We start from the raw sequence: 52,202 nt of genomic DNA, 5'->3' as shown, positions 1-52,202 counted from the left end.
AGGTCCTCGGTCTCATCGCCGACGGCCTCACCCGCCGCCTCGCGGCCCGGCGCCTCCAGATCTCGATCAGAACCGTCGACAAACACCTCGAAGCCATCTACCGCAAACTCGGCGTCACCAGCCACATATCGTTTGATGATCCGCTACGGTCATGCGCGTTCTTCTACGGTGCCGCTGACCACAAGGATCCCCCCGTGACGAATCCCCCCAGCCCACAGCAGCCGGGTTCCCCGTACCAGCCGCCGCGCGGCTACCCGCCGCCGAACCACGGCACCCAACCGCCCGGCCAGGGACCGTACGACCAGGAGCCCTCCCCGTACGCCCAGCAGCAGGGGGGCCACCAGCAGTGGCAGCCCTCGCCCGGGCAGGGGACGGGCGGGCACGCCTACCCGGGCCAGGGCGCTCAGGGGCACCCGGGGCAGCCCCAGGACGCCTACGGGCGGCAGGCGCCGTACGGCCAGGCCCAGGACCCGTACGGGGCGCAGACGCAGGACCCCTACGCGGCGCAGACGCAGGATCCGTACGGGCGGCCGGGCGGCCAGCAGCAGCCCACCTACGCGGGCCAGCAGCAGGGCGCCTACGCGGGCCAGGCGCAGAACCCCTACGCGCCGCAGCAGGCGGCCCCGGCCCCTGGCCAGTACCAGCAGCAGCAGTACGGCGCGAACCCCGGCCAGGCGCAGGACCCCTACGGCCGGCAGCAGGATCCCTACGCCCAGCAGGACCCGTACGTCCAGCAGGCCGCCGGCGGCCAGTGGCAGGGCGGGGTGCCCGCGGAGCCCGCCAAGAAGAAGAAGGGCGGGAAGATCATCGGCGTGCTCGGCACGATCGGGGTCTTCGTCGTCATCGCGATCATCAAGATCGGCGGCGTGTTCGCGGTCCGCGAGGGCGTCGGCGCGGTCTCCGACCAGGTCGAGGGCGCGCCGCGCATCGCCGCGGTCGGCGACTGCATGTCCGGTCAGGACAAGGACAGCCTGAAGGTCGTCGACTGCAAGGGCGCCGCGGTCGAGTGGCGGATCTCCCAGAAGGTCAGCGGCAAGACCGAGGCGCAGTTCGACGCGGACCAGAGCCTCAGCATGTGCCGCGACAAGGACGTCACCTCGGCGTACTGGGAGGGGAGCAGGACCGGCGGCACCGGCTGGGTCCTGTGCCTGGTGCCCGTGAAGAAGAAGTGACGGCCCGGCCGGAGGGCGACGGCGCGCCGGCCCGGGACGCCGCACACGCGGCGCGGCCGGCGCGACCAGATTCCGGCGCGCCAGGCGAACGGGTTCGGCGCGACCAGGAACAGGTTCGGCGCGCCAGGCGAACGGGCGTGCCAGGCGAGCGGGCGTGCCAGGCGAGCGGTCGGGCGCGCTAGGCGAACAGGTTGGAGAAGAACATGGCGAGCTGGCCGGCGCCCGAGCCGAGCCCGGTGAACATGCCCTTGACCGCGGTCGCCGACTCGGTCGGCCGCGAGTACATGTAGAAGGCCGCGAAGCCGACGGCGAGGTACGTCAGTACCTTCTTGGTCTTCATCGAACTGTCCTCCCTGGTGCCGGTGCCCTGGTCCTACCCGGGAGGCGGAGCGGACGATCTCCGCGTTCGGTCACGTGCTCCCCCTGAGAGGGGCATGATCGACGCGCGGAACACCGCGTTCCCCATCATTCCCGGGCGATCCACCACCCCGGTCCCGCTGTGCACGACCGCCTCTCCGGAAAGAGAGCGGGGCCGCCCGGCCGGAGGCACCCGCCGGTCACATGCCGAGCTTGGTGGCGCGCAGCCGCTCGACCGACACCGGGTCGCCCTCGTAGGAGACCCGGGCGTGCTCCTGGCGGCCGAAGGTGAACAGCAGGAGCTCCATCGGGTCGCCGGTCACGACCACGTGCGGCTCGGCCTTCTTGCCGCCCGCCTTGCGCCCGTCGGTGTGGCGCAGCACGACGCCGACGGGGGAGCGGCGCAACGTCAGCCGCGCGCCGGACGACACCCGCTTCCAGATGATCTCGGTGAGGTCGGCGGGGAGTTCGCGCGGCTCCCAGCCGGGCTGGGCGCGCCGGACATCCTCGTGGTGCACCAGGAACTCCAGCGTGTTGACGGCCGCGTCAAGGCCGGGCACCAGGCCGTAGGGGGACCATCGGGGCGGCCCCTGCCGCACGTCGTCGACGAGGGCGGGGAAGGGCTTGGCGGACTTCAGCTTGTTCTGAACGGATGCGGTGTAGCCCGCCAGAGGCTTGATGGCGATGCCGCCGGCGGCGTCCGGCCGGTGCTCGCGGATCACCAGATGGGCGGCGAGGTCGGCGGTGGTCCACCCCTCGCACAGCGTCGGGGCGTCGGGGCCGAGACGGTCGAGGAGGTCACTCAGTGCTTCGCGCTCGGCGCGTGCGTGCGTCACCCTGATCACCCTACAAGGGGGGCTCCGCGGCTGATCGGCCAGCATAGGGGTGGGAATAAACGGCTTGCCGCGGATGATAGGGATTGAGGCAGGAAACCCCCAAGGAACCGAACCGCAGGCGTTCCGCCCCGTCGAAAGGATCCCCCGCGTGCCGAGCGAGCGCGATCATCGTCCGACCGTCATGCTCCAGGGACTCCGTGTCGTCGGGCACGCCGTCAGGACCGAGCCGAGGATCTTCACCGGCGCCGTCCTGTCGTCCGCGGTCTACGGGATCATGACCGTCGGCTCGTCGTGGGCGCTGGGCTGGGCCACCGAGCACGCCGTGCTGCCCGCCTTCCGCGACGGCCACGCCACCACCGGCGCGCTGGTGACCGCGGCCCTGCTGATCGTGGGCGTCGCGGTGCTCAAGGCCGCCGGGGTGATCGGTCGCCGGGTGCTCGCGGGCATCATGCAGTATCGCATGCAGGCCTGGTCGCGGCGCGCGGTGACCCGCCAGTACCTGCGGCTGCCGCTGGCCTGGCACCACCGCCACCCGACGGGCCAGCTGCTGTCCAACGCCAGCTCCGACGCCGAGGCGGCCTGGGCGCCGCTCGCCCCGCTGCCCATGGCGGTCGGCGTGGTCGTGATGCTGGTGACGGCGGCCGTGGCGATCCTGCTGGTCGACCCGATGCTCGCCCTCGTCGGCTTCCTGATCTTCCCGGCCATCGCGGCGCTGAACCTCGTCTACCAGCGCAGGCTCTCGCCCCTGGTGATGCGCGCCCAGCAGCTCCGCGCCGAGGTCAGCGAGATCGCCCATGAGAGCTTCGACGGGGCGCTGGTGGTCAAGACGCTCGGCCGCGAGGACGCCGAGGCGGCCCGTTTCCAGGCCAAGGCCGACACGCTGCGCGACGCCAACATCGCGGTGGGCCGTGTGCGCGGCCTGTTCGACCCGCTGCTGGAGGCGCTGCCCACGCTGGGCGTGCTCGCGGTGCTGCTGTTCGGGTCGGTGCGGCTGGCCGCGGGCGGCGTCACCTCCGGTGAGCTGATCCAGGTGTCGTACCTGTTCACGCTGCTGGCGTTCCCGATCCGCGCGCTCGGCTGGGTGCTGGCCGAGCTGCCGCGCAGCGTCGTGGGCTGGAACCGGGTGCAGGACGTGCTGACCGCGTCCGGCTCGATGGACTACGGCGCCGCCCGCCTGGGCACCGGCGGCGCCGCCACCGTGGAGGTGCGGGGGGTGGGCTACGGCTATCTGCCGGACACCCCGGTGCTGTCGGGGGTCGACTTCGAGGTGCGGGCCGGCCGCACGGTCGCGATCGTCGGCCCGACCGGCTCGGGCAAGTCCACGCTGACCCAGCTTCTCGTCCGGCTGATCGACCCCGACACCGGCCGTGTGCTCCTGGACGGCACCGACGTGCGCGACGTCGCCAAGGGCGAGGTGAGCACGGCCGCCTCGCTGGTGCCGCAGCAGACGTTCCTGTTCGACGACACCGTGCGCGGCAACGTGATCCTCGGCACCTCCGGCGACAGCGTGCCCGACGAGCGGATCTGGGCGGCGCTGCGCCTGGCGCAGGCGGACGGGTTCGTCAGCGCCCTGCCCAAGGGCCTGGACACCCGGGTCGGCGAGCGCGGCGCGACGCTGTCGGGCGGCCAGCGGCAGCGGCTGGCGCTGGCCAGGGCGCTGGTCAGGTCACCCCGGCTGCTCATTTTGGACGACGCCACCTCCAGCGTGGACTCCCAGGTCGAGGGCAGGATCCTGCGCGGCCTGCGTGACGGGTCGCCGGACTCCACGGTGGTCGTGGTCGCCTACCGGATGGCGACGATCGCCCTGGCCGACGAGGTGGTCTACCTGGAGCACGGGCGGGTGGCCGACCGTGGACCGCATGACGTGCTGCTGGGGCGGTGCGCGGGGTACCGCGACCTGGTGACCGCCTACGAGCGCGAAGAGGCCGAGCGCGCGGCGCTGGGCGCCGACGAGGAGATCACGGCATGACGACGCGGGTGGAGGAGCGCGGCTCTTCGCTGCGCACGGAGCAGCGCACGGCCCTGGGGACGTTCCGGCGGGGGCTGGAGCTGTCGCCGGAGTTTCGCACCGGGCTGCCGGTGACGCTGCTGCTGGCGGTGTTCGCCACGCTCGGCAAGGTGATCGTCCCGGTCGCCGTCCAGCAGGTCATCGACCGGGGACTGCGGGGCGCGGCGCCGGACATGCCGTTCATCCGGAACGCGGTCATCCTGTGCGCGGTCGCGGTGACGCTGACCGCGTTGTGCGGGTACCTGATGAACGTCCGGCTCTACCGTTCCACCGAGTCGGGGCTCGCCTCGCTGCGGGGCAAGGGGTTCCGGCACGTCCACGACCTGTCGGTGCTCACGCAGAACACCGAGCGGCGCGGGGCGCTGGTGTCCCGGGTGACCAGCGACGTGGACCAGATCAGCACGTTCATGCAGTGGGGTGGCCTCATGGTCATCATCTCGCTCGGTCAGCTCCTCATCGCGAGCGTGCTGATGGCCGTGTACTCGTGGCAGCTCGCGCTGGTCGTCTGGGGCTGCTTCCTGCCGGTGGTCGTGATGCTCCCGAGGTTCCAGCGGTGGGTGGCCCGCGCCTACACCGAGGTCCGCGAGCGGACCGGCGACATGCTGGCCGCGGTGAGCGAGTCGGTGGTCGGCAGCGCGGTGATCCGGGCGTACGGCTCCGAGGAGCGCACCGCGCGGAGGATCGACGAGGCGGTGAACGCCCAGCGCAACGCGCAGAGCCGGGCCCAGAAGATCATCGCGTTCACCTTCCCGATCACCGAGCTGGTCGGCGCCGTCGCCATCGCCGGGGTGGTGCTGCTCGGCGTGGAGCTCGGCATCGGCGGCACGATCTCCGCCGGGCGCCTGGTGGCGTTCCTGTTCCTGATCACGCTGTTCATCAGCCCGCTGCAGACCGCCACTGAGGTCCTGAACGACGCGCAGAACGCCGTCGCCGGGTGGCGGCGGGTCCTCGGCGTGCTGGACACCCCGGCCGACGTGGCCGACCCGGGCCCTGCGGGGGTGACCCTGCCGCGCGGGTCGATCACGGTCGCCTTCCAGGGCGTCGGCTACGCCTACCCCGACGGTCCCCCCGTGCTGCACGATGTGTCGGTGGACATCGCGCCCCGCACGCGCGTCGCGGTCGTGGGCGAGACCGGGTCGGGCAAGACGACCTTCGCCAAGCTGCTGACCCGCCTCATGGACCCCACCTCGGGGCGCGTCCTGGTCGACGGGGTGGACCTGCGCAAGGTGCGGTTCTCCTCGCTGCGGGAGCGCATCGTGATGGTGCCGCAGGACGGGTTCCTGTTCGACGGCTCGCTCGCCGACAACATCCGCTACGGCCGGCCGGCGGCCACCGACGACGACATCTCCCTGGCGATGACCGAGCTGGGGCTGACCGACTGGCTGGAGGGCCTGCCCGCGGGGCTGTCGACCTCGGTGGGGCAGCGCGGCGAGTCGCTGTCGGCGGGGGAGCGCCAGCTCGTCGCGCTGGCGCGGGCCTACCTCGCCGACCCCGACCTGCTGCTGCTCGACGAGGCGACCTCCGCGGTGGACCCCGCGACCGAGGTGCGGCTGGCCCGGGCGCTGGACGGGGTGACCCGGGGCCGCACGGCCGTGTCGATCGCCCACCGCCTGTCCACCGCCGAGGCGGCGGACGAGGTGCTGGTGTTCGAGCACGGCCACATCGTCCAGCGCGGCCCCCACGCCGAGCTGGTACGGCAGGACGGCGTGTACGCCGACCTGTACGCCTCCTGGACCTCCGGCGCCCGGGTGTCCTAGTCCCCGGAGCGCCGGTACGCCGCGTCGCGGCCGGGGTCACCCGCCGGGGCGCGACGCGGGGGTGAGGGCCTGGCAGATCCGCGTCACGGTGGTGGACAGGTCGTCGACGGGGGCGATGCGCTCGGCCCACGACCACCAGAACCACCACCGGTCCTTTCGCGGCGCCGCGAAGATGACCTCCGACAGCGTGGGGACCATCGTGCTGATCACGATGAGCTGGGGGAGGCCGCTGGGGGTCGGTCCCACGCGGACGTGCAGTCCGCGGGCGAGGAGCAGGTCGCCCAGTTCGCGCAGATGGGCGGTCGCCGTCGTGCTGTCGTCGACCTTGTCGGCGGTCGTCATGGTCGGCTCCGGTCTGGTGGTGGCCTTCGCGGGGGGCGCGGGCGGTCGCCGGTGACGACGGTCGTCGTCGGGGGACCGCCCGGCGGGTGGCCGTACGGCGTCGTGGGCGTACGGCGCGGACCGTTGTGCGGGGATCATTCGGGGTGGGCGTAGGGGCCGGGCCGCTGCCGGGCCCGCAGCGTCGCGTAGTGCTCGGCGAGCCGGGCCGCCGCGGTGGCGGGGGAGAAGGCGAACGTCCGCAGCGCGCCGCCCCGGCGGCTGAGGTGCGGGCTGGTCCACCAGATGATGTCGCCGTCGACCCGGGCGAGCAGGCCCTGCCACAGGGAGACGGCGGCCTGACCGTCCTCCAGGAAGTAGACGTAGGCGGGGATGTCGCGGCGGGCGAGGCAGAACCGCAGGTCACCGGCGATCTGCCGGACCGAGGCGGCGGGGCGGCGTCCGGCCAGCGCCGCGGCTTCTACGTGGAGGGCGGGCACGAGGTGGCTCCTCACCGGCGCGGCGAACGGGCTCGCCTGGCTCGTCGTAGGGTGCGCGCGGGTCCTTCGCCCGCGTCGCCACTGAGTGCGTTGCCGTGAGGCTAGGTGCCCGCCGATCGCGGCATCAACGAAGTTGCTTCATGTTCCTTGCAATCCGCCGGAAGTCGCGGTGATCAGGTCACGGGCCGCCTGACCATAGACGGCCGCCTCGGCGAGTTTGGTGAACGCCTTCTCGTAGAGCGCGACGTCGGTGGGGGTCTTGATGCGGAACTGGCCGGGGATCGTGTCAACCCTGACCTGATTGTCATCGTATATCCAGAAGTTTTCCGGCGGCATGATCGCCGCCCGCGCCCGCGCGGGGATCACGCCGAAACTGAGTTGCGGCATGTTGGTCGTGATCTGGGCCAGCCGGTCGAGCTGCGCGGCCATCCCCTCGGCGTCGCACACCGGCGTGCGGAGCGCCTGCTCGCCGATGATGAACATGAAGCGCTTGCCGCCGGACTCCAGCACCTCCTGGTGGGCGAGCCGGGCGGCCACCGCCGCGTCGAGGTCGTCGGGGATGCCGCGGAAGTCGATGATGGCCCGCAGGTGCGCGCGTGCGTACCCGGGCGTCTGGAGCAGGCCGGGGACGGCCGAGTGCTGGAAGACCCGGAACTGCTGGGTGTCGTGGTAGAGCGGCTGGAACGACTCCTGGACGTGCCGCAGGCCGGTGGTCTCCAGCCGGCGCCACTCGGTGTACATCGAGTCGATGTTGCGCACGGCCGCTATCAGGTCGACGACGTACTCCTCGGCGTCGCACACTTTGCACCACGTCCGTATGTCGTTCTCGTTCGGCATCTGCGCGGCGTGCTCGATCTTGGAGACCTTCGAGTAGTGCCATCCGGCCTCGGACGCGAGGGTCCGCCCGGTCAGGCTGGCCTCGCTCCGGATCTCGCGGAGGCGCGCGGCCAGGATGCCTTTCGCCTCGGTGATTCGCGTCGGGGGCATGGGGGGCCACCTCTTCGGCTGCGGACGTCAGATATGGGACGTCACTGGAATGCCCACCGTAGCCAGGAAATTTCTCCATATACCCCCATGTTGCGCGATGTTGCTTGATGAATATGCGTCAATGGGTGCTCGTGGTACCGGAGAGGCGCTGGGCCAGATAGATCGGCACCACCGACAACACGATGAGCGCCGCCGCCACCACGTTGACGACCGGCGCCTGGTTCGGCCGGAAGAGGTTCTCGAAGATCCAGATCGGCAGCGTACGCACCCCGGCCCCCGCCGTGAACGTCGTCACGATGATCTCGTCGAACGACAGGGCGAACGCCAGAAGCCCGCTCGCCAGCAGCGCCGACCGCATCATCGGGAACGTCACCAGGCGGAAGGTCGTGAACGGGTCCGCGCCCAGGTCCGCCGAGGCCTCCTCCGCGTTCCGCCCCGTGCGCCGCAGCCGGGCCAGCACGTTGTTGTGCACGGTGACCACGCAGAACGTCGCGTGGCCCACGATCACGGTGAACAGGCCGAGCCCCACGCCGAACGGTTCGAGGATCGTGCGGAAGGCGTTGTTGAGCGCGATCCCGGTCACGATGCCGGGCAGCGCGATCGGCAGCACGATGAGCAGCGAGACGGTGTCGCGGCCGAAGAACCGGTGGCGCTGTACGGCGAAGGCCGCCATCGTGCCGAGCACCAGCGCGATCGCCGTCGCGCCCGCCCCCGCCTTGACCGAGGTCCACAGCGCGTCGCGCACCCCCGAGGACCCCCAGGCGGCGCTCCACCACCGCGTGGTGAACCCGGTCGGCGGCCAGGCGAACGTCCGGTCGGCGTTGAAGGAGTTCAGCAGCACGATCGCCAGCGGGACGTAGATCACGACCAGGCCGAGGGCCAGGGCCAGGCGCAGCGCCAGCCGCGCGCCGCGGGACAGGTTCACGAGGGCCTCCGGGACGGGTTCACGAGGGTCTCCGGGACGGGTTCAACGGGTTCACGAGGGCCCGCGGGCCACGGGGCGGGGTCACAGGCTCTCCAGCGCCCCGGTACGGCGCACGGCGGCGAGGTACACCAGCATGATCACGACAGGAATGGTCGCCACGGCGGCGGCGAACGGCAGGTTGTTCGCGGCGCCGATGTTGTCGTACACCACGTTCCCGATGAGCTGGCTGCGGCCCCCGACGATCTTCACGGCGATGTAGTCGCCGAGCGACAGGGAGAAGGTGAAGACCGAGCCGGCCACGATCGCCGGGAACGTCAGCGGCCACACCACCGTGCGGAAGGCCCGCCACCCGCGCGCGCCGAGGTCCCCGGCCGCCTCCAGCAGCGAGTCCGGCAGCCGCTCCAGCCCCGCGTAGATCGGCAGGATCATGTACGGCAGCCACAGGTACGACAGGGTCGCGATGGTCGCCCACAGCCCGTACCCCCAGCCGAGCAGCCCGTCCGACGACAGCATCACCCGCCAGGCGTACGCCTTGACCAGGTAGGAGGCCCACAGCGGGGTGAGCACGGCGATGACCAGCCACCGCTGGGTGCGCGGCGAGGCGAGCTTGGCCATCGCGAACGCCATCGGGAAGGCGATCACCGCGTCGATCAGCGTCACCGCGACCGCCACCCCGAGCGAGCGCAGCGCGACCGTCCGGTAGACCTCGATCGTCAGGACGTCGTGGAAGTTGGCCCAGGTGAACGTCCTGACCAGGTCGCCGGTGAAGGAGTCGGTGCTCCAGAAGGCGGTGACGAACAGGGCGGCGAGCGAGCCCAGGTAGGCGACGCCCAGCCACGCCAGCGGCGCGGCCAGCAGCAGAGACAGGCGCACCCCGGCGTGCCGGTGCAGCGCGGCGGCGAGCCGGCGGCGCGGGCCCGGGGGCCGGTCCATGCGGCCGGGCGGGGACGCCGGCGCCACCGGCGTCCCCGGCAGGGGGACGCTCACCCCTTGATCTCCGTCCAGGCCCGGGTCCACTCCGAGTAGTCCTTGCACTTCACGCCGGTACGCCCGTCCAGGCACTGGGCGATCGGGGTGGTCCAGTAGTGCACCTTGGAGAAGTAGTCCTCGTCGGTCGCGTGGTAGGTGTCGCAGAAGCCCTTGTCGGCGGTCTCCGCGCACGCCTTGGAGTTCGAGGGCGCCTCACCGAACCACTCGGCCACCTGGGCGTTGGCCTTCGGGGAGATGATCCAGTCCAGCCACTTGTAGGCGCAGTTGGGGTGCTGGGCCTTGGCCGCGACCATCCAGGTGTCCGACCAGCCGGTGGAGCCCTCCTTGGGCAGGATCGCCTTGACCGGCGCCTTGTCGGCCTCCGCCAGGTTCGCGATGACCTGCCAGGTGGTGCCCGCCACGGTGTCGCCGCTCTTGAAGGCCTGCACCGCCTTGGTGTAGTCCGACCAGTACTCGCCGACGTTCTGCCGCTGCCGCTTCAGCAGGTCGACCGCCGCCTGGAACTGCTTGTCGTCCAGCGCGTAGGGGTCCTTGATGCCGAGGCCGGGCTTGGTCGCCATCAGGTACAGCGCGGCGTCGGCGATGTAGATGGGGGAGTCGTAGGCGGTGAGCTTCCCCTTGTAGGGCGAGGCCGGGTCGAACACCACGCTCCAGGAGTCGGGGGCGGGGGTCACCTTGTCGGTGCGCCACATGAGCAGGTTGGCGCCCCGGCCGTGCGGGATCCCGTAGGCGACCCCGCCGACCGAGTTCCACGGCTTGAGCTTCAGGCCCGCGAACACGTCCTTGTAGCTGGGGACCAGGTCGGTGGTGACCGGGGCGACCGTGCCGGAGGCGATCAGGCGCAGCGACGCGTCGCCCGAGGCCGACACCGCGTCGTACTCCCCGGTCTTCATCAGGGTGACCATCTCGTCGGAGGTGCCGGCGACCTTGGTGTTGACCTTGCATCCGCTGGCCCGCTCGAAGGGGTGCACCCAGTCGACCTTGGGGTCGTTGGAGCCGTCCTCGGCGTAGCCGGCCCAGGCGACCAGGTTGACCTGGCCCTCGCTCGCGCCGAGGCTCTTCAGCGCCTCGATCTTGGGTGGGGTGAACCCGGTCGCGCCGGGGGCCGAGGCGCCGCCGCCCCCGCCGGTCGAGCCGCCGCAGGCCGCCGTGGCCAGCGCGAGCGCGGCGGCGGCGATCACGAGTCGGGTGGGTCGCATGGTGTCTCTCCTTGGGGGGTGGAGCGAGGGGGTCGGGACAGGGTTCGCCTGTTGGCGTGACACGGCGGTTCTGGACACGGTCGCTCAGGGCACGATGGCGAACTCGTGGCGGCGGTTCCAGACGAGCCGGACCCGGGCGCCGCGCAGCTCCGTCACCTCCATGGAGGAGACGTCCCGGTTCTGCTGCAGGACCATCAGCCGCCCGCCCGCGTCCAGGTCGACGACGAAGCGGGTGGCCGCCCCCGCGTACACCACCTCGGCGACCGTGCCGATGGCGCCATGCTCGTCCGCGCCCACGGGCGCGTCCGCGTCCAGTGCCAGCCGGAGCTTCTCCGGGCGCACGCTGAAGGTGCCGTCCCGGCCGAGCACCGCCTTCGCGGCCTCGCCGGAGATCAGGTTGGAGGTGCCGACGAACCCGGCCACGAAAGGGGTCGAGGGCCGTTCGTACACCTCGGCGGGCGTGCCGACCTGCTCGATCCTGCCCCGGTCGAACACGGCGATCCGGTCGCTCATCGTCAGGGCCTCCTCCTGGTCGTGGGTGACGAACAGGAACGTGATGCCGACCTCGCGCTGGAGCTCCTTCAGCTCGACCTGCATCTCCTCGCGGAGCTTGAGGTCCAGGGCGCCGAGCGGCTCGTCGAGCAGCAGGACCCGGGGCCGGTTGACCAGGGCCCTGGCCAGCGCCACCCGCTGGCGCTGCCCGCCGGAGAGCTGGGCGGGCCCGCGCCGCTCGAACCCCTCCAGGCGCACCGACCGCAGGGCCGCGGTGGCCCGCTCGCGCCGCTCGGCCCTGCCGACCTTCTTGACCCGCAGGCCGTACTCCACGTTGTCCAGCACGCTCATGTGCGGAAACAGCGCGTAGTCCTGGAACACCGTGTTGACGTCGCGCTCGAAGGGGGCCAGGCGGGTGACGTCGCGCCCGCCGAGCTCGACGGAACCGGCGGTGGGCGACTCGAAGCCCGCGATCATCCTGAGCACCGTCGTCTTGCCCGATCCGGAGGGGCCGAGCATCGCGAAGAACTCGCCGTCGGCGATCTCCAGGTCGACGCCGGCGACGGCCTCGACGGGGCCGAAACTCTTGCGCAGCCCCCGCAACCGCACCGCGACACTCTGATCTGGCATGGAGAAAAACATATGGGGTCGAATGTGTCGCGGCGATGCACGATCCGTATCACTCGGGCGCCGATCCCGGAGCCGGCCACGCGGTGACCTGCCCAACGGCCGGTTGCGGCAGAATTGCCGTATGTCCCTTGATCCGAAGATCGCGGACCGCCTGAAGCGCACCGCGGACGGGCTGGTGCCCGCGGTCGTCCAGCAGCACGACACCGGTGAGGTGCTGATGCTGGCCTGGATGGACGACGAGGCGCTGCACCGCACGCTGACCACCGGCCGGGCCACCTACTGGTCGCGCAGCCGGCGGGCGTACTGGGTGAAGGGCGAGACCTCGGGCCACGCCCAGTGGGTCAAGCACGTCGCGCTCGACTGCGACGGCGACACGATCCTGCTCAAGGTCGACCAGGTGGGCGCGGCCTGCCACACCGGCGACCGCACCTGCTTCGACGCGGGCGCCCTGGAGACATCCCTGTGACCCGCACGGGCCGGGCCTGCCCGCGGACGCACGCGGGCGCCACGGAGGCGGGGGCATGACCCAGCGGACGGCGGACAGTGAGAGCCCGGCCAAGGACCGGGCGCGGCGCGCCCTGCTCGCCTGGCTCGCGGCCGGCGCCGCCGGGGCGGCGCTCGCGTTGTTCGCGGCCGGGCGCACCTGGGCGAGCGTGACCCTCCCCGGCGGCCCCGGCCTGGCCCCCGCCGCGCCCGTGCCGCTGGCCGGAGGCGACCTCGCGCCCGTCTTGGCCCCGCTGGCCCTGGCCTGCCTGGCCGCCCTGGTCGCCGTGCTCGCCACCCGCGGCCCGTGGCGCCGGGCGATCGGCGTCCTGCTCGCCGCCGCCGGGCTCGCCGCCGCCGTGGCGTCGTGGCGCGGCGTCTCGGCCTCCCACGCGGTCTCGGCCGCCCTGGAGCGCGCGACGCTGCACGGCGACGCCGCCCGCGCGGTGGTGGCCGTCACCTGGGCCTGGCCCGTCCTGGCGATCGCGGCCGGGATCATGCTCTCGGCCGCCGGCGCGCTGGCGGTGGCGCGCGGCGGCGCCTGGCCAGGGATGTCGGACCGCTACGACCGCCCCGGGCCGTCCGCCGCCGCGCCGAAGCCCGGACGGGCGGAAAGGTCGCTGTGGGACGCCCTGGACCAGGGCCTCGATCCCACCGACGTCCCCAAGGACGGCCATGGCGACAGGGACGGCTGATCGGCGCCTCCGTACCGGAAGGCCGCGCAGCGGCACCGGCCTGTCACGGGGGGTGGCCCCTGCGTGCCGCTCTATGACAATGTGCCTACAAACTCGGTCATCGCGCCTTCGGATTCGCGGCGCATCGCTATGCTGCCGCAGCGCAACGCGCACATTGACGTCACGGGAGTCATTCAATGAGCTACGGGAATCAGCCGGGCAATCCTGAGGGCTACGACCCTCAGCAGCCCGGCGGGGGCTACGGCCAGCAGGGCGGCGGCCAGCCCTCCGGGGGGTACGGTCCGCAGGACGGCGGCTATGGCCAGCAGCAGCCCGGCTACGGCCAGCAGCCGGGGTACGGCCAGCAGCCCGGCGGGGGTTACGGCCAGCAGGGCGACTACGGGCAGGGCGGGTACCCGCCTCCGGGCGGCTACGGGCAGCAGCCCTACGGCGCCGGGCCGCCCGCGCCGGACAACCAGCTCGTCGCGGCGATCCTCACCACGCTGTTCTGCTGCCTGCCCTTCGGGATCGTGTCGATCGTCAAGTCCTCGCAGGTCAACTCCAGGTGGGCCGTCGGTGACTACCAGGGGGCGATGGTCGCCGCCGAGGAGGCCAAGACCTGGTGGAAGCGTGCCCTGATCTGGGGCATCGTGTCGTACGTGGTGGGCATCGTGGCCTACTTCCTCATCGTGGTCCTGCTCTTCGCGGCCAGTACCAGCACGTCGTACAGCTGACCATGAGCGCGCGGGCGGAGCGTGCCGGAAGGCCGGGGGCGGGCCGGGCGCGGGCCCTGCTCGGACCGCTCGGGGCCGCGGCGCTCACGGGGGCGGTGTTCACCTACGTCGGGGCGGTGGACCCGAACGCGCCGGGGCACTACCCGACGTGCCCCTTCCTGTTCCTCACCGGGCTGTACTGCCCGGGATGCGGCACGCTGCGCGCCGTCCACGCGCTGGCCCACGGCGACGTGGTCGCGGCCCTCGGCCTCAACCCGCTCGCCGTGGTGACGGTTCCGTTCCTGCTGTTCTGGTGGGGACGGTGGGCGCTGCGCACCTGGCAGCGGCGGCCGGTACGGACGTCGCTGGCCCATCCCGCCTACATCTGGGCCTTCCTCGCCCTCGTCATCGTCTACTGGATCGTGCGCAATCTCCCCTTCGGCCGGTTCCTGGCACCATGACGCCATGAGATCAGGACCCTGTGGCGAGGCGACGGCGGTAAGCCCGATACCATCGGCAGGGCAAGGTCGCGAGAGGAAGCCGGCCCCCGAGTCGATCTGCTGATCGGATGGCCAGGCGTCCTCGGATCGCGGGCACAGTCGACCGGAGGGACCCTGATCGGGTGAGCGAGCCAAGCGAGGAGATCAAGTGAGCGTGCTCGACGAGATCCTGGACGGCGTGCGAGCCGACCTCGCCGATCGGCAGAAGGCCGTGTCGCTGGTGGAGCTCAAGGACCGCGCCCGGCGGGCGCCGGCCGTCAGGGACGCCTACGCCGCGCTCGGCGGCGACAAGGTCTCGGTCATCGCCGAGGTCAAGCGCTCCAGCCCGTCCAAGGGCGCGCTGGCGGCCATCGCCGACCCCGCCGCGCTCGCGGCCGACTACGAGGCGGGCGGCGCGCACGTCATCAGCGTGCTGACCGAGAAGCGCCGTTTCGGCGGCAGCCTCGAGGACCTGTCCGCGGTGCGCGCGGCCGTCGACATCCCCGTCCTGCGCAAGGACTTCGTGGTCACCTCCTACCAGCTCTGGGAGGCCCGTGCCCACGGCGCCGACCTGGCGCTGCTGATCGTGGCCGCCCTCGACCAGAACGCCCTGGTCTCGCTCATCGAGCGGGCCGAGTCGATCGGGCTGGCGCCGCTGGTCGAGGTGCACACCGAGGAGGAGCTCCACCGCGCGCTCGAGGCGGGCGCTAAGATCATCGGGGTGAACGCGCGCAACCTCAAGAACCTCGAGGTCGACCGCGACGTCTTCGCCCAGATCGCCCCCAAGATCCCGGACGGCATCATCAAGATCGCCGAGTCGGGGGTGCGCGGCCCGCACGACCTGCTGGCCTACGCCCGGGCGGGCGCGGACGCCGTGCTGGTCGGCGAGAGCCTGGTCACCGGCAAGGACCCACGAGCCGCCGTGGTCGACCTGGTCACCGCGGGGGCGCACCCCGCGTCGCGGCTCGACAACGGACCCGAGAGGCAGCAGTGACGATCGCAGAAGGCACCCTGATCACCGCCGCCGGCCTCGCGGGCAACGGCCCGGCCGGCGACGACCCCGACGCGCGGGGACGCTTCGGCGTGTTCGGCGGCCGTTTCGTCCCCGAGGCCCTGATCCCGGCCCTCGACGAGGTCGCCAAGGTGTACGCCGAGGCCAAGTCCGACCCCGCGTTCCTGGCCGAGTTCGACCACCTGCTCCGCACCTACGCCGGCCGGCCGACCACGCTCACCGACGTGCGCCGGTTCAGCGAGCGCGCGGGCGGCGCCCGCGTCATCCTCAAGCGCGAGGACCTCACGCACACCGGCGCCCACAAGATCAACAACGTGCTGGGCCAGGCCCTGCTCACCAAGCGCCTCGGCAAGACCCGCGTCATCGCCGAGACCGGCGCCGGCCAGCACGGCGTCGCCACGGCGACCGCCTGCGCGCTGCTCGGCCTCGAATGCGTCATCTACATGGGCGAGGTCGACTGCGAGCGCCAGTCGCTCAACGTCGCCCGCATGAAGCTCCTCGGCGCGTCCGTCGTTCCGGTCGGCAACGGCAGCCGCACCCTCAAGGACGCCATCAACGAGGCGTTCCGCGACTGGGTGACCAACGTCGAGACCACGCACTACCTGTTCGGCACGGTCGCCGGCCCCCATCCGTTCCCCGAGATCGTCCGTGACTTCGCCCGCATCATCGGCGTCGAGGCCCGGCGCCAGATGCTCGAACTGACCGGGCGCCTGCCCGACGCCGTCGCCGCGGCCGTCGGCGGCGGCTCCAACGCCATCGGCATCTTCCACGCCTTCCTCGGCGACCAGGACGTGGCGCTGCACGGCTACGAGGCCGCCGGCCACGGCGTCGACAGCGGCGAGCACGCCCTGACCCTCACCGAAGGCTCGATCGGCGTCCTGCACGGCTCGCGCACCTACGTCCTGCAGGACGACGAGGGCCAGACGATCGAGTCCCACTCGATCTCGGCCGGCCTGGACTACCCCGGCGTCGGCCCCGAGCACGCCTGGCTGAAGGACACCGGACGCGCCACCTACCACGGCGTCACCGACGACGAGGCGATGGAGGCCTTCTCCCTCCTCGCCCGCACCGAGGGCATCATCCCGGCGATCGAGTCCGCGCACGCGCTCGCGGGCACCCTCAAGCTGGGCCGCGAGCTCGGCCCCGAGGCGACCATCCTGGTCAACCTCTCGGGCCGTGGCGACAAGGACATGGGCACCGCCATGAAGTACTTCGACCTGTAGGCACCAGAACCGGTAAGCGGGACTTCCTGACATGACCACTCTTCAGACGGCGTTCGAGAAGGCGCGGGCCGACAAGCGCGCCGCCCTCGTCGGATACCTTCCGGCCGGATTCCCCACCAAGGACGGCGCCGTCGCCGCCGCCACCGCCATGGTGGAGGCGGGGTGTGACGTCATCGAGATCGGCCTGCCCTACTCCGACCCGCTGATGGACGGCCCCACCATCCAGGACGCCGTCCACCGCGCCCTTTCCAACGGCACCCGCATCGCCGACGTGATGCGCACCGTCGAGGCGGTGGCCAGGAGCGGCGCGGCCGTGCTGGTCATGACCTACTGGAACCCGATCGACCGCTACGGCGCCGAGCGGTTCGCCCGCGACCTCGCCAACGCCGGGGGCCGGGGCACCATCACGCCCGACCTCACCCCCGAAGAGGCCGGGCCCTGGTGCGAGCTCAGCGCCGCCGCGAACATCGACACGGTGTTCCTGGTCGCCCCCAGCTCACCCGACGAGCGCATCCAGGCCGTGGCCGACTGCTGCACCGGCTTCGTCTACGCCGCTTCCCTCATGGGGGTCACCGGCGCGCGCGCCAGCGTGGGCGCCGCGGCCGAGGGCCTGGTGGCCCGCACCCGCGCCCACACCGGCCTGCCGGTCTGCGTGGGCCTCGGGGTCGGCACGGGCGCCCAGGCCGCCGAGGTCGCCGGGTACGCCGACGGAGTGATCGTGGGGTCGGCGTTCATCCGCCGCCTCCTGGACGCCCCCGACGAGGCCTCGGGCCTCAAGGCGGTGCGCGAGCTCGCCGCCGAACTCGCCGCGGGCGTGCGCGGCTGACGCCTCGTTCCGCGAGGTCGCGCGCCCGGTGTCCTTGATCGGACACCGTTTATCGGGCGCTTATCGGGGCCATGATGAGCTGGTCAGCCGGTACCCTTCGGCGGGAAAGCCGAGTCAGGCCGACCGGCCGCGACCCCGGGTGCCGGGCCGGTCCGCGGCCGGAACGTGTCGCGGGACCGCCGGTTCGTGGCTAAGGAGACGAGAAGCTGGTGACTTCCGAGGAGCCCGCGCCAATGAGGTCGCTTTATGTACATCCAGCGGTACCCTGGGTAACGACCGTCGCCCGGCTCGTGGTCGCGGGTGTGCTGATCGTGGCCGGCTGGCTGAAGATCGGCACTCCGGCGCTCGCCGTGCAGGCCGTGCAGGCCTACGAGCTGCTTCCGGCGCCGGTCGCCACCGCGGTGGGCTACGGCCTGCCGGTCCTCGAGATCGTCGTTGGGGTGTTGCTGGTTGTCGGGCTGCTCACGCGTGCCGCGGGCGTCGTGTCCGCGCTGCTCATGCTGGTCTTCGTGGTCGGCATCGCGTCGGCGTGGGCGCGTGGCCTGCGCATCGACTGCGGGTGCTTCGGCGGGGGCGGCAAACTCGCGGCGGGGCAGACGCCCGGATACCTGTGGGAAATCCTCAGGGACGGCGGGTTGTTCCTGTTGGGGGCCTGGATCGTCAGATTCGCTCCTGGCCGGGTCGCGCTCGACTCCGCCCTGGGGCTCGGCCCCGCGCGCGAGCGGCGCCCCGCCGGCGACGACGGCGGCGAGAACGAGGGCGACGAGCCCTGAATGAAGGAGAGTCTCTGATGGGAAAGGCCGCGCGGGACCTCTCCGCGCGCGAGCGGATCAAGTCGCAGCGCGAACAGGACCGCAAGCAGGCGCAGCGCAGGCGCCTCGCCACCGTGATCACCGTGATCCTCGTCGTGGTCGCGGTCGTCCTCGGCGGCTGGTGGTACGCCATGTCGGGCAAGTCCGAGACGCTCACCGGGCAGCTCGCCCCGATCTCCAGGCAGTCCGACGGCTCGGTGGCGATGGGCAAGGCGGGCGTCGAAAAACCCGTCCTGGACATCTACGAGGACTACCAGTGCCCCGCCTGCCAGGCGTTCGAGCAGACCAGCTCGGCCACGGTGAAGAACATGGCGGCGGCGGGCCAGCTCAAGGTGGTCTACCACGCCGTCAACATCTTCAGCGCCGAACCGGCGCACGGCAACACCATGCGCGCCTCCTCGGCCGCCCGGTGCGTCCCCGACGGCGCTCAGTGGATGGCCTACCACGACCGGCTGTTCAAGGAGCAGCCCCCCGAGACCAAGGCCGGCTTCGCGATCGCCGACCTCGTCACCTGGGGCAAGGCGTCAGGTGTCACCGACCCCGGCTTCGAGGCCTGCGTCACCTCCCAGAAGGAGGTGCAGGCGCAGACCGCCTACAGCAAGAAGGTCTTCGACTCCAAGGTCATCACCCAGGGGACGCCTACGCTGCGGCTCAACGGCAAGGAGATCGAGAACAGCGTCGCCTTCAACCCAGGAGCCCTGCGCCAGGCCATCCTTGATGCCGCGAAGTAGGCCAGGAACCGGTAACGTCACCTGACATGCCCTTGGCCTCCTTTCCCAGCCCGTCGGAAGGTGTCTGGTACCTCGGACCGATCCCTCTGCGGGCCTACGCTTTCTGCATCGTGCTCGGCGTCGTCGTCGCCGTCTGGATGGGTGAACGCCGCTGGCGCGCCCGCGGCGGCGAGCCCGGCACGATCACCGACCTCGCCGTCTGGGCCGTGCCGTTCGGCCTGGTCGGCGGGCGGCTGTACCACGTCATCACCGACTGGCAGCTCTACTTCGGGCCCGACGCCCCGAACCGGCCGATCGACGCGCTGTACATCTGGCACGGCGGGCTCGGCATCTGGGGCGCGGTCGCGCTCGGCGGCGTCGGCGTGTGGATCGCCTGCCGCCGGCGCGGCCTGTCGCTGTCGGCGGTGGCCGACACCGTCGCGCCCGGCATCGCGGTGGCGCAGGCCATCGGCCGCTGGGGCAACTACTTCAACCAGGAGTTGTTCGGCGGCCCCACCAACCTGCCGTGGGGGCTGGAGATCGATCCGGGCCGTCCCGGCACGATCCCCGGCGAGGCGACCTACCACCCGACGTTCCTGTACGAGTCCCTGTGGGACCTGGCCCTGGCCGTCGTGCTCATCTGGGCCGGGCGGCGGTACGGGCTGCGGCACGCCCGGCTGTTCGCCCTGTACGTCGCGGGCTACACGCTGGGCCGCTTCTGGATCGAGGGCATGCGGGTCGACCCCGCCCACCACATCCTCGGCCTGCGGCTGAACCAGTGGACCTCCGTGGTCATCTTCGTCGGCGCCCTGATCTACTTCTGGGTGACCCGGGACAAGACGACCGAGGAGATCGTGGTGGCCCGGCACGGCGACGGCTCCGACCCGGCGCACCCCGCCGGCCTGGCCGACGACCACGAGCTCGCCGAGACGTCCACCGACCCTGAGACGTCCACCGATCCTGAGCGCACCGCCACCCTGGCCGCGACGGAGGAGGGCCCAGGAGCCGATCCGGCCCACCCCGCGGACCAGGCCGACCCGGGCGAGGCGGCCGATCCCACCCCCGGTCAGGACCCGGTTCTGGGCGAGGGCGAGACGGCCGACCCTGCGCATTCCGCCGGTCAGGCGGACCCGGGGGAGACGGCCGGCCCCGGATCTGGTCAGGACCCGGTTCTGGGCGAGGGCGAGACGGCCGACCCTGCGCATTCCGCCGGTCAGGCGGACCCGGGGGAGACGGCCGGCCCCGGATCTGGTCAGGACCCGGTCCTGGGTGACGGCGAGACGGCCGACCCTGCGCATTCCGCCGGTCAGGCCGACCCTTCGGAGGCGAATTCACGATGAACCAGGGCGGCTCCTCGGGGGGGCGCGCCGAGATCCACCACAAGCACCGTGACGTGAACGGCGGGTGGCTCCGCCCCGCCGTCTTCGGTGCCATGGACGGTCTGGTGTCGAACTTCGCCCTCATCGCCGGCGTCGCCGGCGGCACCGCCAGCGTCAAGGTCGTCTCCCTGGCGGGCGTCGCCGGGCTCGCCGCCGGCGCGTTCTCGATGGCCGGCGGCGAGTACGTGTCGGTGGCCAGCCAGCGCGAGCTCGCACTGGCCGAGATCGACATCGAGCGCGCCGAGCTGGCGAACAACGCCCAGGCGGAGGAGCTTGAGCTGGCCCGGCAGTTCGAGGGTCGCGGGGTCGAGTCCGGCCTCGCCGCCGAGGTGGCCAGGCAGATCTCCCGCGACCCGGTCCAGGCCCTTGAGGTGCACACCCGCGAGGAGCTCGGCCTGGACCCCGGCGACCTGCCCGCGCCCCGGCTCGCCGCCATCTCCTCGTTCCTGTCGTTCAGCGTCGGGGCGATCATCCCGCTGGTGCCCTACCTCGTCGGGGCCACGCTCCTGTGGTTCTCGGCGGCCGTGTCGATGCTCGCGCTGTTCGTGGCCGGGGCGATCGTGTCCCGGGTGACGGCCAGGAGCTGGTGGTTCTCCGGGTTCCGCCAGCTCGCCGTGGGCGCCCTGGCCGGCGCGCTGACGTTCGGGCTCGGCTCGCTCCTTGGCGCCGGCGGCCTGTGAGCGCCCGCGGCGGCGAGGGCAGACGGCGCCGGGTCCCGCCCGAAGGGGAGACCCCGCCCGAGCGCGGCGGCGTGAGCAAACGCCGCCGGCCCGCACCCGAGGGCGAGGTCCCACCGGGACGCGGAGACGAGAACGAACACCGCCGGCCCGCACCCCAGCCCGGGGTCCCGCCCGTACGCGGGGGCGAGAGGCGCGGGGCCGCACCCGAGGGCGAGGTCCCGCCGGATCGGGGTGGCGTGAGCAAGCGGCGCCGGGCGGCACCCGAGGGTGAGGTCCCACCAGGACGCGTGAGCAAGAGGCGCCGGGCCGCGCCGCAGGGGCAGGTTCCACCGGGAGGCGGTGGCGAGAGCGAACGGCGCCGGGCCGCGCCCCAGGCCCCGCCCGTACGCGGGGGAGAGACCAAGCGGCGCCGCGCCGCGCCCCAGGCCGGGGCCCCGCCGGGACGCGGGGACGAGCCCATGCGGCGCCCGGCCGTGCCCCAGGACGAGGCCATGTGGGGCCCGCCCGCGCCGGAGGGCGAGGCCATGTGGCGTCCGGCCGCGCCGGTGGGCGAGGGCATGTGGGGCCCGGCCGCGCCCCAGGATGAGGCCATGTGGGCCCCGGCCGTGCCCGAGGGCGAGGCCATGAGGAGCGGTGCCGGGCCGGAGGGTGGGCCGGGGGCGCCGGAGGGTGAGGTGGTGGCGGAGCGGGGTGGGAAGAGTAAGCGGCGCCGGGCGTCGTTCGAGGTCGAGGCGCTGTCCGAACGCGGGCTCACCGAACGCCAGCAGCGGATCCTGTTCGCCGTCGGCACGGTGCTGGTCGTGCTGCTCGGCGGTTTCGGGCTCACCGCCATCGTCAGCACCCTCGGCGTGTCCGCCCCCGCCTCCGAGCAGGGTTCGGCGGCCGACTCGATCGGCCTGCCCCACCCCGACGAGTACCAGGCCTGGCCCTCACCCAAGCTCTTCGCCCCGCTCGCCGACCGCAAGGCCGACGCGACCGGGCTGAAGGCCGAGGAGGTCTTCGGGACCAAGACCCTCAAGAGCGGCAAGCTGACCCTCAAACTGCTCGGCCGCCGCCTGGACGGCGCCTGCGCCCAGGTCATGTGGGGCGGCGAGGTGCTCGCCAAGCTCGCCACGACCGGCTGCACCCAGGCGGTCCGCGGGCTCTACCTCAGCGCCGACCGCCGGTACGTCGCCCAGTACACCCTGTTCAACCTGGCCGGGCAGGCGGACGCCGAACGGTTCGTCCAGGAGATGGCCACCCTCTACCGGGGAGGCGGCTGGATCCGCCCGCTGGAGTCGCCGTCCGCGTCGTTCGTGACCGACGGCTACACCGAGGCCAGCGGCCACGCCATGGGGCACTACGCCGGGTTCGTCTGGGTCGGCAGGCTCGACGGCCAGGAGCCGGGGCCCAAGGACGACTTCGTGTCGCTGACCTTGGCCGTGCGGGGCGCGGAGAAGGCCATCTTCCGCCGTGTCGTCGCCGTGACCGGCCCCGAGACCCCTCCGGCCAAGTAGGGTCGGTCGTCATGCCCAGCCGTACGTGGATCGCCCTCGCGGTCGCAGGCGTGCTCGCCGGGGCGGCGGGGGCCGTGTTCGCCGTCACCCGGCCGGAGACGGGCCCGAGCCCGGCCGTGTTCCACGGCGAACGCACCTCCGCGCTCTACGCCCCCATCGCCACCCGCGCGGCCGACCCCCGGCCGCTGACCGGGCAGGAGGTGGCCGCGCCCGGCCTGCGGCCCGCCTCGTCGGGCGTGATCATGGAACGTGGTCAGGTCACGACGTCGGGCGACTGCGCGTCGGCGGTGTGGGGGAGCGGCCCCGCGGGCGCCGCCGCCGGGTGCGCCCAGGTCGTCCGGGCGAGCTTCACCACCTCAGACGGCGGGGTCAGCGGCCAGTACACCGTGTTCGACATGGCCGACGGCGCCGCCGCCGACCGGCTGGTGGCGGCCCTGGACCCCAAGGCGGGCGGCGGCTTCCTGCGGCTGGCGCCCGGCCAGCCGCCGTCCTTCGACGCCGGCCGCAGCCGGGCCGAGGCGCGGGCCCTCGGCCACTTCGCCGTCGTGAACTGGGTGGGCCCGGTGGGCGAAGCGGGAGCGCCCGACCTGACCTACCCCCAGATCGCCCTGGAGTCACTCGGCGGCTTCGTCCAGCGCCGCGTCCTCGAAGCCGGCGACTGACCGGCCAGGACGGGCCCTCGGGGTCGGTGGCTGATCGGACAGCGTGGGGACGACCGGACGGGCGGGTCCTCGCGGCGGGCGACCGGCCGCACAGGGGCCCTGAGGTCTTCGCGGTCGGCGGCTGATCGGATGGCGCTCGGGGTCCTAGGGGTCGGTGGCCGATCGATGGCGCGTTGTCGGGGTCGGCGGGGAAGGCGCTCGGGGTGGGTGGCCGCAGGACAGGGGGGCGGTGTGGGGGCGGTGGGATACGGTCGCGCGCCGGCGACCGGCAGGGCGGGGCGGTCATCATGACCGGCGCCCGGCCGGGTGCGACGGTTCTCGCGGCCGGTGCCCGGCCGGGCGGGCGGTTCTCGTGGTCGGTGGGCGGGCGGGCAGGGGTTTTCTTGACACGGCCTTGACTCTTGGTGCTGAGATGCGTGATCTCTGCTGGTTTCGGGCAGGAATAACGTCCCGCGAAGGGTCGTTCTCCGACTACGGCCCGGAACCTCATGACCACGCGCCCGGAGGTGCCGCACATGGATGACGAATGTTCGCGATACCAACCTGGCGGGCACTATTCCGGCATGGTGCGGTAGTCTCTACACACCTAACAGCAGCAGGGCCAACGTCGTCCCTCTTGCCTGCAATCGCCAAGCCAGACGAAGCAGACGAAGACGACGGGAGGGATTCAATGCCTGCTGCCCACCTCGGGTTCCCCGAGCCCCAGGGCCTATACCACCCTTCGCAGGAGCACGACGCGTGCGGAGTCGCGATGGTGGCCGATGTCGCCGGGCGCCGCAGCCACGACATCGTCGCGAAGGCCCTGACGGCACTGTGCAACCTGGATCACCGAGGGGCCAAGGGTAGCGAACCGGACACCGGAGATGGCGCAGGAATCCTGACGCAGATCCCCGACGCGTTCCTCCGTGCGTCCGTCGGCTTCCCGCTGCCCCCGGCCGGCTCCTACGCCGCCGGCATCGCGTTCCTCCCGCTGGACGGGCAGGCGCGCGCGATCGGCGTCGGGATGATCGAGGAGATCGCCGCCGAGGAGGGCCTGACGGTCCTCGGGTGGCGCGAGGTGCCCGTCGACACCGCGCACGCCGGGCCGAGCGCCCGCGCCGTCATGCCGTCGTTCCACCAGCTCTTCCTGTCCTCACCGGGCGGGGAGTCCGGCCTGGAGCTCGACCGCCTGGTCTTCTGCCTGCGCAAGCGGGCCGAGCACGAGGTCGACGTCTACTTCTCCTCGCTGTCCTCGCGGACCCTGGTGTACAAGGGCATGCTGACCACCCCGCAGCTGGAGCCCTTCTTCCCCGACCTGTCCGACGACAGGTACGAGAGCGCGATCGCCCTGGTGCACTCGCGTTTCTCCACCAACACCTTCCCGTCGTGGCCGCTGGCGCACCCCTACCGGTACGTCGCGCACAACGGCGAGATCAACACCGTCAAGGGCAACCGCAACTGGATGCGCGCCCGCGAGGCGATGCTGGCCACCGACCTGATCCCGGGCGACATGGCGCGGCTCTTCCCGATCTGCGACCCCGACGCCTCCGACACGGCGTCCTTCGACGAGTGCCTGGAGCTGCTGCACCTCGGCGGCCGTAGCCTGCCGCACGCCGTGCTGATGATGATCCCCGAGGCGTGGGAGAACCACACCGAGATGGACCCCGCGCGGCGGGCCTTCTACGAGTACCACTCCACCTCCATGGAGGCGTGGGACGGACCGGCGTCGATCACCTTCAGCGACGGCACCCTGGTCGGCGCGGTCCTCGACCGCAACGGCCTGCGCCCGGGCCGCTTCTGGGTGACCGAGGACGGCCTGGTCGTGCTGGCCTCGGAGGCCGGCGTGCTCGACATCGAGCCGTCCAAGGTCGTCCGCAAGGGCCGCCTCCAGCCCGGCAAGATGTTCCTGGTCGACACCGAGCTCGGCAAGATCATCGAGGATGACCAGGTCAAGGCCGAGCTGGCCGCCGCCCAGCCGTACGGCGAGTGGCTGCACGCCGGGCTCGTGCGCTTCGAGGAGCTGCCGGAGCGGCAGCGCCCGCTGGTCACCCACGAGGCCCTGGTGAAGCGCCAGCAGACCTTCGGCTACACCGAGGAGGAGCTGCGCGTCATCCTGGCCCCCATGGCCAGGGCCGGCGCCGAGCCGATCGGCTCCATGGGCACCGACTCCCCGGTCGCGGTGCTGAGCGAGAAGCCCCGGCTGCTGTTCGACTACTTCAGCCAGCTCTTCGCCCAGGTGACCAACCCGCCGCTGGACGCGATCCGCGAAGAGCTGGTCACCTCCCTGCAGACGACCATCGGCCCCGAGGGCAACCTGCTGGCCCCGGGACCGGCGTCCTGCCGGCGGCTGGTGCTCCCGTACCCGGTGATCGACAACGACGAGCTCGCCAAGATGATCCACATCAACGACGAGAGCGCCCTGCCCGGCTTCCAGCCGCACGTCGTGCCCGGCCTGTACGACGTGGCCGGCGGCGGCGAGGGGCTGCTGCACCGGCTGGAGGAGATCTGCGCGGAGGTCTCGCGGGCCATCGCCGGCGGCGCCCGCATCATCGTGCTGTCCGACCGGGGCTCCGACGCCCGCATGGCGCCGATCCCGTCGCTGATGCTGACCGGCGCGGTGCACCACCACCTGATCCACGAGAAGTCCCGCACCCGCGTGGGCCTGGTCATCGAGACCGGCGAGGCGCGCGAGTGCCACCACATGGCGCTGCTGATCGGGTACGGCGCCTCGGCCGTGAACCCCTACCTGGCGATCGAGACCATCGAGGACATGGTCGCCACCGGCGCGCTCGGCATGGACCCGCGTGCCGCCGTGCGCAACCTGATCAAGGCGTACGGCAAGGGCGTCCTGAAGATCATGTCCAAGATGGGCGTGTCGACGGTGGCCTCCTACACCGGCGCGCAGATCTTCGAGGCGCTCGGCCTGGGCCAGGACGTCATCGACGCCTGCTTCGTGGGCACCACCTCGCGCCTGGGCGGCGTCGGCTTCGGCGTGCTCGCCCAGGAGGTGGCCCTGCGCCACCTGCGGGCCTACCCGCGCGCCGAGAACGCCCACCGGCGGCTGGAGGTCGGCGGCGAGTACCAGTGGCGCCGCGAGGGCGAGCCTCATCTGTTCAACCCCGAGACGGTGTTCAGGCTGCAGCATGCCACCCGCACCCGGCGGTACGAGATCTTCAAGCAGTACACCGGGCTGGTCGACTCGCAGGCCGAGAAGCTGATGACGCTGCGTGGCCTGTTCCGGCTGCGCGGCGGCGTGCGCCCGGCGGTCCCGATCGAGGAGGTCGAGCCGGTCGAGAGCATCGTCAAGCGCTTCTCCACCGGCGCGATGTCCTACGGGTCGATCTCGCAGGAGGCCCACGAGACCATCGCGATCGCCATGAACCGGCTGGGCGCCAAGTCCAACACCGGTGAGGGCGGCGAGGACCCCGACCGCCTCCACGACCCGGTGCGCCGCTCGGCGATCAAGCAGGTGGCCTCGGGCCGGTTCGGAGTGACCAGCGAGTACCTGGTGAACGCGACCGACCTGCAGATCAAGATGGCCCAGGGCGCCAAGCCCGGCGAGGGCGGCCAGCTCCCGGGCCACAAGGTGTACCCGTGGATCGCCAAGACCCGGCACTCCACCCCGGGCGTCGGCCTCATCTCGCCGCCGCCGCACCACGACATCTACTCGATCGAGGACCTGGCCCAGCTCATCCACGACCTGAAGAACGGCAACCCCGAGGCGCGCGTCCACGTGAAGCTCGTCGCGGAGGTCGGGGTCGGGACGGTGGCGGCCGGGGTCAGCAAGGCCCACGCCGACGTCGTGCTGATCTCCGGCCATGACGGCGGCACCGGCGCCTCCCCGCTGACCTCGATCAAGCACGCGGGCACCCCGTGGGAGCTCGGCCTGGCCGAGACCCAGCAGACCCTGCTGCTCAACGGCCTGCGGGACCGCATCGTCGTGCAGGCCGACGGCCAGCTCAAGACCGGTCGCGACGTGATCATCGCCGCGCTGCTCGGCGCCGAGGAGTTCGGTTTCGCGACCGCGCCCCTGGTGGTGTCCGGCTGCGTGATGATGCGCGTCTGCCACCTGGACACCTGCCCGGTCGGCGTCGCCACGCAGAACCCCGAGCTGCGCAAGCGGTTCACCGGCAAGCCGGAGTTCGTGGTCAACTTCTTCGAGTTCGTCGCCCAGGAGGTCCGGGAGTACCTGGCCGAGCTGGGTTTCCGCTCGATCGAGGAGGCCGTCGGCCACGCCGAGTTCCTGGACACCGAGGCCGCAGAGGACCACTGGAAGGCGGCGGGCCTCGACCTGTCCCCGATCCTGCACGTGCCCTCGCTGCCCGAGGGCACGCCGCTGCACCGCACGGTCGCCCAGGACCACGGGCTGGACAAGGCGCTGGACAACACGCTGATCCAGCTCGCCGAGGGCGCGCTGAAGTACGGCGACCGGGTCACGCTGGACCTGCCGATCCGCAACGTCAACCGCACGGTCGGCACGATGCTCGGCCACCAGGTGACCCGGCGGTACGGCGGCGAGGGCCTGCCCGACAACACGATCGACGTCAGCCTGACCGGGTCGGCGGGCAACTCCCTCGGCGCGTTCGTGCCGAAGGGCATCACCCTGCGGCTCACCGGCGACGCCAACGACTACCTGGCCAAGGGCCTGTCGGGCGGGCGCGTCACCGTGCGCCCGCACCCCGACGCGCCGTTCAGCGCCGAGACCCAGGTCATCGCCGGGAACGTCGGCCTGTACGGGGCGACCTCCGGCGAGGTGTTCATCCGGGGCGTGGTGGGCGAGCGGTTCTGCGTGCGCAACTCCGGTGCCACCGCCGTGGTGGAGGGCGTGGGCGACCACGGCTGCGAGTACATGACCGGCGGCCGGGCGGTCGTGCTCGGCCCGACCGGGCGCAACTTCGCGGCGGGCATGTCGGGCGGCATCGCCTACGTGCTCGACCTGAACCCCGCCCGGGTCAACCGGGAGATGGTCGACGTCGAGGGGCTGACCGAGGGGGACTCGGAGTTCCTGCGGGACATCGTCGAGCGGCACCTCGCGGAGACCGGCTCCACGGTCGCCAAGGCGCTGCTGGACGACTGGGACGGCACGCTGACCCGCTTCGGCAAGGTCATGCCGATCGACTACAAACGGGTGCTCAGGGCCGCCGAGGCCGCGCGCGCCGAGGGCCGGGACATCGACGAGGCGGTCATGGCCGCCGTACACGGTTAAGGGAGGTTTCACCGATGGCCGACCCCAAGGGGTTTCTGACGCACGCGCGTGAGCTGCCGGCGCGCCGCCCTGTCGACGTGCGCATCCGCGACTGGCGGGAGGTGTACGAGGACTTCCCGAAGGCCGCCCTGACCGACCAGGCCGCGCGGTGCATGGACTGCGGCATCCCGTTCTGCCACAACGGCTGCCCGCTCGGGAACCTCATCCCCGAGTGGAACGACCTGGTGTACCGGGACGACTGGCGCGAGGCCGCCGAGCGGCTGCACGCCACGAACAACTTCCCCGAGTTCACCGGCCGGCTGTGCCCGGCCCCGTGCGAGGCGGCCTGCGTGCTCGGGATCAACGCCGAGCCGGTGGCCATCAAGCGCGTCGAGGTGGAGATCATCGACCGGGCGTTCGCCGAGGGATGGGTCACCCCCCAGCCGCCGGCGACCAGGACCGGCAAGCGGGTCGCCGTGGTCGGTTCGGGGCCCGCGGGGCTCGCCGCGGCGCAGCAGCTGACCCGCGCCGGGCACGACGTGGTGGTCTTCGAGCGGGCCGACCGCATCGGCGGCCTGCTCCGCTACGGCATCCCCGAGTTCAAGATGGAGAAGCGGCACGTCGACCGGCGCCTGGCGCAGATGCGCGCCGAGGGCACCGAGTTCCGCACGGGCGTCAACGTCGGGGTCGACATCACCGCCGACCGGCTGCGCGAGGAGTTCGACGCGATCGTGCTGTCGGGCGGGGCCACGGCGTGGCGCGACCTGCCGGTGGCGGGCCGCGAGCACACCGGCGTCCACCAGGCCATGGAGTACCTCCCGCTGTCCAACCAGGTGCAGGAGGGCGACCTGGCGGTCTCGCCGGTGTCGGCCGAGGGCAAGCACGTGGTGGTGATCGGCGGCGGTGACACCGGCGCCGACTGCGTGGGCACCGCGGTGCGCCAGGGCGCGCTCTCGGTCACCCAGCTGGAGATCATGCCGAAGCCCCCGGCCGCGCGGCCGGACGCCCAGCCGTGGCCGACGTACCCAATGCTGTTCAAGATGGAGAGCGCCCACGAGGAGCTGGAGGACGGGGGCGGCTCGCGGGTGTACGCCGTCTCCACCACCGAGTTCGTCGCGGACGACCAGGGACGGGTCCGGGCGCTGCGCCTGGTCGGCGTCCAGGGCCCTGGCTCGGGTTTCGCGCCGGTGCCCGGCACCGAGCGGGAGATCCCGGCCGGGCTGGTCACGCTGGCGATGGGCTTCCTCGGTCCGGAGAAGGGCGCGCTGCTCACCGACCTGGCGGCCCAGGCGGCCGACCCCGGCTCGTTCTTCGACGCCCGGGGGAACGTCGCGCGGGACAAGTCCTACATGTCCGGCGTGGATGGTGTGTTCGTCGCCGGTGACATGGGTCGTGGGCAGTCGCTCATCGTGTGGGCGATCGCGGAGGGCCGTTCGGCGGCCGCCGCGACCGACCGCTACCTGACCGGCCAGACGGCCCTGCCCGTCGCGATCCCGCCGACGGCCCGGCCCCTGCTCTGACGGCTCGCGAGGACGGCGTCCCGCACCCGGGGCGCCGTCCTTTTTGTAGGGTTCTAGTGCTTCTTAATTAAAGAAGACGCTATATATGTCTATAACGGATTGATTGCCGGGCGATTTCACCGACAACTTGCTTTGGTCCTCGATCCCCTGAAAGATGCTGCCTCGTCGTACAGAGGCATGAGGAGAGGGTCAATGGTGCGGGGGTACACACGACTGGCGGGAGCCATGATTTCGGTCATGGTGGCGGGCACACTGGCCGCGGGCTCGCCGGCGATCGGAGCCGGCGCCGAGGCCACGCCCTCGGGCGGGGGCACGAGCGAATACCTGGTGTTCTACGCCCCCGGTGGCGAGGCCGCCGCGCTGGACGCCATCAGGGCGGGCGGCGGCACCGCGGGCGCGGTCGACGGCAAGCTCGGCTACGTCCTGGCCCGCGGCCCGCGCACGGGGTTCGCCGAACGGCTCGGAACCAGCCCGTCCATCGCCGGGGTGACCGCCGACCGCAGGATCGGCTCGGCCACCGCCCTCACCTCCCAGGACGCCGCCGCCCCGGCGGAGCGCACCGCGCCGTCCACCGCGCTCTCCGCCGCCGGGACCGCCGGGGGATCGGCCGCCGAGGCCCAGGCCGTCTCCGCCGGCGCCACCGTCGCGGGCCACGGCGACCCGCTGTCCGGCCGGCAGTGGGACATGAAGATGATCGGCGCCACGGCCGGCGGCTCGTACGCCAAGGCGCGCGGCACCAAGAAGGTCCTGGTCGGCATCATCGACACCGGCGTGGACGGCCGGCACCCCGACATCGCGCCGAACTTCAACCGGGCGCTCAGCCGCAACTTCGTCGTCGACCACCCGAAGGACTCCAAGGGCAAGACGCTCGACGGCCCCTGCGAGCACAAGGGCTGCAAGGACCCCGCCGACGAGGACGACGAGGGCCACGGCACGCACGTCGCCAGCACGATCGGCTCGCCGCTCAACGGCATCGGCGTCGCGGGCGTCGCCCCGGGCGTCTCGCTGGTCAACATCCGGGCCGGCACCGACTCGGGCTTCTTCTTCCTCAAGCCGGTCCTGGACGCGCTCACCTACGCCGGCGACGCGGGCATCGACGTGGTCAACATGAGCTTCTTCGTCGACCCGTGGACGTTCAACTGCGCCCACAACCCGTCGGACTCCCGCGCCGAGCAGCTCCAGCAGGCCGGGATCATCACCGGCGTCCAGCGCGCCCTGGACTACGCGCGCGCCCGCGGCGTCACGCTGATCACCGCGCTCGGCAACGGCTCCACCGACCTCGGCGAGCCGACCACCGACAAGGACAGCCCCGGCTACCCGGCCGGCAGCGAGCGCGAGCGCACGATCGACAACTCCTGCGTGAACGTGCCGGCCGAGTCCCGCGGCGTCATCTCCGTCTCCGCCGTCGGCCCCAGCAAGCGCAAGGCCTGGTACTCCGACTACGGCACCGAGCAGACCGACCTGTCGGCCCCCGGCGGCGACCCCTCCGACGCCGGCACGTCCCTGAAGGGCACGGCCAGGGAGATCCTCGCCGCCGCCCCCGCGAGCGCGCTGCGCAAGCAGAAGCTCATCGACGCCTCGGGCAAACCGGTCGGCTCCTCGGTGGTCCGCGACTGCCACCGCGGCAAGTGCGCGTACTACCAGTACCTCTCGGGCACCTCGATGGCCTCCCCGCACGCCGCGGGCGTCGCGGCCATCCTGGTCGCCCGCTTCGGCAAGCCCGGCAAGGGCGGCCTGCTCCTCAGCCCCGCCAAGGTGGAGAAGCTGCTGTACGCGACGGCCACCCACACCGGGTGCCCCTCGTCCGGCTCGACCACCTACACCGTCAGCGAGGAGACGCACGTCTGCGAGGGCTCCTCGGCCAAGAACGGCTTCTACGGGCACGGCCTGGTCGACGCCGAGCGCGCCGCCACCACCAAGGGCTGACCGCCGGGCCGGGCAGGTTGGGCGACGGGGGCGCCCCGCCGGGCCGGGGCACCTATCCTGGTATCCACACGAACACGAACATGGACCCGAGCACCCGGTCGCATTCGTCGTGGCCCGCGCCCACGGGGCGCACTCCACCTGCGGCGACGTGCCCGGGTGGCCCGATGGCAGGCTTGTGTCACCTGGAATTCGCCAGGCGCTGTGAACTTCGTCATCATCGAGTGGTCTGTACCAATTAGGGTAGGACTTGTGAGTCGTCGAGCGAAAATTGTCTGCACACTGGGGCCCGCCACCTCCTCCCCGGAGCGTCTGCGCGAGCTGATCGCCGCCGGGATGAACGTCGCGCGGTTCAACCTCAGCCACGGGAGCCACGAGCTGCACAAGGAGGTCCACACGCGAGTGCGGGAGGCCGCCGCCGAGCTGGGCCTCGCGGTCGGGGTCCTCGCGGACCTCCAGGGTCCCAAGATCCGTGTCGGCCGTTTCGCCGAGGGTCCCGTGCGCCTGGGCTTCGGCGACGTGTTCACGATCACCACCGACGACGTCCCCGGCGACCGGGACATCGTCTCCACGACGTACGAGGGCCTACCGGGCGACGTGCGGCCGGGCGACAAGATCCTTGTCGACGACGGCCGCCTCGTCCTCGAGGCCACCGAGGTCGACGGCCCCCGCGTCGTGACCCGCGTCGTCGTCGGCGGCATGATCTCCGACAACAAGGGCCTCAACCTGCCGGGTGTGGCCGTCTCGGCCCCCGCCCTCACCGAGAAGGACGAGGAGGACCTGCGCTGGGCCCTCCGCACCGGCTTCGACATGATCGCCCTGTCGTTCGTCCGCAGCCCCGACGACGCGCGGATCGTCCGCGAGATCATGGACCAGGAGGGCGTCCACCTCCCGCTCCTGGCCAAGATCGAGAAGCCCCAGGCGGTCGACTGCCTGGAGGCCATCGTCGACGCGTTCGACGGCATCATGGTCGCCCGCGGCGACCTCGGCGTGGAGCTCCCGCTGGAGCAGGTGCCGATCGTGCAGCGCCGCGCCATCGCCCTGGCCAGGGAGAAGGCCCACCCGGTCATCGTGGCCACCCAGATGCTCGACTCCATGATGAGCGCCCAGCGCCCGACCCGCGCCGAGGTCTCCGACGTCGCCTACGCCGTCATGGACGGCGCCGACGCGGTCATGCTCTCCGGTGAGACCTCCGTGGGCAGCTACCCGATCGAGTCGGTCGCGACCATGGCCCGCATCGCCTCCGCCGCCGAGGAGGACTCCCTCCACGCCACGCACACCTTCGACCGGATGCCCGAGACCACCGGCGGCGCCATCGCCCGCGCCGCGGCCGAGGTCGGGGCCATCGTCGGCGCCAAGGCGCTGTGCGCGTTCACCATGTCGGGGGAGACCGCGCGGCGGCTCGCCCGCTACCGCTCCCCGATCCCGCTGCTGGCCTTCACCTCCGCCCCGGAGGTGCGCGGCCAGCTCGCCCTGACCTGGGGCGTGGAGACCTTCGAGGTGCCGTTCGTCCACCACACCGACGACATGGTGCGCCAGGTCGAGTCGGCGCTGCTGTCGGTCGGCCGCTACGAGAAGGGCGACAAGGTCGTCATCGTCGCCGGCTCGCCTCCCGGCAGCCACGGCTCCACCAACGCCCTGCGCGTCCACACCATCGGCTCGCTGGCCGCCGGCGGCAACTGACCCCTCCGCCACGCTCGGCCACGGCCACCCCGGGACACCCCGGCGGTGGCCGTCCGGCCGTCCGGGACCGTTTCGGCAGGCCAGGCCGGTCCACCGGGATCGCCAGGGCCGGGGTGGTCGTCCGGGTTCACCTGGGCCGGGGTGGTCGTCCGGGGTCGGTAGAGGTCCGGTGGGGAGATCGCCAAGAGCCGCATGGGGGGCGGCCCGCCCGGGGCGACGCCCGGTTTGATCAGGCCCATGACGGTCGCCGGGAGACGCGGGACGAAGCCGGGCACATCAGCCCCGCCCGGCCGTCCGGTGTCCCGGGCGCTCCGGCACCCGGCGGCCCCGCTGGCTCTGGCCGCCCTGCTGTTCGGGGCGGCGCAGCTCGCCTTCGTCGGTCCCGGCCTGCGCTGGGGCTGGGACGAGCTGGTCTACCTCAGCCAGGTGAACCCCGGCCTGCCGGACGCGGTGTTCACCGCCCCGCGCGCCCGGGGGATCACCTGGCTGGCCGCCCCGGCCGCGCTGCTGTCCGCCTCGCCGCCCGTCGTGCGGGGGTGGATGACCGCGCTGTCGTCCGCCGGGCTGTTCCTGGCCTACCTGCCGTGGCTGCGCGTGCTCACCCACCGCGGCGCCCCCGCCGTCGTGGCACTGGCCGCGCTGCTGTCCGGCGGGCTGTGGGTCGCGCAGTTCTACGGCGGCGCCGTGATGCCGAACCTGTACGTCGCCCACGCCTCGGTCGCCGCGACCGCCTTCCTGCTCCTGGCACTGCGCGGCCCTTCGCGTGGCGCCCTCGCGGGGCTGGCGTCGAGCGTGGCCGCGGTCGCGCTGCTGCGGCCGGGCGACGCCGCCTGGCTGGTCCTCCCGCTGCTCCTCGCCTGCTTCGCCGCCCGCCCCGTTCCCCGCGAACAGCCTGATCCGCGCGTACGGCGCGAGGCGGCCGCGCGGGTGCGGCCCGGGGCCGCCGCCGTCCTGGCCCTGGCCGGAGGGGTCGCGGCGGGGCTGGCGCCGTGGGTGGCCGAGGCAGTGACGCGGTACGGCGGGGTGCACAACCGGGTCCGCGAGGCCAGCGAGCTCCAGGGCCGGCTGCGGCCCACGTGGGGCGTGGTCCACGAGTTCGCGGCGCTCAACGGCCCGCTCCTGTGCCGCCCGTGCGCGGCCGGCGCGGTGCGTCCGCTGCTGGTGATGTGGTGGCCTGCGCTGCCGGTCGCCGCCGCCGCCGGGCTCCTGGCGGCACGCCCGCTCGGGGCGGCGCGGCCGTACGGCCTGGCCTGCGCGGTGGGCGCGGGCCTTTCGGCGCAGTACCTGTTCCTGGTGGGGTACGGCGCCCCGCGGTTCCTGCTGCCCGCCTACCTGCTGCTCGCCCTGCCCGTGGCCCTGCTACTGGTGCGTCTCGCGTCCCTCGGCCTCCTGCCGGCCGCGCTCGCCGTGGCCGTGGCCGCCGGGCACCTCGCCACCCAGCACGTGGTCCTCGGCCACCGGGTGGAGCGCTCGCACGCCGGCCGGGCGGCGGAACGGGACGTCGCCGGGACGCTGACCGGTTCGGGGCTACGCGGCCCGTGCGCCGTCGGGGGGCCCGCGGCGACGCTGCCCATCGCCTACGAGGCGGGATGCGCGTTCCACCGCGTGCGCCGCAGGGCGGGCTCGTCCTTCGGTGGCGTCGCGTACCTCACGCACGCCCGTGAGCCCGCGACGGCGGGGTGGGCGGAGCGGCGGCTGCGGACCGCCGACGGGCGCGTCTGGTATCTGTGGCTGCCCGCGAGCCGGTGAGGGCGCGAAAAAAACCGCGCGGCCCGGCCACGCGGTCTCGCCCGTGCAAGTGCCCCGAGTGGGATTCGAACCCACACTGAATGGATTTTGAGGCCATCGACTCTGCCGTTGGTCTATCGGGGCGCCGTGGTGCTCGTGTCCCTAATCTAGCGGACATCGGTACTCTCTTGGTCGTGAGTACGCAGCGACGAGTAGTGATCGCGGAAGATGAGGCACTGATCCGTCTCGACCTCAAGGAGATGCTGGAAGAGGAGGGATACGCCGTGGTCGGCGAGGCCGGCGACGGGGAGACGGCGATCAAACTGGCCCTGGAGCACCGCCCCGATCTGGTCATCCTCGACGTGAAGATGCCGATCCTGGACGGCATTTCGGCCGCCGAGCGCATCGTGTCCGAGCGGGTCGCCCCGTGCCTGATCCTGACGGCGTTCTCCCAGCGCGACCTCGTGGAGCGGGCCAGGGACGCCGGCGCCATGGCTTACCTGGTCAAGCCGTTCACCAAGTCCGACCTGGTCCCGGCGATCGAGATGGCGGTGAGCCGCCACGAGGAGGTCGCCGCGCTGGAGCGGGAGGTCACCACGCTCAGTGAGCGCTTGGAGACCCGCAAGCTCGTGGAGCGGGCCAAGGGCCTGCTGATGGCCGAGCACGGCTGGACCGAGCCGCAGGCGTTCCGCTGGATCCAGAAGGCGTCGATGGACCGCCGGATGAGCATGCGTCAGGTCGCCCAGGCCGTCGTCAGCGAGGCGCGGCCCCCGGAGGAGTCATAGGCCTCGCGGAACCTGGGCGAGCGGGCCGGTCACGGCCCCTGCGGTGCCGGGGCGGGCGTGCCGACCGGATCTGTCAAGGTTCGCCCCTCCCGACGGGTCAAGGTCACCTTCCGTGCCCGTCGCGGCCGATCTCCATGGACACGCTAGCGATCTTTGTAAAACCTTCGCCGTCGATGTGACCTTTACTTTTCGCGCCGGTAGCCGATGAGGACCGGTGTGATAACGAAGCGGTAACGTGATGTCCCTCTGTACCGACCTGTGACTTGAGCTGGATGTAATGCCGTCAACGACCCCTGGCCAGAACGCCAGGGGTGGGCTCTGTGTACCCGATCCCAAAGGGGATCAGGTGAAAGGAAGGCAACCTTGCGGCCCAAGATTGCTCGCCTCGGGGGCGTGCTCGCCGTCGGTGTGGCACTTACCGTTGGTCTCGCCGCGTGTGGCGGCAGTGACTCGGGGTCGACGTCGGGTGGTGGCGACTCCGCCGCCCCGACCACGCTGAAGATTGGCTTCATGGGAGACCTGTCGGGTGAGAACTCCGGCATCGTCATCCCGCCCAAGAACGGCGCTCAGCTCGCGATCGACGAGTACAACGCCACCAACCCCAAGGTGAAGCTTGAACTGATCACCTACGACAGCCGCGCCGACGCGACGACCGCCGTCTCCCTGGCCCAGAAGGCCATCAAGGACGACAAGATCGTCGGCCTGGTCGGACCCGCCTTCTCGGGTGAGTCCAAGCAGGCCGTGCCGCTGCTGGAGGAGGCGAAGATCCCCAACATCTCCGCTTCGGCCACCAACGTGGACCTGGCCAAGAACGGCTGGAAGTTCTGGCACCGCGTCGTCCCGAACGACGGCGTCCAGGGCCCGGCCATCGCCGACTTCATCGCCGGCGCCGCCGCGGCCAAGAACGTCTTCGTGGTGGACGACAAGTCCGAGTACGGCAAGGGCATCGGCGACGCGGTCCGCGGCGAGCTCAAGACCAAGGGCGCCACGGTCACCGACGATGCGCTCGACCCGGCCGCCACCGACTACTCCTCGACGGTCAACAAGATCGCGGCGGCCAAGCCGGACGCGGTCTTCTTCGGTGGCTACTACGCCGGGGCCGGCAAGCTGCTCAAGCAGCTCCGTGACAAGGGCTCCAAGGCGAAGTTCTTCTCCGGTGACGGTTCGCTGGACAAGGGGATCATCGAGAGCGCCGGCGCCCCGCAGGCCGAGGACGCGCTCATCGGCTGCCCCTGCCGCATCCCGACGCCGGCCGAGACCGACGAGAAGGTCAAGAAGTTCGCCGCCGACTACAAGGCGAAGTTCGGCGCCGACCCCCTGATCTACGCGACCGAGGGCTACGACGCCGCGACGGCGTTCACCAAGGCGATCGGCGGCGGGGCGACCACGCCCGACGCGATCAACGAGGCGATCGGCAAGTCCGACTTCGACGGCATCTCCAAGCACATCAAGTTCGACCCGACGGGTGAGCCGTCGGCGAAGTCGATCTACATGTATCAGATCAAGGGTGGCCAGATCGGTCTCCTCGGCGACACGACGACGGCCAAGCTTGGCTGACGCACGCTAGTCACGGCCAGGTAATGAGGGGGCGGGAACGCCACGGCGGTCCCGCCCCTGCCCGTTGTCGCCTGAAGGCTTCCCTGAAAGCGAAACCCCGTGTTCGATAATCTCCTCGGCTCCTTCTGGCCGTACACGATCGACGGCCTCATCCTCGGCTCGATCTACGGCCTCGTCGCCCTCGGCTACACCATGGTCTACGGCGTGCTGCGACTGATCAACTTCGCGCACTCCGAGGTCTTCATGATCGGCACCATGGCGTCCGCCTTCGTCGTCATGACGCTCGGCATCACCGCGCCGCTGACGGGTTTCGCCCTGGTGGGCGGCCTGCTGCTGATGGTCCTCGCCGGGGGCGCCGCCTCCGCGGGGTCGGCCATGTTGCTGGAGCGCATCGCCTACCGCCCGCTGCGCAAGCGCGGCGCCTCACGCCTGGCCGCGCTCATCTCGGCCATCGGCGCCTCCCTGTTCCTCCAGGAGCTCTTCGCCCTGGTGATCATCCCCCACGTCTTCAACCGGCCCCAGCAGGGCCGTAACCAGATGGGCATCGCCCGCATCATGAACAAGGACACCTTGTTCACGCTCGGCGGCGCCCAGATCCGTGTCGACCAGGTGCTGATCTTCGTGGCGGCCATCGGCATGATGATCCTTCTCGACCTCCTCGTGAACCGGACGAAGATCGGCCGAGGCATCCGCGCGACCTCGCAGGACCCGGAGACCGCGGTCCTGATGGGCGTGGACATCGACAAGATCGTGCGCATGACCTTCCTGATCGGCGGCCTGATGGCGGGCATCGCCGGCGCGCTGTTCGTGCTGCAGTTCGAGGTCACGAAGTTCTCCATCGGCTTCCTCCTCGGCATCAAGGCCTTCACGGCCGCGGTGCTCGGAGGCATCGGCAACCTGCGCGGAGCGCTGGTCGGCGGCCTGTTCCTCGGACTGATCGAGAACTACGGTGCGGCGATCTTCGGCTCGGGATGGAAGGATGTCATCGCGTTCTCGGTTCTCGTCCTGGTCCTGATGTTCCGTCCCACCGGCATTCTCGGTGAATCCCTCCAGCAGGCACGCGCATGAGCACGAACTCCACCATCACCAACGGCAGGAACGCCTTCGGGGCGTTCATCGACGGCGTCCGCGACCGGTGGGCCAAGGCCCCCACCTGGCAGCGCTGGACCGTCTACGTCCTGCTGTTCGTGATCGCGCTGCTGCTGCCCAACGACTCCCTCGGCCAGGTCATGTCGCCCTACAGCGACTGGGCGAGCGTCCTGTTCTTCCCTATCGGGACGTACGTGGTCCTCGCGATCGGCCTCAACGTGGTCGTCGGCCAGGCCGGCCTGCTCGACCTCGGGTACGTCGCGTTCTTCGCCATCGGCGGGTACTCGATGGCGCTGCTCGGGACCAGGCTCGGCCTGAACTTCTGGGAGATCCTGATCGTCGGCGTCATCCTGTCGGCCGCCTCCGGCGTGCTGCTGGGCGGGCCGACGCTGCGCCTGCGCGGTGACTACCTCGCGATCGTCACCCTCGGCTTCGGAGAGATCGTCCGCCAGACGGCCGAGAACACCGACGCCATCGGCGGCCCGCGCGGCATCGCCGGCATCCCGCACCCGCCGAGCTTCGACGGCGTCGAGGTCTTCGGCGTCCAGATCTTCCACTACGGAGTGCTGGACCCCCGGCCCTACTACTACCTGCTGGTCGTGGTGGCCACCGCGATCATCATCTTCGTGAAGCGGTGGGAGAAGAGCCGGGTCGGCCGCGCGTGGGCGGCCATCCGCGAGGACGAGGACGCCGCCGAGGTCATGGGCGTGCCGACCTTCAAGTTCAAGCTCCTGGCGTTCGCGATCGGCGCGTCGATCGGCGGGGCCATGGGCGTGGTCTGGGCCGGCAAGACGATCTCGATCAACCCGAACGACTTCCTGTTCATGCTGTCCGCGACCATCCTGGCGGCGGTCGTGCTCGGCGGCTCGGGGAACATCCCCGGCGTCGTCCTGGGCGCGTTCCTCGTCGGCTGGCTGCCGGAGCGCTTCCGCGGCCTGTCGGACTACCGCATCCTGGTGTTCGGCGCCGCGCTGGTCGCGCTGATGATCTTCCGTCCCGAGGGCCTGCTGCCCTCGCGCCGCCGAAGAGCGGAGCTGGCGGAGGGTACAGGAGGCATGGGCAGTCTGGGCGCGGAGGTTCCCGGTCCGGAATCCCAGCCCGCAGCCGAGGGAGCAGCGAAATGACCGATCCGCGCCCGCTTCTTCAGCTCCAGAAGGTCAAGATGCAGTTCGGCGGCGTCGTCGCGCTGCGCGAGGTGGAGCTGACGATCAACGAGGGCGAGATCTTCGCGCTCATCGGGCCGAACGGGGCCGGCAAGACGACGGTGTTCAATGTCGTCACCGGCGTCTACCGCCCGACCTCGGGTCAGGTGATCTTCGACGGCGACCGCATCGACGGCATGAAGCGGTTCAAGGTCACCAAGCGGGGCGTCGCCCGTACGTTCCAGAACATCCGGCTGTTCCACAACATGTCCGCGATCGAGAACGTCATGGTGGGGGCCGACGCCCACCACCGCGCGGGCATGTTCAGCGCGGCCCTCGGGCTCCCCTGGCACCGCCAGGAGGAGCGCGACGGCAAGGCGCTGGCCCTCGAGCTGCTGGACTTCGTGGGCATCGGGCACCGCGCCGAGGAGACGGCCAAGAACCTCCCCTACGGCGACCAGCGCAGGCTGGAGATCGCCCGTGCCCTGGCCACCAAGCCGAAGCTCCTGCTGCTGGACGAGCCGGCGGCGGGCATGAACCCGGCGGAGAAGGAGTCCCTGCAGGGCCTGATCCGCAGGATCCGCGACGCCGGGCGCACCGTCCTGCTGATCGAGCACGACATGGCCCTGGTCATGGGCATCAGCGACCGCATCTCGGTGCTGGACTTCGGGCAGAAGATCGCCGACGGCCTGCCGGCCGAGGTGCAGAACGACCCGAGGGTCATCGAGGCGTACTTGGGGGCTCCCGCAGATGCTTCTTGAGATCAAGGACATGCGCGTCCACTACGGCAAGATCGAGGCCATCAAGGGCGTCTCGCTGGAGGTCGACGAGGGTGAGATCGTCACCCTCATCGGCGCCAACGGCGCGGGCAAGACCACGACGCTGAAGACCATCTCGGGCCTCCGGGCGCTGACGTCGGGGTCGGTCACCTTCGACGGCAAGGACATCAGCAAGCTGGCCGGGCACAAGCGGGTGCTGGCCGGCATCGGCCAGTCCCCGGAGGGCCGCGGCGTCTTCCCCGGCATGACCGTCACCGAGAACCTGCTGATGGGCGCGTACACCCGCAACGGGGATCTCACCAAGGACCTCGACGAGGTCTTCGAGCTGTTCCCGAGGCTCGCCGAGCGCAAGAACCAGGCCGGCGGCACGATGTCGGGCGGCGAGCAGCAGATGGTGGCGATCGGCCGCGCGCTGATGAGCAAGCCGAAGGTGCTGCTGCTCGACGAGCCGTCGATGGGGCTGGCCCCGATGCTGGTGGCGCAGATCTTCTCCATCATCAAGGAGATCAACAACCGGGGGACCACCGTGCTCCTGGTCGAGCAGAACGCCCAGCAGGCCCTCCAGCTCGCCCACCGGGCGTACGTGCTGGAGACCGGCAAGGTGGTGAAGTCGGCGCCCGCCGCCGACCTGCTCAACGACCCGCAGGTGCGCGAGGCGTACCTCGGGGGAGAGCTCGGCGCCCACTGAGCTTTCCCCGCGGAAAGCGGCCCGGCCGGGTTCTCCCGGCCGGGCCACTTCGCCGATGCGACAATACTTCGTAAAGGGCGGTGCGTAGTGCGCATCACTTCGGGTCCCGAAAAGTTGTGATTCAAACCGATTGGCGACTCCGCCGGCGGGCATGGGCCTTCTCCGGTGATCGGCGGCATTCGGCCCGCCCGTCCTGACTCCCGCGCGCCGCGCGCGTGTCAAGGCCGCCGGGGCCGGCCTACGGGGGGAAATCCGGCATTCCCGGGGGACGCGGGCCTGGTCCGGCCCGCCGGCCCGCGTCGGGCCAGCTCAGCTGGGGTACGGCCTGCCCCGATATCCCGATTTATGCGGAAATTCAATTCTTTGGCATGAATAGCCGGGGTGGATCAGCTCAGGGCCACGTCGACGCCCTTGGACGGGCCGATGGCCCCCAGGGGCGGATCGGCGAAGAACCGGATCTTGGTGACCTTCACGTCCTTCGGCACGTCGTACCAGAGGTCGAATTCCATCCGGACGAAGCTGCCGACGGGGATCTCGTCCGGCTGCCTCTTGATCGCCTGCGCGAAGTCGTCGATGTGGAAGGTCCGCCCGTCGGCCGCGACCAGGAGCTGCTGCTTGGAGTCGAACTTCTGGTTGGTGCGGTCGGTGCTCTCGATGAGGACGCGCACCCGTACGTACTGGCCCTTGGCGTTCCACTCGGCGTGGCTGCCGAACATGGACGGCATGCCGCCGACGAAGCCGAGCACCCGGAAGCGCATCTGGCCGTCGATCACCGGCTTGGCCGTGATCACCTTCTCGCCGGGACGCGCCGTCTCGGCCGGGATCGCGTACGTCGGGGAGGGCGTGGGGACAGGCTTGTCAGGACCGCTGGAACAGCCCGACAGGACGAAGGTGAGAAAGGCCGTGAAACCCAGTACAGCCCGTGGTGCCCGCACGGTCGCACCCTAGCCGCGCCGCCCGCCCGGGGGCTCCGCGCTGTGAGAGCCGTTGTGCGATCGTTTCTTTCCGGTAATACCCCTGGTGACCTGGTGCGGGACCATGGCCATGGTTACGGTAACTTAGCTTAACTCCGACATACAGCTAAAGAGGAGGACGTTGTGGTCTTTTGGTCCAGGCGTCGTCGTTTGACTTCAATCGGGGCGCTCGCCGTGAGCGCCGCGTGCCTTCTCTCCGCCTGTGGGGGCGGATCGACCTCCAGTGAGACCAGCGCGAGCACGGCCCCCTCCGGCGGCACCTCAGCCTCCGCGATCAAGCTGATCAACCCTGGCAAGCTCACGACCTGCACGAACCTGCCCTATGAGCCCTTCCAGTTCAAGCAGGGTGACAAGGTCGTCGGCTTCGACGTCGACATCGTGGACCTCGCGGCCAAGAAGCTCGGTGTGACGCAGGACATCGTGGACATCGACTTCGCGGTGATCAAGAGCGGCGCGGCGCTGAACGCGGGCAAGTGCGACGTGGCGGCGGCGGGCATGACGATCACCCCCGAGCGTCAGAAGAACCTGCTGTTCTCCGAGCCCTACTTCGACGCGACGCAGGCGCTGCTCGCCAAGAAGGGCAGCGGTGTCAAGTCGCTCGACGACGTGAAGGCCAAGGGCCTCAAGCTCGGCGCGCAGGCCTCCACCACCGGCCTGGACTACGTCAAGGGCAAGGGCCTGAACCCGACCGAGTTCGCCGACTCCCCGAAGGAGCTGCTCGGCCTGCAGTCGGGCCAGGCGGACGTCATCGTCCAGGACATCCCGGTCGTGCTCACCTGGCTGAAGAAGCCGGAGATCGCCGACAAGTTCGAGCTGGCCGCCAGCCTGGACACCGGCGAGCAGTACGGCGTCGGCATGAAGATGGGCAACGACGCGCTGGCCAAGGTGCTCAACGACGCGATCACCGCGGCCAAGTCCGACGGCACCTACGAGCAGATCTACGTCAAGTGGTTCGGCAAGAAGCCCGGCGAGCTCGGAACCTGATCCATGACCGACCAGCCCATGACGGCTGAGCCGGCCGGTCCTGCCGGGCAAGTGCCCGGCAGGGCCAAGCTCAGCCCTCGCAAGAGGCAGCGGATCAGCCGCGGCATCCAGTACGCCATCTTGATCGCCGTGATCGTCGTGATCGCCTTCTTCACCAACTGGAGCGGGCTCGCGCAGAACTTCACCAAGCTGGACGTGGCGAAGCAGTCGCTCCCGGACGTGTTCACGGTCGCGCTCAAGAACACGATCATCTACACGGTCGGCGGCTTCGTCTTCGGCTCGCTCGGAGGGCTGCTGCTGGCCCTCATGCGGCTGTCGTCGGTGCGCCCGTACCGCTGGATCGCCACCATCTACATCGAGATCTTCCGTGGCCTCCCCGCACTGCTGATCTTCCTGCTCATCCTGTTCCTCCCGCTCGCGCTTCCCGGCTTCGAGGTGCCCGGCGGGACGTACGGGCAGGGCATCCTGGGCCTGACGATCGTCAGCTCCGCCTACATGGCGGAGACGCTCCGGGCGGGCCTGCAGGCCGTCCCGAAGGGGCAGACCGAGGCGGCGCGCTCGCTCGGCATGTCGCACTCCAGGTCGATGATCTCGGTCGTCATCCCGCAGGCGATCCGCATCGTCATCCCGCCGACGACCAACCAGTTCGTCGCGCTGCTCAAGGACTCCTCGCTGGTGCTCTTCCTCGGGGTGAGCGGCGACTACGTGGAGCTGACGAAGTTCGGCAACGACCTCGCGTCAACGACGAGCAACGCCACGCCGATCCTGGTGGTCGGCCTGACCTACCTGCTCGTCACGATCCCGCTGGGCTACCTGGCGGGCCGTCTCGAGAATCGCCAGGGGAAGGGACGGTGACCGCGATGGCGGCCCACGCGGTCGAGATCAGGGACCTGCACAAGTCCTTCGGCCCCCTGGAGGTCCTCAAGGGCATCGACTTCACCGTCGAGGAGGGGCAGGTCGTCTGTGTCATCGGCCCCTCGGGCTCGGGCAAGTCGACGCTGCTCCGCTGCGTCAACCTGCTGGAGCAGCCCACCAGGGGCAAGGTGACGGTGGGCGGCGTCGAGATCACCGATCCCGACGTCGACATCGACGCCGCGCGGCGCAGGCTCGGCATGGTGTTCCAGTCGTTCAACCTGTTCCCGCACATGTCGGTCCTGCAGAACGTCATGATCGCGCAGCGGCGGGTGCTCAGGCGCGGCCGGGAGGAGGCCGAGCGCGTCGCGCGCGCGAACCTCGACAAGGTGGGCGTCGGCGCCAAGTGCGACTCCTACCCTCCCCAGTTGTCCGGCGGGCAGCAGCAGCGCGTCGCCATCGCCCGCGCGCTGGCGATGGACCCCTCGCTCATGCTGTTCGACGAGCCGACCTCCGCGCTCGACCCCGAGCTGGTGGGCGACGTGCTGTCGGTGATGCGCGATCTGGCGCGCGACGGCATGACGATGCTGGTGGTCACCCACGAGATGAGCTTCGCGCGCGAGGTGGCCGACCGCGTGGTGTTCATGGACGGCGGCGTGATCGTCGAGGAGGGTCCGCCCGACCAGGTCATCGGCGATCCGCAGCACGCCCGTACGCGGACGTTCCTCAAGCGGGTGCTCGACCCGACCAACGCCGGGGACGCGAGCGCCGCCGGCGATGAGGGCACCGGGGAGATCCCGGCCGTCTGACGATGGACGCGACCCCCGCGGGCCGGTGGCCCGCGGGGACGTGCCCCGGACGCGTGAGGAGCCCGCGGGTGATCTTTGGGGCCATGTAGGGCTTCCCCGGCCGCACACGTTGTCTACTCGATCACCCACGGGCTCTGGCGTCACAACGCTAGCGAGCTATGGGGCCCACGTGCAAAGAGTGTGACAAAAATGGGTCCGATATCGCCCAAATATCACTTGGCGTCACGAAGCATGCAGGTAAGTCGTGATGTGCACACCCGGCGCCCCTCGTCGTCGGTGATCTCGATCTCGTAGGTGGCGAGGCTGCGCCCGCCGTGGACGCGCGTCGCGACGCCCGTCACGAAACCTGAGGTGACCGACCGGTGGTGGGTCGCGTTGATCTCCACGCCGACCGCGAACCGGCCCGGCCCGGCGTGCACCGCGGCGCCGGTGGACCCGATGGTCTCGGCCAGCACGCACGACGCGCCGCCGTGCAGCAGCCCGTACGGCTGGGTGTTGCCCTCGACCGGCATGCGGGCGACGACCCGCTCGGCGCCGACCTCCAGGAACTCGATGCCCATGGCCTGGAGAAGAGTGCCCTTGAGGTCGGCGCCGTACAGCGCGTCGAGGCGGGCCTGGTCGTCGGGACGCATCATGGTCAAGGGGAGCCCTCCACTTACGTGGCCGGGGGTGTTCTGTCGTACATGGAGACTAGGCTGCGGGTGTGCCGAAGAAGGAACCGACCCCCGCCCGTGACCGCCTGCTTCTCCTCGACGGGCACTCACTCGCGTACCGCGCGTTCTACGCGTTGAAGGACGCCAACCTCACCACGACCGACGGCCAGCACACCGAGGCGGTGTACGGCTTCACCTCGATGCTGATCAACGTCCTCCGCGACGAGAAGCCGAGCCACGTCGTGGTCTGTTTCGACCGGTCGGAGCCCACCTTCCGGCACGAGGCGTTCGCGCAGTACAAGGCCAACCGCCAGGAGACCCCCGAGGACTTCCGCGGCCAGGTCAGCCTGATCTTCGAGGTGCTCGACGCGCTCCGCGTGCCCCACCTCTCGCTCGCCGGCTACGAGGCCGACGACCTGATCGCCACGCTGGCCGACCAGGCCGCGGGCCAGGGCATGGACGTGCTCATCGTCACCGGCGACCGCGACGCCCTCCAGCTCGTCAACGACCGGATCACGCTGCTGATGACCCGCCGCGGCATCAGCGACATGACCCGGTTCGACCCCGCGACCGTCGTGGAGAAGTACGGCCTGACCCCCGAGCAGTACCCCGACTTCGCCGCGCTGCGCGGCGACCCGAGCGACAACCTCCCGAACATCCCGAGCGTGGGGGAGAAGACCGCCGCCAAGTGGATCAAGGAGTTCGGCTCGCTCACCGCGCTGGTCGACCGGGTCGGCGAGGTGAAGGGCAAGGTCGGCGAGAAGCTCCGCGAGCACCTCGGCCAGGTGATCCACAACCGTCAGCTCACCGAGCTGCGGCGCGACGTGCCGCTGGAGGCCGACGTCGCCTCGCTGGTGATGGGCAAGTGGGACCGCGACGAGATCCACAAACTCTTCGACACCCTGCAGTTCCGGGTGCTGCGCGACCGGCTCTACCAGAGCATCGGCACCGCCGAGCCCGAGGCCGAGGAGGGGTTCGAGGTCGAGGTCGCGGCCCTGGCCCCCGGCGAGGTCGAGGCGTGGCTCGCCGCGGTGCCCGAGGGCCGGGCCGGGCTCGCCGTCAAGGGCTCCTACGGCAGCGGCACCGGCGACATGGACGCCATCGCCATCGCCGTCCCCGCCGAGGCCGACGGGCGGCAGCGGGCCGCCTACATCGACCTTTCCGCGCTCAGCCCCGGCGACCAGGCCGCGCTGAGCCGGTGGCTCGCCGACGAGGCGAGGCCCAAGGCGCTGCACGACGCCAAGGGCCCGCTGCTGGCCCTGTGGGCCCACGGGTTCGACCTCCAGGGCCTCACCTGCGACACCGCGCTCGCGGCCTACCTGGCGATGCCGGGCCAGCGGAGCTTCCCCCTGGACGACCTCGTGCTGCGCTACCTGCACCGCGAGCTGCGCGCCGAGACCGAGTCCAACGGCCAGGCCGCCCTGTTCGACGACCCCGGCGACACCGAGGACCAGGACCTCGGCATCCGGGCCCACGCCGTGCTGGAGCTCGCCGACGCCCTGGAGGCCCACCTGGACCCCCGCGGCGGCATCCGGCTGATGCGCGACGTCGAGCTCCCGCTGGTGCGGGTCCTGGCCGAGCTGGAGCGCGACGGCATCGCCGCCGACCACGACTACTTCGCCGCCCTGGAGGTCGAGTTCGGCGCCGCGGTCAAGCAGGCCGTCGAGGAGGCCCACCGGGTCGTCGGGGAGCAGTTCAACCTGGGCTCGCCCAAGCAGCTCCAGGAGATCCTGTTCGTCAAGCTCGGGCTGCCGAAGACCAAGAAGATCAAGACCGGCTACACCACCGACGCCGACGCGCTGGCGACCCTGGCCACCCAGACCGACAACGAGCTGCCGATCATCCTGCTGCGCCACCGCGACCAGACCCGGCTGCGGGTCACCGTCGAGGGCCTGATCAAGGAGGTCGGCGACGACGGGCGCATCCACACCACCTACAACCAGATCATCGCGGCGACCGGGCGGCTGTCGTCGGAGAAGCCCAACCTGCAGAACATCCCGATCCGCACCGCCGAGGGCCGGCGCATCCGCGAGGGCTTCATCGTCGGCCAGGGGTACGAAAGCCTGCTCACCGCCGACTACAGCCAGATCGAGCTGCGCATCATGGCCCACCTCTCGCAGGACGCGGCGCTCATCGCGGCCTTCGAGTCCGGGCACGACTTCCACCAGGCGACCGCGGCGCGGGTGTTCGACCTGCCGCCCGAGCAGATCGGCGGCGAGCTGCGGGCCCGCATCAAGGCGATGAACTACGGGCTGGCCTATGGGCTGTCCGACTTCGGGCTCTCGGGCCAGCTCAACATCCCGGTCGCCGAGGCCCGCGCGCTCAAGGACGAGTACTTCCAGGAGTTCGGCGGCGTCCGTGACTACCTCGCCGACATCGTCGCCCAGGCCCGGCAGGACGGCTACACCGAGACCATCCTCGGCCGCCGCCGCTACCTGCCCGACCTGACCAGCGACAACCGGCAGCGGCGCGAGATGGCCGAGCGCATGGCGCTCAACGCCCCCATCCAGGGGTCGGCGGCCGACATCATCAAGGTCGCGATGCTGAACGTGCAGCGGGCGCTGCGCGCGGCGGAGCTGCGCTCGCGCATGCTGCTCCAGGTCCACGACGAACTCGTGTTCGAGGTGGCGCCCGGGGAGCACGAGCGGCTGCGCGAGCTGGTGGTGTCCCAGATGTGCGCGGCCTACGAGCTGCGCGTCCCGCTGGACGTCTCGGTCGGCGTCGGGCACACCTGGCAGGACGCCGGCCACTGACCGGCCACCCCCGGCACACCGCTCGGCGTGCCGGGCCGGGGGTCACTCGGCGGGGGTGGCCGCGGCGGCGTGGTGGGGGCGGCGGGAGAGCGACTCCTCGGCGGCGGCGGCCTCGACCTCCAGCAGGCTGGTCTCGTGGCGTTCGGCCATGTGGGCGGCGTGCCCGCCCCGCAGCCCGAACAACCGCTTGGACAGCAGGATGTACAGCACCGCCGCGAGGTTGATCAGCAGGATGACTATGCGCAGCCAGGTGACCTTCTCGACGATCTCGTAGACCTCGATCGGGACGAACAGCGAGGTCGCCACCACCGCGAAGTACTCACCCCAGCGCTGGAGCAGCCACAGGCCCACGCCCTCGGTCATCAGCAGCGCCCCGAAGACGATCAGGCCGAGGACGATCCACGTCAGGGTCCTGGTCTCCGCGCTGATCACCGTACGCAGCGTGTGCACCACGCCGGACTCCTCCAGGTTCCACCCGAGCTTGTCGGCGAGCGGCTGGAGCAACGGCAGGTCTTCATTGAACGCCATGCCGATCGCGTCCTGGTGGGCGCGGAACCGCCAGACGCCGAACGCCGCCGCCAGTACCAGCAGCCCCTTGCCCCAGCGGAACACCGCGAGCAGCCGCAGGATCGTGGCGTCGCGCAGCGCCTTGCCCCGGAGCACGATGGGCGCGTCCTCGGCCGGGCCCGAGCCGTGCGGCGTGCCGAGGGTGAAGTCGCCGCACCGCAGGCAGCGCCAGGCCTCCCCGAGGGCCGTCTCGGCGCGCAGGCGGCGCCGCAGCGGTTCCTCGGTCGGGGCGTATGTCACGTGGCCGTGCCGGCCACAAGCGCGCAAGCTCCAGTTCACGATCAAATTTCAACACATGATAGGTGTGTACGCTCGCTCACCACGGGGCCGATTGGGCTGTCCTAGGGTGAAAACTCGTCCGCAGCCGATCCAGGAGACCCCCTGTGCGCAGCACACCCGGCCTGACACCCGTGATCGGCATCGTGAACATCGGTGTCATGATCGTCGCCGTCGTGGCGCTGCTGGTGCTCCCGTTCGGCGGCGACGAGCCGCCCGCCGCGCCGGCGCCGAAGACCTCACGGCCGGCCGCGAGCCCGGCGCCCCCGGTCGCGGCGACGGCGGAGTCGGCCAGGAAGGCGGGGGCCAACGAGGCGGGGCTGGTCCCGGTGCTGATGTACCACCGGATCCTGCGCAAGCGGGTGGCCTCGATCGACCGGACCCCCGCCCAGCTCCGCAAGGAGCTGGAGAGGCTGGCCACCCACGGCTACGTGCCGATCACCGCCGCCGAGTTCGTGGCCGGCGCGATCGACGTCCCGGCCGGCGCCCACCCGGTCGTGCTGACCTTCGACGACGGCAACCCCTCGCACTTCGCCCTGGACGCCGACGGCGCGCCCAAGAAGGACACCGTCGTGCGGATCATCTACGACGTCGCCAAGGAGCACCCCGGCTTCCGCCCGGTGGCGACCTTCTGGATCAACAAGAACCCCTTCGGCATCCGCGACCACGACCGGCAGGCGGCGGCCGTGCGCTGGCTGGTCGAGCACGGCTTCGAGGTGGGCAACCACACCTTCGGCCACCCCGACCTGTACCTGCTGAGCAAGAAGCGGGTCAGCGAGGCCATCGTGCGCGAGCAGCGGCAGCTCGCCAAGCTCGGCGCCCCGAAGTCGACCACGTTCGCCCTCCCGTACGGCAGCAGGCCCAAGAAGAGGTCGCTGGCGCGCGAGGGGAGGTGGGACGGCACTTCGTATCATTTCGATGCCGTTTTCCTCGCCGGGGCCGAGCCCACGATTTCGCCCTACGCGAAGGATTTTGACCCGTACAACATCCCTCGGATCCAGTCGAACGGTAAAAAGGGGGAGTGCCGGAAATGGTGCTCGCAGTACTGGCTGGAGTGGCTCGACAGGCATCCTGATAGGCGATACACCTCGGACGGCGACCCCGCGCACGTCTCGGTTCCACGTCGGCTCAAGGGTAAGATCAAGTCAAGACTCGGCAGGATGATGATCGCCTACTGAGGGTTTCCAGGGCCGTGCGGGCGGGCGCCGGATTGACCGCGCCCGCGTACTCTCATATGCTGATCGCTGCGCTGTGGGCTCGCGTGCGCCTCGGACGGAGCGGGCTCGCGCTCGGTCATGTCGACCACGGGTCATCCCGACCATCCTCGGCTTGAGCGAAAGAGAGAGCCTGCCGCGCGTCCGCCACATCGACATCTGTCCGCGTTCGGAGCAATTCCACACATGACGAGCAGCACTGAGGCCACCTCGAGCACCCCGCAGGTAGCGGTCAACGACATCGGTTCCGAGGAGGCCTTCCTCGCCGCGATCGACGAGACCATCAAGTACTTCAACGACGGCGACATCGTCGAAGGCACCGTCGTCAAGGTCGATCGAGACGAGGTCTTGCTCGACATCGGCTACAAGACCGAGGGTGTCATCCCCTCGCGCGAGCTCTCGATCAAGCACGATGTCGACCCAGCCGAGGTCGTCCAGGTCGGCGAGCACGTCGAGGCCCTCGTCCTCCAGAAGGAGGACAAGGAAGGCCGGCTCATCCTGTCCAAGAAGCGCGCGCAGTACGAGCGCGCCTGGGGCACGATCGAGAAGATCAAGGACGAGGACGGCATCGTCACCGGCACGGTCATCGAGGTCGTCAAGGGTGGACTCATCCTCGACATCGGGCTGCGCGGCTTCCTTCCGGCTTCGCTGGTCGAGATGCGCCGGGTCCGCGACCTCCAGCCGTACGTCGGCCGCGAGCTCGAGGCGAAGATCATAGAGCTGGACAAGAACCGCAACAACGTGGTCCTTTCCCGGCGCGCCTGGCTCGAGCAGACCCAGTCGGAGGTCCGCCAGACCTTCCTCAACACCCTGCAGAAGGGTCAGGTCCGCAAGGGCGTCGTCTCCTCGATCGTCAACTTCGGCGCGTTCGTGGACCTCGGCGGCGTCGACGGCCTGGTGCACGTCTCCGAACTCTCCTGGAAGCACATCGACCACCCCTCAGAGGTCGTCGAAGTGGGCCAGGAGGTCACCGTCGAGGTTCTCGACGTGGACATGGAGCGCGAGCGGGTCTCCCTGTCGCTCAAGGCGACGCAGGAGGACCCCTGGCAGCAGTTCGCCCGCACCCACCAGATCGGGCAGGTCGTTCCCGGACGCGTCACCAAGCTGGTGCCGTTCGGTGCGTTCGTCCGCGTCGAGGAGGGCATCGAGGGCCTGGTCCACATCTCCGAGCTGGCCGAGCGCCACGTGGAGATCCCCGAGCAGGTCGTCCAGGTCGGCGACGAGATCTTCGTGAAGATCATCGACATCGACCTCGACCGCCGTCGCATCTCGCTTTCGCTCAAGCAGGCGAACGAGGGCGCGATCGGTGCCGACGTCGAGTTCGACCCCACGCTTTACGGCATGGCGGCGACCTACGACGAGCAGGGCAACTACATCTACCCCGACGGCTTCGACCCCGAGACCGGCGAGTGGCTGGACGGCTTCGAGAAGCAGCGTGAGGAGTGGGAGCGGCAGTACGCCGAGGCCCAGACGCGCTTCGAGGCCCACAAGTCGCAGGTGGAGAAGGCTCGCGCGGAGGAGGCGGAGGCCGCTGGGCCGTCCACCTACTCCGGTGAGACGCCTCCGTCGTCCACCGGCGCGGCCCCGGCCGCGGGCGCCCTGGCCTCCGACGAGGCCCTGGCGGCACTTCGCGAGAAGCTGGCGGGCGGTCAGAACTGACGCCCTGAGTTCCCGCACGAAAGAAGAGGGCCCCGCACCAGCGGGGCCCTTTTCCCGTTCCCCACCCCCTCCCCTCCCCACCT

General features: G+C 71.1%; 45 protein-coding genes, 1 tRNA gene and 1 pseudogene. 34 read left to right on the top strand and 13 right to left on the bottom strand.

Translation table 11 applies throughout. The features are described 5' to 3' along the window. Positions 1–14: 14 nt before the first annotated feature. Positions 15–113 (top strand): annotated as a pseudogene (locus NYZ98_RS41630) (LuxR C-terminal-related transcriptional regulator); the annotation flags it as partial. Positions 114–194: 81 nt separating this feature from the next. Continuing rightward, positions 195–1,172 carry an LppU/SCO3897 family protein gene (locus NYZ98_RS34905; protein WP_262848324.1) on the top strand — a complete coding sequence of 326 codons (978 nt, stop codon included), beginning with the start codon at positions 195–197 and terminating at the stop codon, positions 1,170–1,172. 178 nt (positions 1,173–1,350) lie between these two features. Here NYZ98_RS34905 and NYZ98_RS34900 read toward each other — a convergent pair whose 3' ends face one another. Together NYZ98_RS34900 and NYZ98_RS34895 are read right to left on the bottom strand one after the other, a co-directional pair. Next, positions 1,351–1,512 (bottom strand): hypothetical protein, encoded by a 162-nt coding sequence (locus NYZ98_RS34900; protein WP_262848322.1) that lies wholly within the window; start codon positions 1,510–1,512, stop codon positions 1,351–1,353. Positions 1,513–1,729: 217 nt separating this feature from the next. Then, complete coding sequence (locus NYZ98_RS34895) at positions 1,730–2,365, bottom strand: TIGR03085 family metal-binding protein (RefSeq protein ID WP_262848320.1); 636 nt, start codon at positions 2,363–2,365, stop codon at positions 1,730–1,732. Positions 2,366–2,546: 181 nt separating this feature from the next. Between NYZ98_RS34895 and NYZ98_RS34890 the strand changes: the two genes are divergently transcribed. Further along, positions 2,547–4,334 carry an ABC transporter ATP-binding protein gene (locus NYZ98_RS34890; protein ID WP_262848334.1) on the top strand — a complete coding sequence of 596 codons (1,788 nt, stop codon included), beginning with the start codon at positions 2,547–2,549 and terminating at the stop codon, positions 4,332–4,334. Beyond that, the gene (locus tag NYZ98_RS34885; RefSeq protein ID WP_262848318.1) at positions 4,331–6,130 is read left to right on the top strand and encodes an ABC transporter ATP-binding protein; all 1,800 of its coding nucleotides are present in this window, start codon (positions 4,331–4,333) and stop codon (positions 6,128–6,130) included. Before NYZ98_RS34890 ends, NYZ98_RS34885 begins: the two co-directional genes overlap by 4 nt. A gap of 36 nt (positions 6,131–6,166) precedes the next feature. Here NYZ98_RS34885 and NYZ98_RS34880 read toward each other — a convergent pair whose 3' ends face one another. From NYZ98_RS34880 to NYZ98_RS34850, 7 genes are all read right to left on the bottom strand, one after another. Next, complete coding sequence (locus NYZ98_RS34880; protein WP_262848316.1) at positions 6,167–6,610, bottom strand: hypothetical protein; 444 nt, start codon at positions 6,608–6,610, stop codon at positions 6,167–6,169. After that, a complete protein-coding gene (locus NYZ98_RS34875) occupies positions 6,607–6,948 on the bottom strand; it encodes a hypothetical protein (protein WP_262848313.1) in 342 nt (113 codons plus the stop codon). Before NYZ98_RS34875 ends, NYZ98_RS34880 begins: the two co-directional genes overlap by 4 nt. Positions 6,949–7,086: 138 nt before the next feature. Continuing rightward, positions 7,087–7,935 carry a helix-turn-helix domain-containing protein gene (locus NYZ98_RS34870; RefSeq protein ID WP_262848311.1) on the bottom strand — a complete coding sequence of 283 codons (849 nt, stop codon included), beginning with the start codon at positions 7,933–7,935 and terminating at the stop codon, positions 7,087–7,089. Between the two features lie 118 nt (positions 7,936–8,053). Then, entirely contained in the window at positions 8,054–8,860 is an 807-nt protein-coding gene (locus NYZ98_RS34865; protein ID WP_262848309.1) for an ABC transporter permease, read from the bottom strand. Between the two features lie 81 nt (positions 8,861–8,941). Next, a complete protein-coding gene (locus tag NYZ98_RS34860; RefSeq protein WP_262848307.1) occupies positions 8,942–9,847 on the bottom strand; it encodes an ABC transporter permease in 906 nt (301 codons plus the stop codon). Beyond that, complete coding sequence (locus NYZ98_RS34855) at positions 9,844–11,049, bottom strand: ABC transporter substrate-binding protein (RefSeq protein WP_262848305.1); 1,206 nt, start codon at positions 11,047–11,049, stop codon at positions 9,844–9,846. Before NYZ98_RS34855 ends, NYZ98_RS34860 begins: the two co-directional genes overlap by 4 nt. An 84-nt stretch (positions 11,050–11,133) precedes the next feature. Continuing rightward, a complete protein-coding gene (locus NYZ98_RS34850; RefSeq protein ID WP_262848303.1) occupies positions 11,134–12,171 on the bottom strand; it encodes an ABC transporter ATP-binding protein in 1,038 nt (345 codons plus the stop codon). A 121-nt stretch (positions 12,172–12,292) separates the two neighbouring features. On the opposite strand from NYZ98_RS34850, the gene hisI reads away from it, so the two are divergent. From hisI to NYZ98_RS34760, 18 genes are all read left to right on the top strand, one after another. Continuing rightward, positions 12,293–12,637, top strand: coding sequence for a phosphoribosyl-AMP cyclohydrolase (hisI, locus tag NYZ98_RS34845; RefSeq protein ID WP_262848301.1), 345 nt, complete (start codon positions 12,293–12,295; stop codon positions 12,635–12,637). A 55-nt stretch (positions 12,638–12,692) separates the two neighbouring features. Then, complete coding sequence (locus NYZ98_RS34840) at positions 12,693–13,349, top strand: Trp biosynthesis-associated membrane protein (protein ID WP_262848299.1); 657 nt, start codon at positions 12,693–12,695, stop codon at positions 13,347–13,349. Between the two features lie 176 nt (positions 13,350–13,525). Continuing rightward, positions 13,526–14,062 (top strand): CD225/dispanin family protein, encoded by a 537-nt coding sequence (locus tag NYZ98_RS34835; RefSeq protein ID WP_262848297.1) that lies wholly within the window; start codon positions 13,526–13,528, stop codon positions 14,060–14,062. Between the two features lie 2 nt (positions 14,063–14,064). After that, positions 14,065–14,502, top strand: a complete 438-nt coding sequence (locus tag NYZ98_RS34830) for a DUF2752 domain-containing protein (protein WP_262848295.1) — start codon at positions 14,065–14,067, stop codon at positions 14,500–14,502. 187 nt (positions 14,503–14,689) lie between these two features. After that, positions 14,690–15,514: an indole-3-glycerol phosphate synthase TrpC gene (gene trpC, locus NYZ98_RS34825; RefSeq protein WP_262848293.1), complete on the top strand. Its 825-nt coding sequence runs from the start codon at positions 14,690–14,692 to the stop codon at positions 15,512–15,514. Between the two features lie 20 nt (positions 15,515–15,534). Then, the gene (gene trpB, locus NYZ98_RS34820) at positions 15,535–16,755 is read left to right on the top strand and encodes a tryptophan synthase subunit beta (RefSeq protein WP_262848332.1); all 1,221 of its coding nucleotides are present in this window, start codon (positions 15,535–15,537) and stop codon (positions 16,753–16,755) included. A gap of 31 nt (positions 16,756–16,786) precedes the next feature. Then, entirely contained in the window at positions 16,787–17,581 is a 795-nt protein-coding gene (trpA, locus tag NYZ98_RS34815; RefSeq protein ID WP_262848291.1) for a tryptophan synthase subunit alpha, read from the top strand. A 233-nt stretch (positions 17,582–17,814) separates the two neighbouring features. Continuing rightward, complete coding sequence (locus tag NYZ98_RS34810) at positions 17,815–18,354, top strand: MauE/DoxX family redox-associated membrane protein (protein WP_262848289.1); 540 nt, start codon at positions 17,815–17,817, stop codon at positions 18,352–18,354. Between the two features lie 17 nt (positions 18,355–18,371). Continuing rightward, a complete protein-coding gene (locus tag NYZ98_RS34805; protein WP_262848287.1) occupies positions 18,372–19,124 on the top strand; it encodes a DsbA family protein in 753 nt (250 codons plus the stop codon). A 26-nt stretch (positions 19,125–19,150) separates the two neighbouring features. Further along, positions 19,151–20,443 (top strand): prolipoprotein diacylglyceryl transferase, encoded by a 1,293-nt coding sequence (gene lgt, locus NYZ98_RS41625; protein WP_407696440.1) that lies wholly within the window; start codon positions 19,151–19,153, stop codon positions 20,441–20,443. Beyond that, on the top strand, positions 20,440–21,162 hold the full coding sequence (locus NYZ98_RS34795) for a VIT1/CCC1 transporter family protein (protein WP_262848285.1): 723 nt from the start codon (positions 20,440–20,442) through the stop codon (positions 21,160–21,162). The genes lgt and NYZ98_RS34795 overlap by 4 nt, the downstream gene beginning before the upstream one ends. A 287-nt stretch (positions 21,163–21,449) precedes the next feature. Further along, entirely contained in the window at positions 21,450–22,658 is a 1,209-nt protein-coding gene (locus tag NYZ98_RS34790; protein ID WP_262848283.1) for a hypothetical protein, read from the top strand. 11 nt (positions 22,659–22,669) lie between these two features. Continuing rightward, positions 22,670–23,320 carry a hypothetical protein gene (locus NYZ98_RS34785; protein ID WP_262848281.1) on the top strand — a complete coding sequence of 217 codons (651 nt, stop codon included), beginning with the start codon at positions 22,670–22,672 and terminating at the stop codon, positions 23,318–23,320. Between the two features lie 670 nt (positions 23,321–23,990). Further along, positions 23,991–28,505, top strand: a complete 4,515-nt coding sequence (gene gltB / locus NYZ98_RS34780) for a glutamate synthase large subunit (protein WP_262848279.1) — start codon at positions 23,991–23,993, stop codon at positions 28,503–28,505. 14 nt (positions 28,506–28,519) lie between these two features. Continuing rightward, a complete protein-coding gene (locus NYZ98_RS34775) occupies positions 28,520–30,004 on the top strand; it encodes a glutamate synthase subunit beta (RefSeq protein WP_262848277.1) in 1,485 nt (494 codons plus the stop codon). A 237-nt stretch (positions 30,005–30,241) separates the two neighbouring features. Then, the gene (locus tag NYZ98_RS34770; RefSeq protein ID WP_262848275.1) at positions 30,242–31,930 is read left to right on the top strand and encodes a S8 family peptidase; all 1,689 of its coding nucleotides are present in this window, start codon (positions 30,242–30,244) and stop codon (positions 31,928–31,930) included. 249 nt (positions 31,931–32,179) lie between these two features. Beyond that, the gene (gene pyk, locus NYZ98_RS34765) at positions 32,180–33,610 is read left to right on the top strand and encodes a pyruvate kinase (protein WP_262848273.1); all 1,431 of its coding nucleotides are present in this window, start codon (positions 32,180–32,182) and stop codon (positions 33,608–33,610) included. 237 nt (positions 33,611–33,847) lie between these two features. Continuing rightward, entirely contained in the window at positions 33,848–35,359 is a 1,512-nt protein-coding gene (locus NYZ98_RS34760; protein ID WP_262848271.1) for a hypothetical protein, read from the top strand. 50 nt (positions 35,360–35,409) lie between these two features. Here the strand turns inward: NYZ98_RS34760 and NYZ98_RS34755 are convergent. Then, positions 35,410–35,482, bottom strand: a tRNA-Leu gene (locus NYZ98_RS34755). 50 nt (positions 35,483–35,532) lie between these two features. Here NYZ98_RS34755 and NYZ98_RS34750 point away from each other — a divergent pair. From NYZ98_RS34750 to NYZ98_RS34725, 6 genes are all read left to right on the top strand, one after another. Beyond that, positions 35,533–36,123 carry an ANTAR domain-containing response regulator gene (locus NYZ98_RS34750; protein WP_262848269.1) on the top strand — a complete coding sequence of 197 codons (591 nt, stop codon included), beginning with the start codon at positions 35,533–35,535 and terminating at the stop codon, positions 36,121–36,123. A gap of 393 nt (positions 36,124–36,516) precedes the next feature. Further along, on the top strand, positions 36,517–37,680 hold the full coding sequence (locus NYZ98_RS34745; RefSeq protein ID WP_262848330.1) for a branched-chain amino acid ABC transporter substrate-binding protein: 1,164 nt from the start codon (positions 36,517–36,519) through the stop codon (positions 37,678–37,680). A 99-nt stretch (positions 37,681–37,779) separates the two neighbouring features. Then, entirely contained in the window at positions 37,780–38,748 is a 969-nt protein-coding gene (locus NYZ98_RS34740; RefSeq protein ID WP_262848266.1) for a branched-chain amino acid ABC transporter permease, read from the top strand. Next, positions 38,745–39,893: a branched-chain amino acid ABC transporter permease gene (locus NYZ98_RS34735; RefSeq protein WP_262848264.1), complete on the top strand. Its 1,149-nt coding sequence runs from the start codon at positions 38,745–38,747 to the stop codon at positions 39,891–39,893. Before NYZ98_RS34740 ends, NYZ98_RS34735 begins: the two co-directional genes overlap by 4 nt. Beyond that, positions 39,890–40,672: an ABC transporter ATP-binding protein gene (locus tag NYZ98_RS34730; RefSeq protein ID WP_262848262.1), complete on the top strand. Its 783-nt coding sequence runs from the start codon at positions 39,890–39,892 to the stop codon at positions 40,670–40,672. The genes NYZ98_RS34735 and NYZ98_RS34730 overlap by 4 nt, the downstream gene beginning before the upstream one ends. Continuing rightward, complete coding sequence (locus NYZ98_RS34725) at positions 40,662–41,378, top strand: ABC transporter ATP-binding protein (protein ID WP_262848260.1); 717 nt, start codon at positions 40,662–40,664, stop codon at positions 41,376–41,378. Before NYZ98_RS34730 ends, NYZ98_RS34725 begins: the two co-directional genes overlap by 11 nt. Positions 41,379–41,764: 386 nt before the next feature. Here the strand turns inward: NYZ98_RS34725 and NYZ98_RS34720 are convergent, their stop codons facing one another. Next, complete coding sequence (locus NYZ98_RS34720) at positions 41,765–42,313, bottom strand: DUF4352 domain-containing protein (RefSeq protein ID WP_262848258.1); 549 nt, start codon at positions 42,311–42,313, stop codon at positions 41,765–41,767. A gap of 189 nt (positions 42,314–42,502) precedes the next feature. On the opposite strand from NYZ98_RS34720, the gene NYZ98_RS34715 reads away from it, so the two are divergent. From NYZ98_RS34715 to NYZ98_RS34705, 3 genes are read left to right on the top strand one after another with little or no spacing between them, the layout of a single operon-like run. Continuing rightward, positions 42,503–43,336: an ABC transporter substrate-binding protein gene (locus NYZ98_RS34715; protein ID WP_262848256.1), complete on the top strand. Its 834-nt coding sequence runs from the start codon at positions 42,503–42,505 to the stop codon at positions 43,334–43,336. Positions 43,337–43,354: 18 nt separating this feature from the next. After that, entirely contained in the window at positions 43,355–44,191 is an 837-nt protein-coding gene (locus tag NYZ98_RS34710) for an amino acid ABC transporter permease (RefSeq protein WP_262848254.1), read from the top strand. Positions 44,192–44,196: 5 nt separating this feature from the next. Continuing rightward, the gene (locus tag NYZ98_RS34705) at positions 44,197–44,997 is read left to right on the top strand and encodes an amino acid ABC transporter ATP-binding protein (protein ID WP_262848328.1); all 801 of its coding nucleotides are present in this window, start codon (positions 44,197–44,199) and stop codon (positions 44,995–44,997) included. Positions 44,998–45,209: 212 nt separating this feature from the next. On the opposite strand, the gene NYZ98_RS34700 is transcribed toward NYZ98_RS34705, so the two are convergent. Then, complete coding sequence (locus NYZ98_RS34700; RefSeq protein ID WP_380706366.1) at positions 45,210–45,629, bottom strand: PaaI family thioesterase; 420 nt, start codon at positions 45,627–45,629, stop codon at positions 45,210–45,212. Positions 45,630–45,700: 71 nt separating this feature from the next. Between NYZ98_RS34700 and polA the strand changes: the two genes are divergently transcribed. Further along, a complete protein-coding gene (gene polA / locus NYZ98_RS34695; RefSeq protein WP_262848252.1) occupies positions 45,701–48,403 on the top strand; it encodes a DNA polymerase I in 2,703 nt (900 codons plus the stop codon). Between the two features lie 42 nt (positions 48,404–48,445). Here polA and NYZ98_RS34690 read toward each other — a convergent pair whose 3' ends face one another. Further along, the gene (locus NYZ98_RS34690) at positions 48,446–49,210 is read right to left on the bottom strand and encodes a DUF2127 domain-containing protein (protein ID WP_262848250.1); all 765 of its coding nucleotides are present in this window, start codon (positions 49,208–49,210) and stop codon (positions 48,446–48,448) included. A 143-nt stretch (positions 49,211–49,353) separates the two neighbouring features. Between NYZ98_RS34690 and NYZ98_RS34685 the strand changes: the two genes are divergently transcribed. Both NYZ98_RS34685 and rpsA read left to right on the top strand, forming a co-directional pair. Next, a complete protein-coding gene (locus tag NYZ98_RS34685) occupies positions 49,354–50,424 on the top strand; it encodes a polysaccharide deacetylase family protein (RefSeq protein ID WP_262848248.1) in 1,071 nt (356 codons plus the stop codon). Between the two features lie 222 nt (positions 50,425–50,646). Continuing rightward, a complete protein-coding gene (gene rpsA / locus NYZ98_RS34680; protein ID WP_262848246.1) occupies positions 50,647–52,119 on the top strand; it encodes a 30S ribosomal protein S1 in 1,473 nt (490 codons plus the stop codon). The last annotated feature ends 83 nt before the right edge of the window (positions 52,120–52,202 follow it).

Origin of the sequence: Sphaerisporangium corydalis, assembly GCF_025506355.1 — a bacterium.
In the GTDB taxonomy this organism is placed as follows: domain Bacteria; phylum Actinomycetota; class Actinomycetes; order Streptosporangiales; family Streptosporangiaceae; genus Sphaerisporangium; species Sphaerisporangium corydalis.
The sequence above is the reverse complement of the archived record's forward strand: the minus strand, read 5'-3'. Positions and strand labels throughout refer to the sequence as shown.

Bases quoted from the DNA above. Each gene is read 5' to 3' on its own strand.
- NYZ98_RS34770 (WP_262848275.1), top strand. From the start codon at position 30,242: ATGGTGGCGGGCACACTGGCCGCGGGCTCGCCGGCGATCGGAGCCGGC.
- hisI (WP_262848301.1), top strand. From the start codon at position 12,293: ATGTCCCTTGATCCGAAGATCGCGGACCGCCTGAAGCGCACCGCGGAC.
- NYZ98_RS34880 (WP_262848316.1), bottom strand. From the start codon at position 6,610: ATGATCCCCGCACAACGGTCCGCGCCGTACGCCCACGACGCCGTACGG.
- NYZ98_RS34855 (WP_262848305.1), bottom strand. From the start codon at position 11,049: ATGCGACCCACCCGACTCGTGATCGCCGCCGCCGCGCTCGCGCTGGCC.
- NYZ98_RS34900 (WP_262848322.1), bottom strand. From the start codon at position 1,512: ATGAAGACCAAGAAGGTACTGACGTACCTCGCCGTCGGCTTCGCGGCC.
- NYZ98_RS34705 (WP_262848328.1), top strand. From the start codon at position 44,197: ATGGCGGCCCACGCGGTCGAGATCAGGGACCTGCACAAGTCCTTCGGC.
- NYZ98_RS34885 (WP_262848318.1), top strand. From the start codon at position 4,331: ATGACGACGCGGGTGGAGGAGCGCGGCTCTTCGCTGCGCACGGAGCAG.
- NYZ98_RS34735 (WP_262848264.1), top strand. From the start codon at position 38,745: ATGAGCACGAACTCCACCATCACCAACGGCAGGAACGCCTTCGGGGCG.
- gltB (WP_262848279.1), top strand. From the start codon at position 23,991: ATGCCTGCTGCCCACCTCGGGTTCCCCGAGCCCCAGGGCCTATACCAC.
- NYZ98_RS34830 (WP_262848295.1), top strand. From the start codon at position 14,065: ATGAGCGCGCGGGCGGAGCGTGCCGGAAGGCCGGGGGCGGGCCGGGCG.
- NYZ98_RS34850 (WP_262848303.1), bottom strand. From the start codon at position 12,171: ATGCCAGATCAGAGTGTCGCGGTGCGGTTGCGGGGGCTGCGCAAGAGT.
- NYZ98_RS34730 (WP_262848262.1), top strand. From the start codon at position 39,890: ATGACCGATCCGCGCCCGCTTCTTCAGCTCCAGAAGGTCAAGATGCAG.
- NYZ98_RS34725 (WP_262848260.1), top strand. From the start codon at position 40,662: ATGCTTCTTGAGATCAAGGACATGCGCGTCCACTACGGCAAGATCGAG.
- NYZ98_RS34785 (WP_262848281.1), top strand. From the start codon at position 22,670: ATGCCCAGCCGTACGTGGATCGCCCTCGCGGTCGCAGGCGTGCTCGCC.
- NYZ98_RS34710 (WP_262848254.1), top strand. From the start codon at position 43,355: ATGACGGCTGAGCCGGCCGGTCCTGCCGGGCAAGTGCCCGGCAGGGCC.
- NYZ98_RS34795 (WP_262848285.1), top strand. From the start codon at position 20,440: ATGAACCAGGGCGGCTCCTCGGGGGGGCGCGCCGAGATCCACCACAAG.
- NYZ98_RS34775 (WP_262848277.1), top strand. From the start codon at position 28,520: ATGGCCGACCCCAAGGGGTTTCTGACGCACGCGCGTGAGCTGCCGGCG.
- rpsA (WP_262848246.1), top strand. From the start codon at position 50,647: ATGACGAGCAGCACTGAGGCCACCTCGAGCACCCCGCAGGTAGCGGTC.
- NYZ98_RS34810 (WP_262848289.1), top strand. From the start codon at position 17,815: ATGAGGTCGCTTTATGTACATCCAGCGGTACCCTGGGTAACGACCGTC.
- lgt (WP_407696440.1), top strand. From the start codon at position 19,151: ATGCCCTTGGCCTCCTTTCCCAGCCCGTCGGAAGGTGTCTGGTACCTC.
- NYZ98_RS34760 (WP_262848271.1), top strand. From the start codon at position 33,848: ATGACGGTCGCCGGGAGACGCGGGACGAAGCCGGGCACATCAGCCCCG.
- NYZ98_RS34890 (WP_262848334.1), top strand. From the start codon at position 2,547: ATGCTCCAGGGACTCCGTGTCGTCGGGCACGCCGTCAGGACCGAGCCG.
- NYZ98_RS34805 (WP_262848287.1), top strand. From the start codon at position 18,372: ATGGGAAAGGCCGCGCGGGACCTCTCCGCGCGCGAGCGGATCAAGTCG.
- NYZ98_RS34835 (WP_262848297.1), top strand. From the start codon at position 13,526: ATGAGCTACGGGAATCAGCCGGGCAATCCTGAGGGCTACGACCCTCAG.
- trpA (WP_262848291.1), top strand. From the start codon at position 16,787: ATGACCACTCTTCAGACGGCGTTCGAGAAGGCGCGGGCCGACAAGCGC.
- NYZ98_RS34870 (WP_262848311.1), bottom strand. From the start codon at position 7,935: ATGCCCCCGACGCGAATCACCGAGGCGAAAGGCATCCTGGCCGCGCGC.
- NYZ98_RS34700 (WP_380706366.1), bottom strand. From the start codon at position 45,629: ATGCGTCCCGACGACCAGGCCCGCCTCGACGCGCTGTACGGCGCCGAC.
- NYZ98_RS34840 (WP_262848299.1), top strand. From the start codon at position 12,693: ATGACCCAGCGGACGGCGGACAGTGAGAGCCCGGCCAAGGACCGGGCG.